The sequence below is a fragment of the Arthrobacter sp. YD2 genome (genome assembly GCF_030410475.1).
In the GTDB taxonomy this organism is placed as follows: domain Bacteria; phylum Actinomycetota; class Actinomycetes; order Actinomycetales; family Micrococcaceae; genus Arthrobacter_B; species Arthrobacter_B zhangbolii.
Genome location: NZ_JAUHHB010000002.1, coordinates 157,762 through 214,975 on the forward strand (window position 1 = coordinate 157,762; position 57,214 = coordinate 214,975).

51 protein-coding genes and 4 tRNA genes (1 of these 55 cut by a window edge) are annotated in these 57,214 nt (G+C 64.9%); 41 read left to right on the plus strand and 14 right to left on the minus strand.

Going from position 1 to position 57,214, the window contains the following annotated elements:
- Window positions 1-1,968, minus strand: a 1,968-nt coding sequence (locus tag QWJ37_RS07315) for a zinc-dependent metalloprotease family protein (protein WP_290244927.1), incomplete at its 3' end; no start/stop codon positions are given.
- Window positions 1,969-2,201: 233 nt separating this feature from the next.
- Between QWJ37_RS07315 and QWJ37_RS07320 the strand changes: the two genes are divergently transcribed.
- Window positions 2,202-2,672 carry a ribose-5-phosphate isomerase gene (locus QWJ37_RS07320; protein ID WP_227901550.1) on the plus strand — a complete coding sequence of 157 codons (471 nt, stop codon included), beginning with the start codon at window positions 2,202-2,204 and terminating at the stop codon, window positions 2,670-2,672.
- Window positions 2,672-3,577, plus strand: a complete 906-nt coding sequence (locus tag QWJ37_RS07325) for a DNA glycosylase (RefSeq protein ID WP_227901552.1) — start codon at window positions 2,672-2,674, stop codon at window positions 3,575-3,577. Before QWJ37_RS07320 ends, QWJ37_RS07325 begins: the two co-directional genes overlap by 1 nt.
- A 132-nt stretch (window positions 3,578-3,709) precedes the next feature.
- Here the strand turns inward: QWJ37_RS07325 and QWJ37_RS07330 are convergent.
- Window positions 3,710-3,783, minus strand: a tRNA-Gly gene (locus tag QWJ37_RS07330).
- Between the two features lie 150 nt (window positions 3,784-3,933).
- Here QWJ37_RS07330 and QWJ37_RS07335 point away from each other — a divergent pair.
- From QWJ37_RS07335 to QWJ37_RS07360, 6 genes are all read left to right on the plus strand, one after another.
- Window positions 3,934-4,007: transfer RNA gene (locus tag QWJ37_RS07335), tRNA-Pro, on the plus strand.
- A gap of 54 nt (window positions 4,008-4,061) precedes the next feature.
- Window positions 4,062-5,411, plus strand: a complete 1,350-nt coding sequence (gene tig, locus QWJ37_RS07340; protein ID WP_227901553.1) for a trigger factor — start codon at window positions 4,062-4,064, stop codon at window positions 5,409-5,411.
- Between the two features lie 290 nt (window positions 5,412-5,701).
- On the plus strand, window positions 5,702-6,322 hold the full coding sequence (locus QWJ37_RS07345) for an ATP-dependent Clp protease proteolytic subunit (protein ID WP_227901586.1): 621 nt from the start codon (window positions 5,702-5,704) through the stop codon (window positions 6,320-6,322).
- 45 nt (window positions 6,323-6,367) lie between these two features.
- Window positions 6,368-7,042: an ATP-dependent Clp protease proteolytic subunit gene (locus tag QWJ37_RS07350; RefSeq protein ID WP_227901554.1), complete on the plus strand. Its 675-nt coding sequence runs from the start codon at window positions 6,368-6,370 to the stop codon at window positions 7,040-7,042.
- Between the two features lie 158 nt (window positions 7,043-7,200).
- Complete coding sequence (gene clpX / locus QWJ37_RS07355; protein WP_227901556.1) at window positions 7,201-8,493, plus strand: ATP-dependent Clp protease ATP-binding subunit ClpX; 1,293 nt, start codon at window positions 7,201-7,203, stop codon at window positions 8,491-8,493.
- A gap of 67 nt (window positions 8,494-8,560) precedes the next feature.
- On the plus strand, window positions 8,561-9,178 hold the full coding sequence (locus QWJ37_RS07360; protein ID WP_227901558.1) for a DsbA family protein: 618 nt from the start codon (window positions 8,561-8,563) through the stop codon (window positions 9,176-9,178).
- Between the two features lie 104 nt (window positions 9,179-9,282).
- Here the strand turns inward: QWJ37_RS07360 and valS are convergent, their stop codons facing one another.
- Window positions 9,283-11,910, minus strand: coding sequence for a valine--tRNA ligase (gene valS / locus QWJ37_RS07365; RefSeq protein WP_290244928.1), 2,628 nt, complete (start codon window positions 11,908-11,910; stop codon window positions 9,283-9,285).
- 75 nt (window positions 11,911-11,985) lie between these two features.
- Here valS and QWJ37_RS07370 point away from each other — a divergent pair, with 75 nt between their 5' ends.
- The 7 genes from QWJ37_RS07370 to ndk all read left to right on the plus strand — a co-directional run bounded on the left by QWJ37_RS07370 (window position 11,986) and on the right by ndk (window position 20,312).
- The gene (locus tag QWJ37_RS07370; RefSeq protein ID WP_290244929.1) at window positions 11,986-12,369 is read left to right on the plus strand and encodes a DUF488 family protein; all 384 of its coding nucleotides are present in this window, start codon (window positions 11,986-11,988) and stop codon (window positions 12,367-12,369) included.
- A 269-nt stretch (window positions 12,370-12,638) separates the two neighbouring features.
- Window positions 12,639-13,517, plus strand: coding sequence for a hypothetical protein (locus QWJ37_RS07375; RefSeq protein WP_290244930.1), 879 nt, complete (start codon window positions 12,639-12,641; stop codon window positions 13,515-13,517).
- 10 nt (window positions 13,518-13,527) lie between these two features.
- Window positions 13,528-14,286 carry an SDR family oxidoreductase gene (locus tag QWJ37_RS07380; protein WP_290244931.1) on the plus strand — a complete coding sequence of 253 codons (759 nt, stop codon included), beginning with the start codon at window positions 13,528-13,530 and terminating at the stop codon, window positions 14,284-14,286.
- Between the two features lie 407 nt (window positions 14,287-14,693).
- Window positions 14,694-17,990, plus strand: coding sequence for an isoleucine--tRNA ligase (gene ileS / locus QWJ37_RS07385; protein ID WP_290244932.1), 3,297 nt, complete (start codon window positions 14,694-14,696; stop codon window positions 17,988-17,990).
- The gene (locus QWJ37_RS07390) at window positions 17,990-19,369 is read left to right on the plus strand and encodes a folylpolyglutamate synthase/dihydrofolate synthase family protein (protein ID WP_227901567.1); all 1,380 of its coding nucleotides are present in this window, start codon (window positions 17,990-17,992) and stop codon (window positions 19,367-19,369) included. The genes ileS and QWJ37_RS07390 overlap by 1 nt, the downstream gene beginning before the upstream one ends.
- A 10-nt stretch (window positions 19,370-19,379) precedes the next feature.
- Complete coding sequence (locus QWJ37_RS07395; protein WP_227901568.1) at window positions 19,380-19,856, plus strand: DUF4233 domain-containing protein; 477 nt, start codon at window positions 19,380-19,382, stop codon at window positions 19,854-19,856.
- A 39-nt stretch (window positions 19,857-19,895) separates the two neighbouring features.
- Complete coding sequence (ndk, locus tag QWJ37_RS07400) at window positions 19,896-20,312, plus strand: nucleoside-diphosphate kinase (protein ID WP_227901569.1); 417 nt, start codon at window positions 19,896-19,898, stop codon at window positions 20,310-20,312.
- Between the two features lie 76 nt (window positions 20,313-20,388).
- Here ndk and QWJ37_RS07405 read toward each other — a convergent pair whose 3' ends face one another.
- The gene (locus QWJ37_RS07405) at window positions 20,389-21,495 is read right to left on the minus strand and encodes an SDR family oxidoreductase (protein WP_290244933.1); all 1,107 of its coding nucleotides are present in this window, start codon (window positions 21,493-21,495) and stop codon (window positions 20,389-20,391) included.
- 119 nt (window positions 21,496-21,614) lie between these two features.
- On the opposite strand from QWJ37_RS07405, the gene QWJ37_RS07410 reads away from it, so the two are divergent.
- Window positions 21,615-22,259 (plus strand): hypothetical protein, encoded by a 645-nt coding sequence (locus QWJ37_RS07410; RefSeq protein WP_290244934.1) that lies wholly within the window; start codon window positions 21,615-21,617, stop codon window positions 22,257-22,259.
- 29 nt (window positions 22,260-22,288) lie between these two features.
- Here QWJ37_RS07410 and QWJ37_RS07415 read toward each other — a convergent pair whose 3' ends face one another.
- Entirely contained in the window at window positions 22,289-22,843 is a 555-nt protein-coding gene (locus QWJ37_RS07415; protein ID WP_290245285.1) for a vitamin K epoxide reductase family protein, read from the minus strand.
- Between the two features lie 529 nt (window positions 22,844-23,372).
- On the opposite strand from QWJ37_RS07415, the gene QWJ37_RS07420 reads away from it, so the two are divergent.
- The 17 genes from QWJ37_RS07420 (at window position 23,373) to QWJ37_RS07500 (ending at window position 39,928) form a co-directional block, all read left to right on the plus strand.
- Entirely contained in the window at window positions 23,373-26,876 is a 3,504-nt protein-coding gene (locus QWJ37_RS07420; protein WP_290244935.1) for an Rne/Rng family ribonuclease, read from the plus strand.
- Between the two features lie 365 nt (window positions 26,877-27,241).
- The gene (gene rplU / locus QWJ37_RS07425; RefSeq protein ID WP_146361875.1) at window positions 27,242-27,553 is read left to right on the plus strand and encodes a 50S ribosomal protein L21; all 312 of its coding nucleotides are present in this window, start codon (window positions 27,242-27,244) and stop codon (window positions 27,551-27,553) included.
- An 84-nt stretch (window positions 27,554-27,637) separates the two neighbouring features.
- Window positions 27,638-27,901 carry a 50S ribosomal protein L27 gene (rpmA, locus tag QWJ37_RS07430; protein WP_104053918.1) on the plus strand — a complete coding sequence of 88 codons (264 nt, stop codon included), beginning with the start codon at window positions 27,638-27,640 and terminating at the stop codon, window positions 27,899-27,901.
- 107 nt (window positions 27,902-28,008) lie between these two features.
- A complete protein-coding gene (gene obgE, locus QWJ37_RS07435; RefSeq protein ID WP_227901589.1) occupies window positions 28,009-29,592 on the plus strand; it encodes a GTPase ObgE in 1,584 nt (527 codons plus the stop codon).
- A gap of 52 nt (window positions 29,593-29,644) precedes the next feature.
- Window positions 29,645-30,859 (plus strand): glutamate 5-kinase, encoded by a 1,215-nt coding sequence (gene proB, locus QWJ37_RS07440; RefSeq protein WP_227927677.1) that lies wholly within the window; start codon window positions 29,645-29,647, stop codon window positions 30,857-30,859.
- Window positions 30,856-32,211, plus strand: coding sequence for a glutamate-5-semialdehyde dehydrogenase (locus QWJ37_RS07445; RefSeq protein WP_290244936.1), 1,356 nt, complete (start codon window positions 30,856-30,858; stop codon window positions 32,209-32,211). The genes proB and QWJ37_RS07445 overlap by 4 nt, the downstream gene beginning before the upstream one ends.
- 130 nt (window positions 32,212-32,341) lie before the next feature.
- Window positions 32,342-32,584, plus strand: coding sequence for a hypothetical protein (locus QWJ37_RS07450; protein WP_227901593.1), 243 nt, complete (start codon window positions 32,342-32,344; stop codon window positions 32,582-32,584).
- Window positions 32,585-32,619: 35 nt separating this feature from the next.
- Entirely contained in the window at window positions 32,620-33,285 is a 666-nt protein-coding gene (gene nadD / locus QWJ37_RS07455) for a nicotinate-nucleotide adenylyltransferase (RefSeq protein WP_227901965.1), read from the plus strand.
- A gap of 24 nt (window positions 33,286-33,309) precedes the next feature.
- Window positions 33,310-34,818, plus strand: a complete 1,509-nt coding sequence (locus tag QWJ37_RS07460; protein ID WP_227927679.1) for a hypothetical protein — start codon at window positions 33,310-33,312, stop codon at window positions 34,816-34,818.
- Window positions 34,819-34,842: 24 nt separating this feature from the next.
- Window positions 34,843-35,223: a ribosome silencing factor gene (gene rsfS, locus QWJ37_RS07465; protein WP_227901596.1), complete on the plus strand. Its 381-nt coding sequence runs from the start codon at window positions 34,843-34,845 to the stop codon at window positions 35,221-35,223.
- Between the two features lie 9 nt (window positions 35,224-35,232).
- Window positions 35,233-35,916: a histidine phosphatase family protein gene (locus tag QWJ37_RS07470; RefSeq protein ID WP_290244937.1), complete on the plus strand. Its 684-nt coding sequence runs from the start codon at window positions 35,233-35,235 to the stop codon at window positions 35,914-35,916.
- A 126-nt stretch (window positions 35,917-36,042) separates the two neighbouring features.
- Window positions 36,043-36,118: transfer RNA gene (locus QWJ37_RS07475), tRNA-Ala, on the plus strand.
- A gap of 70 nt (window positions 36,119-36,188) precedes the next feature.
- Window positions 36,189-36,264: transfer RNA gene (locus tag QWJ37_RS07480), tRNA-Ala, on the plus strand.
- 164 nt (window positions 36,265-36,428) lie between these two features.
- A complete protein-coding gene (pnuC, locus tag QWJ37_RS07485) occupies window positions 36,429-37,115 on the plus strand; it encodes a nicotinamide riboside transporter PnuC (RefSeq protein WP_227901599.1) in 687 nt (228 codons plus the stop codon).
- Window positions 37,112-38,218, plus strand: coding sequence for an AAA family ATPase (locus QWJ37_RS07490; RefSeq protein WP_290244938.1), 1,107 nt, complete (start codon window positions 37,112-37,114; stop codon window positions 38,216-38,218). The genes pnuC and QWJ37_RS07490 overlap by 4 nt, the downstream gene beginning before the upstream one ends.
- A complete protein-coding gene (locus QWJ37_RS07495; protein ID WP_227927681.1) occupies window positions 38,218-38,961 on the plus strand; it encodes an NUDIX domain-containing protein in 744 nt (247 codons plus the stop codon). Before QWJ37_RS07490 ends, QWJ37_RS07495 begins: the two co-directional genes overlap by 1 nt.
- A 67-nt stretch (window positions 38,962-39,028) precedes the next feature.
- Entirely contained in the window at window positions 39,029-39,928 is a 900-nt protein-coding gene (locus QWJ37_RS07500) for an NUDIX domain-containing protein (protein WP_227927682.1), read from the plus strand.
- Between the two features lie 7 nt (window positions 39,929-39,935).
- Here QWJ37_RS07500 and QWJ37_RS07505 read toward each other — a convergent pair whose 3' ends face one another.
- The 3 genes from QWJ37_RS07505 to QWJ37_RS07515 form a co-directional block, all read right to left on the minus strand.
- Window positions 39,936-40,691: a lysoplasmalogenase gene (locus tag QWJ37_RS07505; protein WP_290245286.1), complete on the minus strand. Its 756-nt coding sequence runs from the start codon at window positions 40,689-40,691 to the stop codon at window positions 39,936-39,938.
- A gap of 96 nt (window positions 40,692-40,787) precedes the next feature.
- Entirely contained in the window at window positions 40,788-42,092 is a 1,305-nt protein-coding gene (locus QWJ37_RS07510) for a D-arabinono-1,4-lactone oxidase (protein WP_290244939.1), read from the minus strand.
- Entirely contained in the window at window positions 42,089-43,378 is a 1,290-nt protein-coding gene (locus QWJ37_RS07515; protein ID WP_290244940.1) for an alanine racemase, read from the minus strand. Before QWJ37_RS07515 ends, QWJ37_RS07510 begins: the two co-directional genes overlap by 4 nt.
- Window positions 43,379-43,582: 204 nt before the next feature.
- Here QWJ37_RS07515 and QWJ37_RS07520 point away from each other — a divergent pair, with 204 nt between their 5' ends.
- Together QWJ37_RS07520 and QWJ37_RS07525 are read left to right on the plus strand one after the other, a co-directional pair.
- Entirely contained in the window at window positions 43,583-44,680 is a 1,098-nt protein-coding gene (locus tag QWJ37_RS07520) for an acyl-CoA desaturase (protein WP_290244941.1), read from the plus strand.
- Window positions 44,681-44,741: 61 nt separating this feature from the next.
- The gene (locus QWJ37_RS07525; RefSeq protein ID WP_227927686.1) at window positions 44,742-45,815 is read left to right on the plus strand and encodes a phosphatase domain-containing protein; all 1,074 of its coding nucleotides are present in this window, start codon (window positions 44,742-44,744) and stop codon (window positions 45,813-45,815) included.
- Window positions 45,816-45,848: 33 nt separating this feature from the next.
- Here QWJ37_RS07525 and QWJ37_RS07530 read toward each other — a convergent pair whose 3' ends face one another.
- The 3 genes from QWJ37_RS07530 to QWJ37_RS07540 form a co-directional block, all read right to left on the minus strand.
- Window positions 45,849-46,205 (minus strand): hypothetical protein, encoded by a 357-nt coding sequence (locus tag QWJ37_RS07530; RefSeq protein ID WP_290244942.1) that lies wholly within the window; start codon window positions 46,203-46,205, stop codon window positions 45,849-45,851.
- A 379-nt stretch (window positions 46,206-46,584) separates the two neighbouring features.
- Window positions 46,585-47,679, minus strand: a complete 1,095-nt coding sequence (locus QWJ37_RS07535; protein WP_290244943.1) for an FUSC family protein — start codon at window positions 47,677-47,679, stop codon at window positions 46,585-46,587.
- A 40-nt stretch (window positions 47,680-47,719) separates the two neighbouring features.
- A complete protein-coding gene (locus QWJ37_RS07540; protein ID WP_227901613.1) occupies window positions 47,720-48,658 on the minus strand; it encodes a LysR family transcriptional regulator in 939 nt (312 codons plus the stop codon).
- A 440-nt stretch (window positions 48,659-49,098) separates the two neighbouring features.
- Here QWJ37_RS07540 and nrdH point away from each other — a divergent pair, with 440 nt between their 5' ends.
- The 4 genes from nrdH (at window position 49,099) to nrdF (ending at window position 53,114) form a co-directional block, all read left to right on the plus strand.
- Window positions 49,099-49,344, plus strand: coding sequence for a glutaredoxin-like protein NrdH (nrdH, locus tag QWJ37_RS07545; protein ID WP_227901614.1), 246 nt, complete (start codon window positions 49,099-49,101; stop codon window positions 49,342-49,344).
- 111 nt (window positions 49,345-49,455) lie between these two features.
- Entirely contained in the window at window positions 49,456-49,950 is a 495-nt protein-coding gene (gene nrdI, locus QWJ37_RS07550) for a class Ib ribonucleoside-diphosphate reductase assembly flavoprotein NrdI (protein ID WP_227901967.1), read from the plus strand.
- Window positions 49,947-52,085 carry a class 1b ribonucleoside-diphosphate reductase subunit alpha gene (gene nrdE, locus QWJ37_RS07555; protein WP_227901617.1) on the plus strand — a complete coding sequence of 713 codons (2,139 nt, stop codon included), beginning with the start codon at window positions 49,947-49,949 and terminating at the stop codon, window positions 52,083-52,085. The genes nrdI and nrdE overlap by 4 nt, the downstream gene beginning before the upstream one ends.
- A 54-nt stretch (window positions 52,086-52,139) precedes the next feature.
- A complete protein-coding gene (gene nrdF / locus QWJ37_RS07560; protein WP_227901618.1) occupies window positions 52,140-53,114 on the plus strand; it encodes a class 1b ribonucleoside-diphosphate reductase subunit beta in 975 nt (324 codons plus the stop codon).
- Window positions 53,115-53,357: 243 nt separating this feature from the next.
- Here nrdF and QWJ37_RS07565 read toward each other — a convergent pair whose 3' ends face one another.
- Window positions 53,358-53,837, minus strand: coding sequence for a hypothetical protein (locus QWJ37_RS07565; protein ID WP_290244944.1), 480 nt, complete (start codon window positions 53,835-53,837; stop codon window positions 53,358-53,360).
- 285 nt (window positions 53,838-54,122) lie between these two features.
- On the minus strand, window positions 54,123-54,794 hold the full coding sequence (locus QWJ37_RS07570) for a hypothetical protein (protein ID WP_290244945.1): 672 nt from the start codon (window positions 54,792-54,794) through the stop codon (window positions 54,123-54,125).
- Window positions 54,795-55,192: 398 nt separating this feature from the next.
- Here QWJ37_RS07570 and QWJ37_RS07575 point away from each other — a divergent pair, with 398 nt between their 5' ends.
- Complete coding sequence (locus tag QWJ37_RS07575; RefSeq protein WP_290244946.1) at window positions 55,193-55,906, plus strand: hypothetical protein; 714 nt, start codon at window positions 55,193-55,195, stop codon at window positions 55,904-55,906.
- A gap of 242 nt (window positions 55,907-56,148) precedes the next feature.
- On the opposite strand, the gene QWJ37_RS07580 is transcribed toward QWJ37_RS07575, so the two are convergent.
- Window positions 56,149-56,715: an MOSC domain-containing protein gene (locus QWJ37_RS07580; RefSeq protein ID WP_290244947.1), complete on the minus strand. Its 567-nt coding sequence runs from the start codon at window positions 56,713-56,715 to the stop codon at window positions 56,149-56,151.
- Between the two features lie 130 nt (window positions 56,716-56,845).
- Here QWJ37_RS07580 and QWJ37_RS07585 point away from each other — a divergent pair, with 130 nt between their 5' ends.
- Window positions 56,846-57,214: the 5' portion of a hypothetical protein gene (locus QWJ37_RS07585; protein ID WP_290244948.1), read on the plus strand. The gene runs 72 nt beyond the window's last position; only the first 369 of its 441 coding nucleotides appear in the window; it begins with the start codon at window positions 56,846-56,848; the stop codon falls past the right edge of the window.

Consider the following 57,214-nt stretch of genomic DNA (forward strand, 5'->3'; position numbering starts at 1 on the left):
GGTGGATGAAGACCAGAGGATGGCGCCGTTTTGGAAGTCCTGGTATTTGCCGCCCTTGATGGTGACTTCGCCGCTGCGGGGGAAGCCGAGGGGGCCGCCTTCGAATCCGGATTTCTGGTAGGCGTCGCGGATGGCGCCCTTGGGGGATACGTGGGCGCCGGTGGATGAAGACCAGAGGATGGCGCCGTTTTGGAAGTCCTGGTATTTGCCGCCCTTGATGGTGACTTCGCCGCTGCGGGGGAAGCCGAGGGGGCCGCCTTCGAATCCGGATTTCTGGTAGGCATCGCGGATGGCGCCCTTGGGGGATACGTGGGCGCCGGTGGCGGGCGACCAGAGGATCGCACCGTTGGCAAAATTCTGGTAAGCGCCACCATCTTTGAGGCCGCCCACTACATCCGACGTGGCGGCACCCAAGCCGGGGTGTGATGCCCGCGCCGCGGCGATCGGACCGGCGGCGCGTCCGGCGGAACCTCCCACAATGGTGATGGAGGCAGACGAGCTGCTTACGGAGTTGATCTTCACCGTCGTGCCCGCATGCGTTGTGAACGTTTGCCCGGCTTGCCAGGTGCTGTTCGTGTTGACGTAGCCCGCAAAGTCCCGGGTATTCGGCGAGACGATTAGGGAGTTAAGTGCCCAGCTGTTGGCAAGGTCCGCTTTGACGATCTTCACACCGCGGTTTCCCCCTGTGGCCGTCCCGGCGTCGTACCCGACGGGCAACCGCAGCTCTAGATAGTAGGTTTCCCCGGAGGTGTCCCGGAACTTCACCGCGCGATTCGAGGCACTCCCCGCCCAGGGTCGGAGCGTAAAGGTTTTTGCTTGGGTGGGCGTGCCGGCATTGAGGATTTCGTCACCGCGGCCGAACCCTCCTGCATCCCAGAAATAGGAATTGATCATGGGCAGGTTGTACTGGGCGTATCCCATGAGATCGGAGGTGTCACCGTATTCACGGGATGTGCAGGCTGCGTCGGCCCATCTGCCGGCTGAGTTTATCCAAATATCGGACCGTCCGTTGTTGCACTTAAGGCTGTTTGCATGCAGCAGACCGAGAACGTGGCCAAGCTCATGGGTGACTACGTTGTTGGTAAACCCTGAAGGCTTGGGCATAAGCACCGAGCCGCTCGTAGGCCCGCTGGTCCAGCCGCCGCCCAGGATGCCCCCGTACCCGCCGCTTCGCAGCTCCGGAGCCGGAACAAAGACCACCAGTGCTTCGTTCGCCTCTTCGTACCACCGGAGATCCTTCCTGATGGTATTCATCATCGCCCCGTAATCCTGACGGGAATTGGCAGTACTTTTAAGCGTCTTGGTTTCAACGATTGACATACCGAGCCGTCCATTGGACGCGGCCCGCCAGTACTCGTTGGCTTTTACGATGGAGTTTTTTGCCGCTGCCTGGTCAACACCGCCGCGGTTGTCGGTCAGGGTGGCGAAGACCAGGGTCACTTGGATGGTGCCACTGCGGGCCGCAGCCCCCAAGGTCGAGGCGCCGCCACTCTGAGAGCTGAAGCTCTGTGCCTGGCCGTGATCGTGGTCGTGCATGGCAGAGATGTCGGTCTCGACGGCCGAGCGTACTGTTCCGTCGGGATCCGTCACCATCGGCGTGTTGGGACCCGGCACAGGGAAGCCGCCGCCCACTACCGGATCAAAGCCCGGATCTTCTTCTGCTTCGGTGTGCTCCGCGTCCTGCTCTTCCGGTTCAGTTGCGGCTGGCGTCGGCTCGGCAGGCTCAGTCTGTATGGCATCCGGTGCAGTCAGCGGCGGTATCTCTTCCGGCACCGGCAATTCTTCGACTGTCGGATCGGCGGGCAGTCCGCCGACGCCGGGCGTCGGGGCAACCGGCGACGGGGCGGTGGCAGGTACCGGGCTGGCGGAAGGCCCGGGAGTCAGATCACCATAACTCTGGGCGGGCAGCCCGCCGGCCGTCAATGCGGTAGCGAGCAGGGCCAATAGCGCGAGTTTTGCACGTTTCAATGGAAATCCTTGTGGAGCGAGCGAGCGAGACCTGGGACGCAGCAAGCAGCGCCCGTTGCTAGGGATCGGTTGATCCGCCGAGGCGGGACAATCCTATTGGAGTTATCGGCATGGACAGGCGCCGGGTTAGCGTTTGCGGCCGGATGTCCCAAATTTGTCAGCCCGGACGTCAGGAAAGTTAAGCTGGACATGCCATTTCTTCCCTCGATCAAAAGTGAACGGACCTATCTGACATGCGCGTCCATATTGCAACCGACCACGCAGGCCTGGAACTCAGCGCCCATCTGATTAAGCACCTCACGGACGGCGGCTACGAAGTAATTGACCACGGGCCGCGCGAATATGACGCCGAAGATGACTACCCGGCCTTCTGCATCAACGCCGCACAGGCCGTGGCCGCCGACCAGGCTGCAGGCACGCAGGCGCTGGGTATTGTGCTGGGCGGTTCCGGAAACGGAGAGCAGATTGCCGCCAACAAGGTCCGGGGTATCCGGGCGGCGCTGGCCTGGAACCTGGACACCGCGAAACTGGCCCGCCAGCACAACGATGCCAACGTTGTGGCCGTCGGTGGCCGCCAGCACAGCGTGGAGGAGGCAACCCGGATCATTGATGCCTTCCTGGCCGAACCCTTCAGCGGTGCGGAGCGCCATATCCGGCGGATCGGGCAGATTGCGGACTACGAGACCAGCGGCACCGTGGCCTGATGCCCGAGGGTCATTCCATCCACCGGCTCGCCCGGCAGTTTTCTTCCGTATTTGCCGGCAGCCGGCTGGCGGTGACCAGCCCGCAGGGCAGGTTCAGTTCCGGTGCCGCCAGGCTGGACGGGCAGGTCCTTGAAGGCGCCGAAGCCCACGGCAAGCAGCTGTTCCTGCGTTTCGATAATGACCTGTACCTGCGGATCCACCTTGGCCTCTATGGCGCCTTCGACTTCGGCGGGGATGAAACCTTCGCCGGTGCTTCCAGCATCGGCGCGCCGCGGCGGGTGGGGGAGCGGGAGATAGCCGGCGACGGCGCCGCAGAGGACACCGCGTACGCAGGGCCGCCGCCGCCCCGGGGAGCGGTGCGGGTCCGGCTGGTATCCGACCACGGGTGGGCAGATCTGCGGGGCCCGACGGCGTGCGAAGTCATCACGGAACCGGAACGGGCGGCGGTGCTCGCCCGTCTGGGGCCCGACCCCCTCGCCGCAAATGCCGCGGAAGGCGACGGCGGCCAGGAGTTCTCGGAACGGCTCCGCAGCAAGGGCTCACCAGTGGGCCTGCTGCTGATGAACCAGGAAGTACTTGCCGGCGTCGGCAACGTCTACCGGGCTGAAGTACTTTTCCGCCGGCGCATCTCCCCTTGGCGGCTCGGCCGGGATATCAGCGAGGCGGAGGCGGCCGAGGTGTGGGCGGAGACTGTAACGCTGATGAATGACGGAGTCCGGCAGGGACGGATTATCACCACCGAGCCGCAGGACCGTGAGGACGCCGGCGAACCGGTTCCCGTGTCCGAGGCGCACTACGTCTACAAGCGGACGGGGCTGCCGTGCCGCCGCTGCGGTACCGCTGTCGCCGGCACTGAAATGGGGGCCCGGAAACTTTACTGGTGCCCCACCTGCCAGGCCCGCTGAGTCGCGCAATTCAGTCGCCCACTGACCGGGCCAGCCTCACGGCCGCGGAGGTATATCCGCGGCCGTGTTTGAAGGTACGTCCGCACCGAAAAACAAAAAGGACCTTTCGCTGTGCGAAAGGCCCTTCTATTGTGGAGGGGATGACGGGAATCGAACCCGCGTAATCAGTTTGGAAGACTGAGGCTCTACCATTGAGCTACATCCCCGGCGCCGTAAGGCAGGTTTTACCTTAGCATGGGAAAACCTGCTGTGAGTAATCGGCCCGCAACCGGCCCCCTGCCGGCTGCGGATCACGTCGGTCAGCCCTGAAATTCGTCATACCCGCCGCCGGGCAGGTAGGCTGTCAGGTGCACTGACGGGGTGTAGCTCAGCTTGGAAGAGCGCCTGCTTTGGGAGCAGGAAGTCGCAGGTTCAAATCCTGTCACCCCGACTCTGTATAACCATGGTGCAGACCAACCCCAGAACCCTCAGGAGAACTTACGCTGTGAAGAGCGCCGTAGAAAACCTCACACCCACGCGGGTAAAGCTCAACGTTGAAGTTCCGTTCGAGGAACTGAAGCCGAGCATCGACGAGGCCTACAAGACCATCGCCACCCAGGTGCAGGTCCCGGGCTTCCGCAAGGGCAAGGTTCCCAACCGCATCATCGACCAGCGCGTTGGACGCGGCTATGTTCTCGAAACGGCCATCAATGACGGACTGAACGGCTTCTACCAGGAAGCAGTCCGCGAGACCGGCATCAGCCCCATGAGCCGCCCCGAGGTCGAAATCACCGAAGTTCCGGACCCCGCCTCGGATGAAGGCCAGCTGCTCTTCACCGTTGAGCTGGATGTCCGCCCGGAAATCGAGCTGCCGGACTACGCAGGCCTCGAGGTCACCGTTGAGCCCGCAGAAGCTTCCGACGCCGACGTCGAGAAGGCCCTGGAAGAACTGCGCAGCCGCTTCGGCACGCTGAAGGCTGTTGACCGCCCCGCAGTAGCCGATGACTTCCTGACCATGGACCTCGTGGCCAAGGTTGACGGCGAAGAAGTGGATTCCGCTGCGGACCTGTCCTACCAGGTGGGCGCCGGCACCATGCTCGAGGGCATGGATGAAGCCGTCACCGGCCTGAGCAGCGGCGAATCCGCTACCTTCAACACCAAGCTGGCCGGCGGCGAGCACGCCGGTGCCGACGCTGAGGTCACCGTGACCATCAAGGCCGTCAAGGAGCGCGAGCTCCCCGAGGCCAACGATGATTTCGCCCAGCTCGCCAGCGAGTTCGACACCATCGGTGAACTGCGCGAGGACCTGACCAAGCGTGCAGCCGAATCCAAGCTGATGGAGCAGGGCGTTGAAGCCCGCGACAAGGTGCTGGAGAAGCTTCTGGAGCTCGTTGAGGTTCCGGTTCCGGAATCCGTCATTGAAGAGCAGCTTGAGCAGCACTTCAACTCCGAAAGCGCCCACACTGCCGGTGAAGACCACGACACGGAAGAACACCGTGCCGAGGTCCGCGCCAACACCGAGGCCGCCTTCAAGAACGAAATCATCCTCGACGCCGTAGCGGAGAAGGAAGAAGTAGGCGTCAACCAGAGCGAACTGATTGACTACATCGTCTCCACCGCCGGCCAGTACGGCATGGACCCGAACCAGTTCGCCCAGCTGATCGACCAGAGCGGCCAGGTCCCGATGATGGTTGGCGAAGTACGCCGCCGCAAGGCCCTCGCCAAGGTGCTGGAGCTCGCCAAGGTCACCGACACCACCGGTGCCGAGATTGACCTGAGCGAATTCGTCCGTCCCGCCGGTGAAGAAGCCGAAGCAGGCGACGTCGAAGAGCAGCAGACCGAAGACAAGGCCTAGCCTGTCCCGTCCTTCCCTGTTCCGCAGGGAAGGCCAGCCGCGCCGCCGGTCCGACAGGGCCGGCGGCGCGGTGCGTTAAGCGTCGGCACCGGGGACCATCCGTGGCGGGAAGCGTGTGATCTGCATCGTGCGCCGTCAGCGAACAGCCCGCTAAACGGCAGCCCGGCGGGGCGTGGACAGGCTAGTGTCCTAGAAGAGACAACCGGCAGGAGCAACTGGCACGGCCAGCATCTGTTTCCTGCCAGAGCGAGAGGTCACTCAGTATGGCAACTGCACCGAATACCCCCACCATGGCTACGGTGGACCCGGCCGGCCGGGACGACTACATCTACAACCGCCTGCTCAAAGAGCGGATCATCTGGTTGGGCTCGGAAGTCCGGGACGAGAATGCCAACGCGATCTGCTCCCAGCTTCTGCTGCTCTCCGCGGAGGATCCTGAGAAGGACATCTACCTCTACATCAACTCTCCCGGCGGTTCCGTGACTGCCGGCATGGCTATCTACGACACCATGCAGTTCATCCCGAACGATGTTGTAACCGTGGCTACCGGCCTGGCCGCTTCCATGGGCCAGTTCCTGCTCTCCTCGGGCACCAAGGGCAAGCGTTACGCAACCCCGCACGCCCGCATCCTGATGCACCAGCCCAGCGGCGGCATCGGCGGCACCGCCTCGGACATCAAGATCCAGGCCGAGCTGATCCTGAACATGAAGCGCGTCATGGCCGAGCTGACCGCTGAGCAGACCGGCCAGAGCGTTGAAACCATCCTTCGGGACAATGACCGCGACAAGTGGTTCACCGCGCAGGAGGCCCTGGAATACGGCTTCTTCGACAAGATCTCCGCCCACGCCGGCGGCGTCACAGGCGGCGGCGGAACCAACCAGGACCAGGCAGAGGGCAAGGACGAGGACTAAGGTCCCGGACCCCGCCCCTCCATTTGCAGACTTCAGGAGTAATTCATGAACCATAATTTCGGCACCGCCGGCTCCGCCGCAGCACCGCAGATGCCCACCAGCCGCTACGTCCTGCCGCAGTTCGAAGAGCGTACGCCCTACGGCTTCAAGCGCCAGGATCCGTACACCAAGCTGTTCGAAGACCGCATCATCTTCCTCGGCGTGCAGGTGGACGACGCGTCCGCTGATGACATCATGGCCCAGCTGCTGGTGCTTGAGTCCACTGACCCGGACCGCGACATCACCCTGTACATCAACTCCCCGGGCGGTTCGTTCACGGCCATGACGGCCATCTACGACACCATGCAGTACATCCGCCCGGAAATCCAGACCGTTTGCCTCGGACAGGCTGCCAGCGCTGCAGCCGTCCTGCTGGCCGCAGGCACGCCGGGCAAGCGCCTGGCACTGCCCAACGCCCGTGTGCTGATCCACCAGCCGTCGCTCTCCGGCGGACAGGGTGGACAGGCTTCCGACCTGGAAATCCAGGCCGCTGAAGTCATGCGCATGCGCACCTGGCTGGAAGACACGCTGGCCCTGCACTCAAACCGCACGTCGGAGCAGGTCAACACGGACATTGAGCGGGACAAGATCCTCACCGCAGATGCAGCCCTGGAGTACGGGCTCATCGACCAGGTGCTGGATTCCCGCAAGATCAAGACTCCGGCCATCAACAAAATGTAATAGAAGCAGCTGGCAACAGACGGCCCGTGGTGCGTAATTCGGCACCACGGGCTCTCTGGTTGCTGAATAGCTCCGGCAAGTGTCCTAGAGTGGAACATGGTTGACTGCGCCTGGCCGGTAAACCGTATTTTTGATGGACCATCTAAGGGGACTGAACTATGGCTCGCATTGGTGAGAGCACGGATCTGCTCAAGTGCTCTTTCTGCGGAAAGAGCCAGAAGCAGGTACGCAAGCTCATTGCCGGTCCCGGCGTATACATCTGCGACGAGTGCATTGATCTCTGCAACGAGATCATCGAAGAGGAACTCTCGGAGGTTGCTGATCTGGGCACTTTCGAGCTGCCCAAGCCGCGGGAGATCTTCGACGCGCTGCAGGAGTACGTCATTGGCCAGGAGCCCGCGAAGCGGTCCCTCGCCGTGGCCGTGTACAACCACTACAAGCGCATCCAGGCAGGCCATGCCACCCGCGCCACCGGGAACCTCTCAGACGCCGTCGCCGGCGACGAGGTGGAAATCGGCAAGTCCAACATCCTCCTGATCGGCCCCACCGGCTGCGGCAAGACCTACCTCGCCCAGACCCTGGCACGGCGCCTGAACGTTCCGTTCGCCGTCGCCGACGCCACCGCCCTGACGGAAGCGGGCTACGTCGGCGAGGACGTGGAGAACATCCTGCTTAAGCTCATTCAGGCCGCCGACTACGACGTCAAGAAGGCTGAGCAGGGCATCATCTACATTGACGAAATCGACAAGATTTCGCGCAAGAGCGAGAACCCCTCGATCACCCGTGATGTCTCCGGCGAGGGTGTGCAGCAGGCACTGCTGAAGATCCTGGAAGGCACGGTCGCCTCGGTACCGCCGCAGGGCGGCCGCAAGCACCCGCACCAGGAGTTCATTCAGATCGACACCACGAACGTGCTCTTCATCGTGGCCGGCGCCTTCGCCGGGCTCGAGGAGATCATCGGTTCACGGTCCGGACGCAAGGGCATCGGGTTCGGCGCACCGCTGAACGAAACCACCAAGGGTACCGATTCCTACGCCGAAGTGATGCCGGAGGACCTGCTGAAGTTCGGCCTCATCCCCGAATTCATCGGCCGCCTGCCCGTCATCACCACCGTGTCCAACCTGGACCGGACCGCCCTGATCCGGATCCTCACCGAGCCCAAGAACGCTCTGGTCAAGCAGTTCCAGAAAATGTTCCAGCTGGACGGTGTGGAACTGACCTTCGAGCAGGGTGCCCTCGACGCCATTGCGGACCAGGCCCTGGCCCGGGGAACCGGTGCCCGCGGACTGCGTGCCATCCTGGAGGAAGTCCTGCTGCCGGTGATGTTCGACCTGCCCAGCCGGGACGACGTCGCCACCGTAGTGATCACGGCAGACACCGTCGAGAACAAGAGCGAACCTACGCTGATCTCGCACGCCGTGGCCACCAAGCGTCGGAACAAATCAGCCTGATCCGCGGTTGTTATCCGGTACTGAGCGCGGCGGGCAAAGCCGCGGACTGCCATCAAAGGAGATTTCCATGAGCGTTACTGCTTCCGCGTCCACCGCAGATTTCTGGTTCGATCCGATGTGCCCCTTCGCCTGGGTCACCTCCCGCTGGATGGGCGAGGTGGAACAGGTCCGCGACGTGCGCACCAACTGGCACGTGATGAGCCTTGCCGTCCTCAACGAGGGACGCGACCTGCCGGCGGACTACCGGGAGCGGATGGACAAGGCATGGGGTCCTGTACGCGTCATCATCGCTGCACAGGAGCTCCACGGCGATGAGTACGTCAAAAAGCTCTACGACGCCATGGGGTCCCGGATCCACGACGGCGGCAATGAGGATTTCCCCTCCGTAATCCGCGAGGCCCTTGAGGAGACCGGACTTCCCGCCGATCTGGCTCGCTATGCCGAGACTGACGAATATGACGCCCAGCTGCGTGCCTCGCATAAGGAAGGCATCGAGAAGGTTGGCGACGAGGTCGGGACCCCCATTGTTGCTTTCAACGGCACCGCATTCTTCGGGCCGGTCCTCACCCGCATCCCGCGCGGCGAGGAAGCAGGAACCATGTTTGACGGCGCCGTGATGCTCGCTTCGAACCCGGCCTTCTTCGAACTTAAGCGCAGCCGCACCGAAAGCCCGCGCTTCGACTAATTCCCATCTGCTCCGGAATGCGGGGCAGCTGAGCGGTGAGTATCCGCTGAGCACAGCAAAAGGGCCCGTCCGGAAAAGTCCGGACGGGCCCTTTGTATGTGCCGCTACTCGGCCGGCGGTGCCAGCTCGACGTCGGAGACGCTGAGCTCACCCTCGCCGACCGCCAGGTTCAGCTCGCGCACGTTGCCTGCGGCCTTCAGATCAGCCTGTCCTGCCCGCAGACGTGCCACGGCGCCCTCCGGAGCGGTCACCGTGGCCTTGAGGACCTCGGTGCGCTGCTTGACCTTGGCTTCGGACTTTGCCTTGCGGATGCCGCCCAGTGCGGCGGCAACCGTGCCCAGGATCGCGGCGTCGGCGTCGGCCACAGCGGCCGAAAGGCCGTCGACGTTCGGCCACGGCGCGCGGTGCACGGACCCGCTGCGCCACCAGCCCCAGACCTCTTCGGTGGCGAAGGGCAGGAACGGGGCGAACAGGCGCAGCAGCGAATCCAGGGTGGTTGCCAGGGTGGCCAGCACCGATGCCTGCTCGGCCTCGCCAGCGGCGCCGTAGGCGCGGTCCTTGATCAGCTCCACGTAGTCATCCGTGAAGGACCAGAAGAAGGACTCGGTCAGCTGCAGTGCCTTGGCGTAGTCGTAGCGTTCAAACGCGCTCGTAGCGGCCTGAACGACGTCGGTCAGCTGGGCGAGCAGGGACGTATCCAGCGCGTTGGTGATCACCGAGGTGTCATCCAGTGCCACGTTCGCCTCCGTCGCGCCCAGGTTCAGGACGAACTTGGACGCGTTGAGCAGCTTGATCGCCAGCCGGCGGCCGATCTTCATCTGCGCAATTTCGTAGGCGGTGTCCGCGCCGAGCTTGGCGGAGGCCGCCCAGTACCGCACGGCGTCGGAACCGTATTCGTTAAGCACATCCGTGGGGACCACCACGTTGCCCTTGGACTTGGACATCTTTTTGCGGTCCGGGTCCAGGATCCAGCCGGAAATCGCGGCGTGCTTCCACGGAGCGGCCGCGTTCAGGGCATCGGCGCGCACTACGGAGGAGAACAGCCAGGTGCGGATGATGTCGTGGCCCTGCGGACGCAGGTCGAACGGGAAGACCTTGGCGAAGAGGTCCTCATCCACGCTCCAGCCGCCGACAATCTGAGGGGTCAGGGAGGAAGTGGCCCAGGTGTCCAGGACGTCCGCGTCGCCAATGAAGCCGCCGGGCTGGTTGCGCTGGGACTCTTCGTACCCTGGCGCGGCTTCTGCGGCAGGATCCACCGGCAGGGACGCGGAATCCGGGAGGACCGGATTGTCGTAATCCGGGTTGCCCGCAGCGTCCAGCGGGTACCAGACCGGCACCGGAACACCGAAGAAGCGCTGGCGGGAGACCAGCCAGTCGCCGTTCAGGCCTTCGATCCAGTTCTCGTAGCGGGAGCGCATGAACGCGGGATGGAAATCGATCTCCCGGCCGCGGCAAATCAGGCGTTCGCGGCGTTCCTCATCGCGTCCGCCGTTGCGGATGTACCACTGGCGGCTGGTGACCACTTCGAGGGGCTTGTCGCCCTTTTCGAAGAAGTTGACCGGGTGGGTGATCTTCTTCGGTTCGCCGTCGAGGTCTCCGCTTTCACGGAGCATTTCGACAACGGTTTCCTTGGCGCTGAAGACGGTCTTGGTGGCCAGGGCGGCGTAGTTTTCCTTCGCCGCATCTGTGGCGATCCACTCCGGGGTCTCGGCCAGGATGCGGCCGTCACGGCCGATGACGGCGCGGGTGGGCAGGTTCAGTTCCCGCCACCACGTGACGTCGGTCAGGTCGCCGAAGGTACAGATCATGGCAATGCCGGAACCCTTGTCCGGCTTGGCCAGCGGATGCGCCTTAACCTCCACCTCGACGTCGAACAGCGGGGACTTCACCGTGGTGCCGAACAGGCGCTGGTACCGCTCGTCGTCGGGGTGTGCCACGAGGGCCACGCAGGCCGGCAGCAGTTCGGGGCGGGTGGTTTCGATGTAGATCTTCTCGCCGTCGGGGGCGTGGAAGCTGATCCGGTGGTAGGCGCCGGGCTGCTCGCGGTCCTCGAGTTCGGCCTGGGCCACCGCGGTGCGGAAGGTGACGTCCCAGAGCGTGGGAGCTTCGGCCATGTAGGCGTCGCCGGCCCGCAGGTTCTCCAGGAACGCGCGCTGGCTGACGGCGCGGGAATGGTCATCAATGGTGCGGTAGGTGCGGTTCCAGTCCACGGACAGGCCCAGGGTGGAGAAGAGGTCCTCGAAGACCTTCTCATCCTCCACAGCCAGTTCCTCACACAGCTCAATGAAGTTGCGGCGGGAGACGACGTCGAAATCGCGCTGGTTCTTGGCAGCCTTGGCCGGGGGGCGGTAATCCGGGTCGTACGGCTTGGTGGGGTCGCAACGGACACCGTAGTAGTTCTGCACACGGCGTTCGGTGGGCAGGCCGTTGTCATCCCACCCCATCGGGTAGAAGACATTCTTGCCGGTCATCCGCTGGTAGCGGGCCATAACGTCGGTCTGCGTGTAGGAGAACATGTGCCCCACGTGCAGGGAACCGGACGCCGTGGGCGGGGGAGTGTCGATGGAGTAGACCTGCTCCCGGACCGTGTCCGGATTAAACGCGTACGTTCCCTCCTCGCGCCAGCGGGCGCTCAGCTTGGACTCGAGCCCCTCAAGGGCGGGCTTGTCGGGGACGGATACGGTCTTGGGTGCGTTGTCGGGCGTGTCTGTGCCCGGGATATGTTCAGCCATGCTTTCCATTCTTCCATGCAGCGCTATGGTCTGAGGCACTGTCCGGGCACGGTTCGCCGGCAGTAGCATCCCGGTATGGCGTCCACGAGCGAATCCCCGTCATGGAATGTACGTATCCGGCGGATCTACGCACCTCCCGACGGCGGCTTCCGGGTTTTGGTGGACCGGCTCTGGCCGCGCGGGGTGTCCAGGGAAAGGGCCAGCCTGGATGAGTGGCTGAAGGACCTGGCCCCCAGCACCGACCTGCGCAAATGGTTCGGTCACCGGGAGGAGCGCTGGGAGGAGTTTGTCCAGCGGTACCGGGGCGAGCTGGAGCAGAATCCCGAGGTGGTGGACTTCAGTCTCGAGTGCCGGTCCCGGCCGGACACAGTGCTGCTGTTCGGAGCGCGGAATGAGAAGGAGAACGAGGCGGTGGTCCTGCGCGACTATCTGCTCTCCGGGCCCGCACCCGGGGCGTAGTGTTCCCGGGGCGCGGGGCGGTGCCGGGGCGGTGGGGCGGTGCCGGGTGCCCGGCTCGCACAGTTTCCCATCGAGTGTGAACCCTGTGGCGGGTGGGACCCCACTGGTTGCCGGCAGCCCCACTGGATGGGATTTCGTGGCGACTTATCCGGGGTGGTTGGAAGGTGGCACCCTCCACAGGGTGCCGCCTAGGCGAGCCATCCGGGCCGCTGTGCACATACCGCATCCCGTTGCCGGGGTTGGTCCCTTCAGGGGACGAAGCTGGCGGAATGCAGCAACTTGAACTGTTCCTTCGAGCCCGCCACGGTGTTGCCGGATACGGGACGCTGACGGCGAACCGATTCTCCCGAACGGAAATCGAACGGGCAACGAGTGCAGGCAGCATCCGACGGATAGCCAGGGGGACCTTCGCCGTCCCGGATGCCGATCCGGAGCTGGTGACGGCGGCACGCCACGGGGCATCCCTCACCTGTGTGTCCGCAGCGCGGCTCCTGGGCTGGTGGGTGCTTGTACCAGCTACCTGTGCCCATATTCGCCGGAACTCCTCCAAAGACATCCCGGGTACGCGTCTTCACCGTGGACAGCGCTCGGCACACCGTCCGGTTTTCCTGCCGGAGCAGATTGTCCACGATGCCTTCAAATGTCTTCCCCGTGTGGAAGCCTTGGTCCTGGCCGAATCAGCGGTCATTTGTGATGCTGTGGGGTTACCACGGCTCCGCCAGGAATTCAGCGGCCAGCGGGACTGGCCCATCCGCCTACTACTGGACTCCGTCCGCCGTACTACAGCGTCTCCGCTGGAGGTCTGCGCCCGCTTCCACCTTCTTGCGGCCGGGATCCGATTCGCGGAGGAAGTGGTGGTGCCCGGGGTCGGCAGGGTGGACTTTCTTATCGACGGATGGCTGATTGTGGAGATAGACGGGTATGCCTTCCACAGCGGGCGGCTGGATTACCGAAAGGACAGACAGCGGTGGAACTGCTCAGCCTCCGGAGGCTGGGTCACCTTGCGGATTACAGCCGAGATGATCCTGCACCACCCGGACGAATTCATTTGCCTGGTGATGCGGACACGGGACAAATGGGCGGGCGGAGCTCCCCGGGGCGACGCAACCGTCCGTCACGGAACGGGGCAGGCCGCAAACCGTGGCTAAAGTAGCTCCCATGACTGAGATCACACCCAAGCGGGCAGTAGTTACCGGAGCAAGTTCAGGCATTGGAGCCGCCGCTGTGCGGGCGCTCCGGGCCTCAGGATGGGATGTGGTCGCGGTGGCCCGGCGTGCGGACAGGCTCCAGGCGCTCGCGGATGAGACAGGCGCCGTCCCCGTGGCCGCGGACGTTACCGACGATGCGTCCGTGGCGCAGTTGGCGGAAACGGTGCTGGCCGACGGGGGCGTGGATGCGCTGATCAACAACGCCGGAGGGGCCTTCGGGCTGGACTCCGTTGCCGGGGGCAGCATCAGTGACTGGCAGCGGATGTATGACGTCAACGTCCTCGGCGCGCTGCGGATGACACAGGCATTCCTGCCGGCGCTGCGGGCCAGCGGGCGCGGTTCCGTCCTGCTGCTCACCTCGACGGCGGCCTCAACAGCCTATGAAGGAGGCGCCGGGTACTGCGCGGCCAAATCGGGCGAGGAAATGCTGGCCCGCACCCTGCGCCTGGAAGAGGCTGAACACAACGTCCGGGTGATCGAGATAGCTCCCGGGATGGTGAAGACCGAGGAGTTCTCCCTGAACCGGCTGGGGGATCCGAACGCGGCGGATAAGGTGTACGCCGGTGTCGAGAAGCCCCTGACCGCCGAGGACGTTGCCGAGGTCATGGCCTTCTCCCTGAACCTGCCGCACCACGTGAACCTGGACCAGGTGGTGCTGCGGCCGCTGGCGCAGGCAGCCCAGCACAAGGTCATCCGCACCGGCAGCTAATCCGTCCCCGCAGCCGGGCCGGCCGTCCCCGTGGCGGCGGCCCGGCCCGCGGCCCTGCCCGCGGTCAGGTCCGCGGTCAGGCCCGCACAGGCTGCGGTGCTTCGACAACCGGCGCGGGCGTGGCCTAAACTTGTGCGAAGCAGCTTCGACCCGGCTATCACCGGTGAGCTTCCGGAAGAACAGCCACCCCGCTCCGGCGCGGAGGGCCCAGTAGAACCGGACGGGTAAGCCCGTCACAGCAGTCAACGAGCGGCAGTCGCGCGTTCCCCGGCACTCAGCGGGGCACACACGGCGGCAAGCGAGGTGGTACCGCGGTTTACCGCCGGTCTTCGGGCCGGAACGGGACAGCCGCCCTCGCATCCTGAATTCCACAGCCAGATTTACTTGCCGCTAACAGGATGACGATTATGCCCTCTGTATACCCCAAGGCCAGCACAGGCGACGGCGCTGCCGTTCCCTCCTCGCCCAAGTTTCCGGAACTCGAAGAACGGGTTCTGACGTACTGGGACAAGGACGGCACTTTCCAGGCCTCCATTGACGCCCGTTCCGCCGGTCAGGATGGCGACAACGAGTTCGTCTTCTACGACGGCCCGCCGTTTGCCAACGGATTGCCGCACTACGGCCACCTGCTCACCGGCTACGTGAAGGACCTGGTGGCCCGCTACCAGACCCAGCGCGGACGCCGGGTTGAGCGCCGCTTCGGCTGGGATACCCACGGCCTGCCGGCCGAACTGGAAGCCATGAAGCAGCTGGGCATGAGCGACAAGGTCCAGATCGAGAAGATGGGCATCGACAAGTTCAACGATGCCTGCCGTGCCTCGGTTATGAAGTACGCCGGCGAGTGGCAGGACTATGTCACCCGCCAGGCCCGCTGGGTGGATTTCGAGAATGACTACAAGACGCTCAACGTCGAGTACATGGAATCGGTTATCTGGGCCTTCAAGACCCTGCATGACAAGGGCCTGACCTACAGCGGTTTCCGGGTGCTCCCGTACTGCTGGAAGGACGAGACTCCGCTCTCCAACCATGAGCTGCGCATGGACGACGACGTCTACAAGATGCGCCAGGACCAGACCGTCACTGTGACGTTCCCGCTGATCGCCGGTGACAACGCGCTCTCCGCCGAGCTGGAGGGCGTCAAGGCCATCGCCTGGACCACCACGCCGTGGACCCTGCCCACCAACATGGCCCTGGCCGTCGGACCCGAGGTCCGCTACGCCGTCGTGCCCGCCGGCCCCAACGGCACCCAGGCCGGCGAAGGCCGCTTCCTGCTCGCCGAGGACCTAGTGGGTTCCTATGCCAAGGACCTGGGGTACGACGACGCCGACTCCGCCCGCGCGGCCGTCGCCGCTGTGCACCTGGGCAAGGACCTGGCCGGACTGCGGTACGCGCCGCTCTGGGACATCTACACCGACACGGAGAAGTGGGGGACGGAGAACGCCTGGCGGATTGTCACGGCCGACTACGTCACCACCACCGACGGCACCGGTGTTGTCCACCAGGCTCCGGCCTACGGCGAGGATGACCAGAAGGTGTGCGAGGAAAACGGCATCCCCGTGATCCTCTCCGTGGACGAGGGCGGCAAGTTCCTGCCCATGTTCGCGCAGACCGCCCTGGAGGATATCGCCGCCCTGCAGGTCTTCGATGCCAACAAGCCGATCACCCGCGCCCTGAAGGCCGACGGCCGGCTGCTGCGCCAGGCCAGCTACGAGCACAGCTACCCGCACTGCTGGCGCTGCCGGAACCCGCTGATCTACAAGGCGGTTTCCTCCTGGTTCGTGGAGGTCACCAAGATCAAGGACCGCATGGTCGAGCTGAACCAGCAGATCAACTGGATCCCGGACAACGTCAAGGAAGGCCAGTTCGGCAAATGGCTGGAAAACGCCCGTGACTGGTCCATCAGCCGCAACCGCTACTGGGGCAGCCCCATCCCGGTCTGGGTCTCGGATGACCCCAATTACCCGCGCACCGACGTCTACGGATCCCTGGCCGAAATGGAAGCGGACTTCGGCCGGCTGCCGCTGAACAAGGAGGGCAAGCCGGACCTGCACCGCCCGTTCATCGACGAGCTGACCCGGCCCAACCCCGACGATCCCCGCACCCCGGAAGAGGGCCAGTCCACCATGCGCCGCGTGGAGGACGTGCTGGATGTCTGGTTCGACTCGGGCTCCATGCCCTACGCCCAGGTGCACTACCCGCATGAGAACGCCGAGTGGTTCGAAAGCCACAACCCGGGCGATTTCATCGTGGAGTACATCGGCCAGACCCGCGGCTGGTTCTACACCCTGCACGTGCTCGCCACCGCCCTGTTTGACCGGCCGGCGTTCCGCAACGTCATCAGCCACGGCATTGTCCTGGGCTCGGACGGGCAGAAGATGTCCAAGTCGCTGCGCAACTACCCGGACGTCTCCGAGGTGCTGGACCGCGACGGATCCGATGCCATGCGCTGGTTCCTGATGGCCTCGCCCATCCTGCGCGGCGGCAACCTGATTGTCACCGAACAGGGCATCCGCGACGGCGTCCGGCAGGCCATCCTGCCGCTGTGGAACGTCTGGCACTTCTTCAGCCTCTACACCAACGCCGCCAACAACGGCAACGGCTACGAGGCCAAGGCCCGCTACGACTCCACCGAGCCGCTGGACCGCTACCTGCTGGCCGCCACCGGCGACCTGGTGCGGGACATGACCGGCGCCCTGGACACCTACGACGTGTCCGTGGCATGCGAGATCCTGCGCGCCTACACCGACACCCTCACCAACTGGTACATCCGCCGCAGCCGTACCCGGTTCTTCGACGAGGATCCGCAGGCCTTCGACGTGCTGTACACCTGCCTGGAAACCGTCTGCCGGGTCGCCGCACCGCTGCTGCCCCTGATCGCCGAGGAAATCTGGCGGGGACTGACCGGCGGCCGCTCGGTGCACCTGACCGACTGGCCGGATGCGGACCTGTTCCCGAACAACCCGGAACTGGTCGAGCGCATGAACCTCACCCGCCGGATCGCCTCGGTGGGTTCCTCCCTGCGCAAGGGGGCAAACCTGCGGGTGCGCCTGCCGCTGTCCGAAATGACCGTCGTCGCCCCGGATGCCGAAGCGCTCTCCGGCCAGTTCGCCGCGATCATCGCCGACGAACTGAACCTGAAGAACGTGCGCCTGGTCGAGGCTGCCTCCGCAGACCCGGCCGAGTTCGGCATCAGCCAGAAGCTTGTGGTCAACGCCCGGGCCGCCGGCCCGCGCCTGGGCAGGAACGTCCAGACCGCCATCAAGGCCGCCAAGTCCGGCGACTGGTCGGTGGACGACGCCGGTACGGTCACCGCCGGCGGCCTGGCGCTGGAAGAACATGAGTACACCCTGGAAACCGTCGTGGAGTCCGGCGACGGCGAATCCGCGAAGGCGGTTGCCGTGCTGCCCGGCGGCGGCTTCCTGGTCCTGAACACCGAGGTCACGCCCGAGCTGGCGGCCGAAGGCGTGGCCCGCGACGGCATCCGTGCCATCCAGCAGGCCCGCCGCGACGCGGACCTGCACATCAGCGACCGCATCCGCACCACGGTTCGGACGGGGGAGGCCGAAGCCGAAGCGCTGGCGGCCAATGCCGAGCTGATCAAGGGGGAGACCCTGACCGGTGAACTGATTGTTGTCGGCGACCTGACGGTCACCGACGACGACAAGGACACCGACAAGTACATCGTCACCGTGGAGAAGATCTAATGAGTGCAGCAGACCGTCCGTCCGGATCCATTGACGGCTTCTCCGTGGAAAGCGTGTACGCCGAACTGCTCAGCCGTGCCCCGGAAAACAAGATGGAGCCGCGCATGGCTCCGCTGTTCCGGGCCATGGAGGTGCTGGGGGAGCCGAACAAGGCCTTCCCGATCATCCACATCACCGGCACCAACGGCAAAACGTCCACGGCGCGGATGATCGAGGCGGGCCTGCGCGCCTACGGGCTGCGCACCGGCCGTTACACCAGTCCGCACCTGACCAGCGTGACTGAACGGATCAGCATTGACGGCGAACCCGTCAGCGATGAAACGTTTGTCCGGATCTGGGATGAAATCCGCCCGTACCTGGACATTGTCGACGCCGAACTGGAGGCGGCAGGAGAGCCGCGGCTGACCTACTTCGAGGCTGTCACCATCCTCGGGTTTGCCGTCTTCGCCGACGAGCCGGTGGATGTTGCCGTGATTGAAGTGGGCCTCGGCGGGATCACCGATGCGACCAACGTGGGCGACGGACAGGTTTCGGTGGTCACTCCGATCTCCCTGGACCACACGGATCTGCTCGGTGACGACGTTGCCGATATTGCCTATGAAAAGGCCGGCATCATCAAGGAGAACGGGTTCCTCATCAGTGCCGCCCAGCCGATGGAAGCTGCGCAGGTGCTGCTGGAAAAGGCGCACGAGGCCGGCGTCCCGTTCCGGTTCGAAGGCGTCGAATTCGGCGTGGACTCCCGGGTTATGGCGGTGGGCGGCCAGATGGTCACCATCAACGGCCTGGCCGGACGCTACGAGGACCTCCTGCTTCCCCTGCACGGGGCGCATCAGGCGGAGAACGCTGCCGTGGCCGTGGCGGCGCTGGAAGCCTTCATTGGCGGCGGCACCAAGGAGCTCGACGTCGAACTGCTGCGTACCGGGTTCTCCACCGTGACCTCTCCCGGCCGCCTCGAGGTGGTGCGGACCGCCCCCACCATCGTGGTGGATGCCGCGCACAACCCCGCCGGGGCCAAAGCCACCGCCGAAGCGCTGCGTGAAGCGTTCAACTTCAGCACGCTGGTGCTGGTGGTCGGCATCCTGGCGGAAAAGGACGCCGTCGGCATCCTGAGTGAGCTGCGCGAGCAGCTCGGGGACCTGGTCAGCAGCGTTGTCCTCACCCAGTCCAGCTCGCCGCGGGCCATCCCGGCAGAGGAACTTGTCCAGGACGCGGTGGATGCCGGGTTCGCGGACGAGGACATCCAGGTGGAGGCCGGCTTGGATAACGCCCTGGAACGTGCGGTGGAAAAGGCCGAAGAGAACAATGACCTGTCCGGCGGCGTACTGGTTGTCGGATCCATCACCGTGGTCGCCGAAGCGCGCACCCTCCTCGGAAAGTAGGCAGCCGGTTATGGCAAAACTGACCAAGGCCCAGCGCGAATGGCGCCCGGGCATGCCCAAGAAGCGCCGCTCCGTGAAGGTTATGTTCGCCTCCACCGTGTTGACGCTGGAAGCCTTCGTGGTGCTGTTCGGCACCCTGGCGGTCTTTGGCCTGCACCGCGGCACCATTTCCCCGGCGCTGCTGCTGGGCGGCGGCGTGCTGCTGGCAGCAGCGCTGGTGGGCACCTGCGCCCTGTTGTCCAAGCCCGCGGGGCCGGTGATCGGTTGGATCCTGCAACTGGTCATCATCGCCACCGGTTTCCTGGAACCCATGATGTTCCTGGTGGGCGTGCTCTTCGCCCTCACCTGGTGGTACGGGCTGCGGGCCGGAATGCGGCTGGACCGGGAAAACCGTGAACGGGACCGGCAGCAGGCTGAATGGGAAAAAGCGCATCCGGGGGAGACCGGCCCCGCAAGCGGCCCGGAAACCGTTCCCGGCACCGACTAGGCTTAGACCAGACACCCGAACTTTCTAGGAGATACAACCGTGAGCACCGAGCGCACACTCGTCCTGATCAAGCCCGACGGCGTCCAGCGCCGCCTCACCGGCGCCATCCTGGCCCGGATCGAAGCCAAGGGCTACACCGTGGCGGAACTGAAGAAGACCGAAGCCACCCGGGCCATCCTCGAAGAGCACTACGAGGAGCACCAGGGCAAGCCGTTCTATGAGCCGCTCGTGGAGTTTATGCTCAGCGGCCCGATTGTTGCCGCCGTCCTCGAAGGCGAGCGGGTCATCGAAGGATTCCGTTCACTGGCCGGCACCACCGATCCGACGACGGCGGCCCCGGGCACCATCCGCGGCGACTTTGGCCGCGACTGGGGAACGGCAGTCCAGCAGAACCTGGTTCACGGTTCAGACTCGCCCGAGTCCGCAGCCCGCGAAATCGGCATCTGGTTCAAATAGCCTGAGGTTCTCAAAAAGGCCGGCACCGTTTGCGGTGCCGGCCTTTTCCGTCTCCTGTGCGCCGGACGCAGCGGGATCAGGGAATAAGGTTCTCGCTGCGCAGCCGCAGGAACAGATCCTTGAAAGCGTTTTCGGTGCGCCGGTAGCCGGTAAAGCCCGCCAGCCGGCTCTTGCTCATGTCCGTCAGCACCTCCACCTTGCGGCCCAGGTCCGCGTCCGTGTGCCACCACGAGGCCAGCCGCCCGAGGTCGGTTTCGGCCAGATTGTGCCGGACAGCCAGTTCCTTCCAGGCCTCGCCCATTCCGGCCATCTGCTCCTCCAGCGGCCGGATGTGTCCCTCAAAGCCCTCCGGCTCAACGCCAAACCATTCAGCCAGCCGCGGCCACAGGCTGCGCCAGCGGAACACGTCCCCGTTGACCACGTTGAACGCCTCGTTGGCCGTCTCGGGGTCAGTGGCTGCCCAGAGCATGTGCTGGGCCAGCAGGCCTGCTTCGGTCATATCCGTGACCGAGTTCCACTGCGTTTCGGAGCCGGGGAAGACAAACGGCATCCCGAGTTCGCGGCAGAGGGTGGCCTGCGCCGCCAGTGTCTGGCCCATGTTCATAGCATTGCCAACAGCGAAACCGATGACGGTGTGGGCGCGGTGGACGGACCAGGCGAAGCCCTGCCGTTCCGCGGCAGCCATCAGTTCGTCTTCCTGCGCATAGTAGAAATTGTCCACCGGCAGCCGGGGCTCGTCTTCGGAGAACGGCGTGTCCGGCATCGGGCCTTCGCCATACGCCTCAAACGGTCCCATGTAGTGCTTGAGGCCGGTCATCAGGGCCACGTGCTCCAACGGTGCATGGGCCAGCGCGGCCAGCAGGTTGCGCACCATTGCCGAGTTCACGGCAATGTTCTCCGCCTCCGTCTCCTGCCGGGACCAGGAGGTGAAAAAGACGTGGGTGGGCCGGGTGCCGGCCAGCGCTGCCGCCAGGCTGTCCGGAGACGTCAGGTCCGCTGCCACCGGTACGACACCGGGGCGCACCGGGTCGGCGGCGCCGCCGCTGCGGGACAGGGCCAGGACGGTCCATCCCTCCTGGGTGAGCAGGTCCACCAGGGCAGCACCGGCAATGCCGGTAGCCCCGGCTACCAATGCTGTCCGGGGTGTGGTTTCGGGCGGCTGGGCAGCGTTCGTTCGACGCATGGAACTCCTCTGGATAGTGCGGGACCGCCCGTAAATATCCTCCGGGCGGTTAAGGCGGGAACCGGAAACGGGTGCCGAAAATTCCGCACCGGTTAGCCGGTTACGCCTAAGCTGTGCCCATGGCACTCATTTATGACGCCGAGCTGCGTCCCGGCAAGATGGACCTTATTTCAGACTGGCTGCCCACAACGGTGTGGTTCCCAAGGCAGGAACCGGTGACCGCGCAGAAGCTGTGCGCCTTCCGGTTCGACGATCCGGAAGGCGCGGTGGGGATCGAAACCCACATTGTCGCAGCGGGCGGGGTGACGGTGCAGGTGCCGCTCACCTACCGCGGTGCGCCGCTGGCCGGTGCCGAGCGGTTCCTCATCACCGAGATGGACCACTCCGTCCTTGGCCGGCGGTGGGTCTATGACGCGCTGGGGGATCCGGCGTACGCCCAGGCGCTCGAAGCGGCGCTTTTTTCCAAGCAGGGCCAGGCAGCCCAGTACACCGAACAGAATGGCGTCCGTGAACTCCTGCCGGAATCCATGAAGGTACGCAGCAGCGGGATGCCGGACGGCGCCGAACTGGTGGATGCACCTCCGTATGAGCCGCAGGACTGGACCGTGTCCGTGCTGGAGCACAGCGGCTGGGAATTCTCGGTAGTCCGGCTGCTGGATCTGGACGGACGCACCGCCCCGGATCCCTCACTGGAAGCCACCTGGCAGGACCAGGAGATACCTGTGGTGCTTGCCTGGGGTATGCCTGTCGAGGGCAGCCGCTAGCTCGCTGCCGGGCGTGGGCTGAAGGGTTTCTAGCCGCCGATGAAGGAGTTCAGGAAGCGGAAGAAGATGGACGCCGCCGTCGCCACCCACAGGAGCACGACGATGGCCCAGGCCCAATCGGTCAGGAACCGGACCAGCCCCGCCGAGGCGGGTATAACACCGGATGCCAGGTTGCGGATGGTGGTGAAGACAAACAGCGGGATCATGGCGGCCCAGACAACGATGCAGTAAATGCACAGCACGTAAATGTCGAAGAGCGCCTGGCTCCACAGCCAGACCACAAATGCCATGCCGAGGGTGACACCGATCTGCAGTCCGATCCAGTACCAGCGGGCAAAACGCGCACCGGCCAGCAGGCCCATGGCCGTGGTGATGACAATGGCGAAGGCGACTATGCCTATCAGCGGGTTCGGGAAGCCGAAGATGGAGGCCTGCCAAGTTTGGAACACCGTGCCGCAGGAAACCCACGGGTTAATGTCGCAGCTGGTGATGTAGCCGGCGTCCGCGTAAACACGCAGGCGTTCAATGACAAGGATTCCTGACGCTATCCAGCCAACCACTGCCGTAATCAGCAGCGTCCACATAAACGAGCGGCGTTCGCGGGGGACCGCTTCTGCTTCGCCGCCCCGAACGCGGGACGGTTCCGGGGATACGTTGCCCGGAGATGGGCGGGCTGCACTGGATGGCACGGAAGCTCCTTAGCCGAGTAGTTGTCTGCGTCGAGTCTATGCGTTGGGGAGGGCCAAAAACGCGGCCGTATGAGATAATGACTTTGGCTGATGGCGGAACCACATTCCGTCACCGGTCCAGCGACAGGCTTCCGGTTCTTCCGGTGATGCTTCCCATGTAGCTAGCCCATCAATCCGGATGGGAACCAGGGAATCCGCCGGCCAGACCTACCCATAGCCGAAACGTAGTTATCCGTTCCGCATAGGTAGCAGGAAAAGCGCCGCTGGTCTTCGAGTGATACCGCGCCCCACAGCTGGCACGACCTCGAATGACATCCAGACGACTTCCGGCTGGCGGGCAGGCTGCGATGCCACCGTACAGCCGACTCATTGCCCTTTGGCATTGGAATGTGGCCAGTGCCGCAGGGCCGGAGCATAGGCCTAAATGAATAATCCAGACATTGTGAATGACCAGAACGATGCCCTGAATGCTGAGGGCACCGCGCCGGTAAAGAAAGCGACCCGCAGCCGCCGCAAGTCCGTTCCGGCATCATCGCCAACGGCGTCTTCCGCCGCTGACACGGGTGCAGGAACCACCGCTGCAGCAAACACGCCGGAACAGTCCGCCCCCGCAGCGCCGCAGACGGACGTTCCCGCTGAGCCGGCGGCAACAGAAAAGCCCAAGCGGGTGCGCGCACCCCGCAGGAAGCCCGCCGCTGTCGAGACTCCCGCTGCCGAGACTCCCGCTGCCGAGACGCCCGCCGATGCGCAGCCGGTTGCCGCCGACAGCACCGAAGCATCCGCAGAACCCGGCGCTGAAGCGCCCGTCAAGGCAGTCCGGAGGCGCCGGGCACCGGCCAAAAAGGCACCGGCAGCCACTGACAGCGCCGCAGAAGAAGTGACCCTGGCAGCCGGACCGGCATCCACCAATACCGAAGCCCCTGACTCGGAGAACGCTGCAGCGGCTGACACCGCGCCGGCCACCCCGGTTACCGAGGAATCCACTGACGCTTCCGTGAGCGGCGACGCCGGGGACTCCGCCAAGGCGGCCCCCAAGAAGCGCACCCGCCGGCGGGCAAGCACGCCTACCGGACCGGCCCGCTCAGCTGAAAGCGCACCGGAAACCGTTGCCGCCGCGGAACCGGTCCTGCCGTCGGCCGCCGAAGAGGCGCCGGCAGTGCAGGCTGAAGAAGACGCAGCGACAGAAGAAGCGGCGACAGAAGAAGCGGCGCAGACTGAAGAAGCAGCGCAGACCAAGGAAGCAGCCGCCGCCGGCCCCACGTCCGCCCTGGATCCGTTCACGGTGCCGGAATCGCCTACCTCCGTTTTGTTCCATGCTCCCGACCTGAGCGCCGTACGTTCCGTACCGGTGGCCAAGCCGGCCGCCGCGGATGAAACAGACGAAGACGATGCCGCTGCCGATTCGGGCCGGTCCCGCCGCCGCAGCCGTCGTGGCCGCAGCCGCCAAGGAGCCGAAACCGAGGCCGGCACGTCCGGCAACAGCGAAGACGGTACTTCCACCGGCCCCGAGGACACCGGGTCCGACGGCGTAACGTCGCGCCGCCGCCGGCGCCGCCGCCGCGGAGACGCGGACCTGGAACTGACCGGGGGAGCGGATGATGATCCGCCCAACACGGTCACCCGGGTACGGGCACCGCGTGCGCATGCCGACGCACCGGCGTCGGACCGCGTCACCAGCGTCAAGGGCTCCACCCGCCTGGAAGCGAAGAAGCAGCGCCGCCGCGAGTCCCGCGAATCCGGCCGCCGCCGCCACGTCATCACCGAAGCCGAGTTCCTGGCCCGGCGCGAGTCCGTGGACCGCCAGATGATTGTCCGCCAGCGCGATGAGCGGATCCAGATCGGCGTCCTCGAGGACGGCGTGCTGGCCGAGCACTTTGTCTCCAACACCCAGCAGGACTCCCTGATCGGCAACGTCTACGTTGGCAAGGTCCAGAATGTGCTTCCCAGCATGGAAGCCGCCTTCGTCGACATTGGCCGCGGCCGCAACGCCGTGCTTTATGCCGGTGAGGTCAACTGGGATGCTGCCGGCCTTGACGGGCAGCCGCGCCGGATCGAACTGGCGCTGAAATCCGGTGATTCGGTCCTGGTGCAGGTCACCAAGGATCCCGTGGGGCACAAGGGTGCACGCCTGACCAGCCAGATCTCCCTGCCCGGCCGCTACCTGGTGTACGTTCCAGGCGGTTCGATGACGGGTATTTCCCGCAAGCTGCCCGACGTCGAGCGCAACCGGCTTAAGAAGATCCTCAAGGACCACCTGCCCGAGAACGCCGGCGTCATTGTGCGCACCGCGGCCGAAGGAGCCAGCGAAGAGGAGCTGATGAATGACATCAACCGGCTCCGCGCCCAGTGGGAGACCATCGAAGCCAAATCCAAATCCACCAAGACGCTGCCGCCGGAACTGCTTTACGGAGAACCGGACCTGACCATCAAGGTGGTCCGGGACGTCTTCAATGAGGACTTCTCCAAGCTTGTGGTTTCCGGTGACGAGGCGTGGGACACCATCGAGGCCTACGTGACCTACGTGGCTCCGGATCTGGTGGGCCGGCTCGAGAAGTGGACCAAGGACGAAGATATCTTCGCCGCACACCGCATCGACGAGCAGATCGCCAAGGCCCTGGACCGTAAGGTGTTCCTGCCCTCCGGCGGTTCCCTGGTGATCGACCGTACCGAAGCCATGACCGTGGTGGACGTCAACACCGGTAAGTTCACCGGCAGCGGCGGCAACCTGGAGGAAACCGTCACCAAGAACAACCTGGAAGCGGCGGAGGAAGTGGTCCGCCAGCTGCGGCTGCGCGACATCGGCGGCATCATCGTCATCGACTTCATCGACATGGTCCTTGAAGCCAACCGTGACCTGGTGCTGCGCCGCCTGGTGGAATGCCTGGGCCGGGACCGCACCAAGCACCAGGTGGCCGAGGTGACCTCGCTTGGCCTGGTCCAGATGACCCGCAAGCGGATGGGCACCGGCCTGCTGGAGGTCTTCGGGGAGACCTGTGAGCACTGCGACGGCCGCGGCGTTGTCACGCAGGATGTTCCCGTGGAACACCGCCGGAGCACCAGCCACACGCCGTCGGGCCACAGCCACGCCGTCACCGAGGACAACCACCAGCAGCACCTCCGGCAGGAAAAGCAGACCCGGGGGGACCGCAAGCGGAACCGGAACCGGGACCGCGGACAGAACGCCGGTGCTCCGGCGACCGAGCAGCAGCCCGCCCCGGTGGAGGAACCGGTCCAGCAGGACGCAGAGCGCCAGGCGAAAGCCGAGGCCGCGCGTGCCGCACTGGCCAGCATTGCCGCAGCTACAGCCGCTGCCCATGAGGTAGTGGATGCCGCTGCTGCCGGCAACGGAGCAACCGACGAAACTGCGGCACCCGCCGGGAACGACTCCGACGGTTCCGATACCGAACCCGGAGCGGTCCTGAACATCCAGGGAGAGACGGTGGTGGTTCCGCGCCGGCAGCGCCGGCGTCCTGCCAAGCAGGAACCCGCACTGACGCTGGAGAGCCTCACGGAAGCCTTCAACGAGGTGGCTTCCGTCGTCGCTCCGGCTGCGCAGGAAACCGCCGGAGCGGACAGTGCAGTCTCGGACAAGGCAGTGTCGGACAGTGCAGGGCCGGACAGCGCAGCCTCGGAGAAGGCAGCGCCGGCACACGCACCGGAGGTAAAGGCGCAGCAGCCCAAGGCCGTGCGCCAGGCACCGGCGCCGCAGCAGGAGCAGGCGCCCGTGCGCCGGGCACGCCGCCGCCGGGCAGCCAGCAGCCCGCAGGGTGCCGCTGAAGTGACGGCTCCGGCAGGGGACTCTGCGCCGCAGGTCCAGGCACGCCACACCGTGACGGCCGAACCCCGGCAGCAGGCCGTCCGTCAGGAAACCGCGGGCAGCCCCGCTCCGGTGATTCTGGGCGTAGGCGTACCGGCTTCGGAGCTGTAGCAGCCTCCCCCGGAACCGCCGGCGGGCGGCCTGGTCCCCTCGGACCGGGCCGCCCGCCGCGTTTTAAGGCTGTTGGCGGCCCGCTTCGGCGCGTGAATGCCCGGATCCGCGCTTCCATGGGATAAAGTAGACTCCGAGCAGTGACACCGGAAGTCGGTGGCGGGGGCTCACCGTATATGTGCAGGGTGTATCCACCGAGCGCATTTGCGGGTTGTGGCCCCTTAGCGTAGCCTTGAACTTCGGTGCGAACGCCTTCGAATCCGTTTTTCGGTACAGGGCGTGACTGCATGGCGCAAGGCGGGCACAAATCTGGCCCCGCCAAATGCGCATCCAAGTATTAAACGTCGAGAGAAGTGAGTTCCCAAGTGGTGTACGCGATTGTCCGCGCTGGCGGCCGCCAAGAAAAGGTTTCCGTCGGAGACCTCGTAACCCTGGACCGCGTCCCCGGTGGAGCCGGTAGCACCTTTGAGCTGCCTGCCCTGCTTTTGGTTGATGGCGACAAGGTCACCTCTGCTGCACAGGACCTGGCCAAGGTTACCGTGACTGCAGAAATCGTCGAGAACTTCCGGGGTCCGAAGATTGTCATCCAGAAGTTCAAGAACAAGACCGGCTACAAGAAGCGTCAGGGCTACCGCTCCTCGCTGACCAAGGTCAAGGTTACGTCCATCAACTCCTGATTCTCCTGCCGGCCCCAGGGCCGGGAACGCGGGTGTGATCCCGCCTGAGGGTTTCAATATCAGTTAGTAAAGGCAGGCAAAGAAATGGCACATAAGAAAGGTGCGAGTTCCACTCGCAACGGTCGCGACTCCAACGCCCAGTACCTCGGCGTAAAGCGTTTCGGCGGCCAGGTTGTCAAGGCAGGCGAAATCATCGTTCGCCAGCGTGGCACCCACTTCCACCCGGGTGAGGGTGTTGGTCGCGGAGGCGACGACACGCTGTTCGCCCTGGAAGCAGGAGCAGTTGAATTCGGCAGCCGTCGCGGCCGCCGCGTCGTGAACATCGTGGCTGCTGCAGCCGCCGAGTAATCACCGGCAATTAGCTTTTCCGACGGGGCGGGCCTTGATGGCCCGCCCCGTCGTTTTTTAAGCCAAGTAGAATTGGCATGATCAAGAAGTTCCTTTGAAGGAGAACCATGGCCAGTTTTGTAGACCGCGTAGTGCTGCATGTTTCGGGCGGTACAGGCGGCCATGGTTGCGTGTCCGTCAAGCGTGAGAAGTTCAAGCCCCTCGGTGGACCCGACGGCGGCAACGGCGGCGACGGCGGCGACGTCATCCTGCGCGTGGACGGCCAGACCACCACGCTGCTCGACTACCACCACGCCCCGCACCGCCACGCCACCAACGGCGGCAACGGTATGGGTGACTGGCGTGCAGGCAAGACCGGCGAAACCCTCGTGCTCTCGGTTCCGGACGGCACCGTGGTGAAGAGCAAGGACGGCGAAGTCCTCGCGGACCTGGTTGGCCAGGGTGCCGAGTACATTGCCGCTGCCGGCGGCCAGGGCGGCCTGGGCAACTCGTCCCTGTCCTCGCAGAAGCGCAAGGCTCCCGGCTTCGCCCTCCTGGGCATTCCGGGGGAGGAGCGGGACATTGTCCTGGAGCTGAAGTCCATTGCCGACATTGCTCTGGTCGGCTTCCCGTCAGCCGGTAAGTCCTCGCTGATTGCGGCGATGTCAGCGGCACGTCCCAAGATTGCGGACTACCCCTTCACCACCCTGATCCCGAACCTGGGTGTGGTGCAGTCCGGCGATGTCCGCTTCACCGTGGCCGACGTGCCCGGGCTGATCGAGGGCGCGTCCGAGGGCAAGGGCCTGGGGCACAACTTCCTGCGGCACGTGGAACGCTGTGCGGCACTGGTGCACGTGTTGGACTGCGCCGCACTGGAAACCGACCGGGATCCGATCGGTGACCTTGAAATCATCGAGCAGGAACTCGAGAAGTACGAAGTGGACATGAGCTACGCGGGCGCTGACGGCGACGTCGTACCGCTGAACCGCCGTCCGCGCCTGGTCGCGCTGAACAAGGTGGATGTGCCGGACGGCCGCGACATGGCCGAATTCGTGCGCCCGGAACTGGAAGAGCGCGGTTACCGCGTGTTTGAAGTATCCGCAGCCAGCCACGAAGGCCTGCGCGAGCTCGGTTTCGCCATGGCCGCGATTGTGCAGGAAGCCCGCGACTCGGTCGAGCAGGCTCCGCCGCGCGTCCAGCCGCCGGTCCTGAAGCCGCGATCGGTCAACGGCAAGGGCGGATTCAGCATCCGCCGCGAAGAGCGGAACCTGGAGCCCCTCTTCCGTGTCCTCGGTGAAAAGCCGGTCCGCTGGGTGCAGCAGACCGACTTCACCAACGACGAGGCCGTGGGCTACCTGGCAGACCGCCTGGCCAAGCTCGGGGTGGAGGAACGGCTGTTCAAGGAAGGCGCCAAGCCCGGCGACGCCGTAGTGATCGGCGAGGGCGACGGCGTGGTCTTTGACTGGGAGCCGACGATGATCGGCGGCGCGGAACTGCTCGCAGCCTCGCCGCGTGGCAGCGATATCCGCATTGAGGAATTCTCCCGCCCCACCCGCGAGGAGAAGCGCGAAGACCACCAGAAGCGCAGGGATGCCCGGGCTGCTGCCCGCGAGGAGCTGGAAAACGAGCGCCGGGCCGGTATCTGGACGGAATCGGTCAACTACAAGCACTCGTCCCGGCCGGCCGACACCGAGGGTAATGAAGCGGACTAAAGGCTTCACACACCGGCTGGCGGCCGGAACTAACGCATAGGCTGGGCAGGATATGAGTGAACATACCGAATTCGCCGCTCCTGCCCGCCGTGCGCTTACCTCCCGGTCCGGACTGGCACGTGCACGCCGCATTGTCGTCAAGGTCGGCTCTTCCTCCCTGACCTCCGTGGTGGGGGGAATCTCCGATACGGCGCTGCGTTCCCTGGCCGATGTGCTCTCCGCCCGGCACGCCCAGGGAACGGAGATTATCCTCGTCTCTTCCGGGGCCATCAGTGCCGGACTGGCCCCGCTGGGGCTGAGCAAACGCCCCACCCAGCTGTCCTCTCAGCAGGCTGCCGCCAGCGTGGGCCAGGGACTGCTGATGGCCCGCTACACCGCAGCTTTCGGCGAGCATGGTGTCACCGTAAGCCAGGTGCTGCTCACCATCGAGGACCTGATGCGCCGTGCCCACCATGCCAACGCCCACCGGGCCATGGAGCGGCTGCTGAACTTCGGCGTGCTGCCCATTGTCAACGAAAACGACGCGGTTGCCAGCCACGAAATCCGGTTCGGCGATAATGACCGGCTCGCCGCCCTCGTGGCTCACCTGGTCAAGGCCGATGCCCTCATCCTGCTTTCCGACGTCGACGCACTCTATGACGGCCCGCCTGCCGAAGGTGCCCGCCGCATTCCCGAAGTGACCGGTCCCAGGGACCTTGCCGATGTCCGCATTGGCCGCGTGGGCAAGGCCGGCGTGGGAACCGGCGGCATGGCCACCAAGGTCGAAGCCGCAACCATTGCCGCGGAGTCGGGCATCCCGGCGCTCGTCACGTCCACGGCCAACGCCGCCGCTGCCCTGGCCGGAGAGGACGTGGGCACCTGGTTCACCACCCGCGGCCGCCGCCAGTCCATCCGGCTGCTGTGGCTGGCCCACCTCGCCCGGATCCAGGGAACCTTGGTGCTGGACGACGGCGCCGCCCGGGCCGTCGGGGACCGGCACCGCTCACTGCTCGCCGCCGGAATTGTTGCCGTCAAGGGCTCCTTTGAGCCCGGCGACGCGGTGGCCCTGCAGGACGCCGCGGGACGCGTGATCGCCCACGGGCTAACCAACTACGGATCGGACGAGCTGCCTTCCATGCTGGGCCGGTCCACCCGGGAGCTCTCCCGCGAGTTGGGACGCGGCTACGAGCGCGCCGTAGTACACGTCAACGACCTCGTTCTGCTGCGCCAGCAGCAGGCACCGGCCCCCGAGACGGACGCCGGTACTGGACCTACACTGGGGGAATGACTTCCGTGAACACATCTGAAGTGAACACCGCGAACCTGGAAACGCCGGCCGCCGGCAGCAGCGCGGATACCGGCCTTCCGGAATCCGGTGACACCGGCGTCGAGGCACAGGTATATGCCCTGGCCGACAGGTCACGCAGCGCGGCCAGGTACCTGGCCCGTGCCAACCGGGCCTGGAAGGACCGGGCCCTGGTGCGGATCGCCAGGACCGTGGAGGAAAAGCAGGAAGCCATCCTGGCAGCCAACGCCAAGGATGTTGCCGCGGGCCAGGAGAACGGCACCTCCCAGGCGCTGCTGGACCGGTTGTCGCTCACCCCGGAACGGATCACGGCGCTGGTTGGCGCCTTGGAGAACCTTGCCGGGCTGCCGGATCCCGTGGGGTCCGTGGCCCGCGGGCAGACCCTGCCCAACGGCCTGAGGCTGCGCCAGGTGCACGTGCCCATGGGCGTGGTGGCCGCCATCTACGAGGCCCGCCCCAACGTCACCCTGGACATTGCGGGACTCGCGCTAAAGAGCGGCAACGCCGTGATTCTTCGCGGCGGCTCTGCTGCAGCTGCGACAAACGGCGTGCTCGTGGACATTATCCGCGACGCACTCGAGGCGGAGGGACTGCCCGCGGACGCGGTACAGAGCGTTGACCGGTTCGGCCGTGAGGGAGCGAACATCCTGATGAAGGCCCGCGGGCGGGTGGATGTACTGATCCCGCGCGGCGGGCGGTCACTGATCCAGTCAGTGGTCACCAACGCCACGGTCCCCGTGATCGAAACAGGGGAGGGCAACGTCCACATCTACCTGGACCGCAGCGCGCCGGTGGAGATGGCCGTGGACATCCTCCTCAACGCCAAAACGCAGCGGCCCAGCGTCTGCAACACGGTCGAAACCCTGCTCATCCACCAGGACGCCCCGGCAGCGGCCGATGTGCTGGCCGCACTGGCCGGGGCCGGGGTGCGCCTCCATGCCGATCCGCGCGCCATGGCACTGCTGCCGGCGGGAGTCACCGCCGAGCCTGCCGACGACGGCGACTGGGGGCGCGAATACATGGATATGGACCTGGCCGTGGCCGTGGTCGGGACCATGGACGAGGCAGTGGAACACATCCGCCGGTGGACCACGGGACACACTGAGGCCATCATCACCAATGACCTGGCCAACGCGGAACGGTTCATCGCCGATATTGACTCGGCCGCCGTCATCGTCAACGCCTCCACACGCTTCACCGACGGCGGTGAACTGGGCCTGGGCGCGGAGGTAGGCATCTCCACACAGAAGATGCACGCGCGCGGACCCATGGGGCTGAAGGAGCTCACCACCACGAAATGGATCATCCAGGGCGACGGGCATACCCGCGCCTAACGGACCCGCAGATGCTCTCCGGCCGCCCCCGGTGGCGTCCGGCTGCGATGTGCAGCGCGTTACGCGTACCATTGACTTAGAAACCGACCCCGCCGGCTACCCGGCGACTACTGCTCTCTAGGGGAGATACATGCTGATCCAGCTTACGGGCGCCGTGCTTACTGCTGCGGAAATGGCCGAGGAACACCACGTCGAACTGCCGGCGTCACCGTACGTCTACGGCGGAGTGATCTTCGCGGCGTTCCTGCTGATGATGCTGATCACGGTGTCCTTCACCAACGTCGGCAACCGGCATGAGGCAGAGGCAGAGCACGTAGATCCGCAGCGGCAGTTCCCCAACAAGCACGATCACGGCCAGGCCATTCAGGACTGACCTGACACGTGGAGTCAGCGGAGGCGTTCTTCCCCATGGGTGAACCGCAGAGCACCGATAGGAACGGTACACCCAGGGTTCGCCTGGGCGTGATGGGTGGAACCTTTGACCCGATCCATCACGGCCACCTGGTAGCGGCCAGCGAAGTGGCGTCCATGTTCAACTTGGACGAAGTCGTTTTTGTGCCCACGGGGGAACCGTGGCACAAGCCGGCCGCCCAGCAGGTCAGCCCTGCTGAGCACCGGTACCTCATGACGGTGGTAGCCACTGCCTCCAATCCACGCTTCACGGTCAGCCGGGTGGACATCGACAGGCCCGGCCCCACCTACACAATCGATACGCTGCGTGACTTAAAGGCGGCCCGGCCGGATGCCGAACTGTTCTTTATCACCGGAGCCGATGCCATGGCCCAGATCCTGTCCTGGAAGGACATCCAGGAACTATGGTCCCTGGCGCATTTTGTAGGTGTAACCCGTCCCGGGCATGTGCTTGAAGACGTCGGCCGCGAGGATGTCTCGCTGATGGAGGTGCCGGCCATGGCCATCTCCTCCACGGATTGCCGACGGCGGGTGGCTGAGGGGAAGCCGGTCTGGTACCTGGTACCGGACGGCGTGGTTCAGTACATCGCTAAGCACCGGCTCTATGCCCCCGCCGGCCAGGCGGCAAACCACGTGGAAACCAAAACAGAACCAGTAGCGTAAACACACATACCGGATGGGTAGGAAATGACTAACGGTCCAGAGTCTGCAGAAGCGCCGAGGCGCAGCCGTAGGGCGGCTGACGCACCGGTGGATTCGCCGGCGGGCCCGCGGGAACGTGAATCCCAGCAGCGTGCCCGCGACCGGGAAGCACTGCGTGCCTACAAGGCGCTGGCCGAAACGCCGGAACGCAGTGACTCCGGAACCGCTCCTCCCACCCGCCGCCAGCTTCGGCTGCAGCAGCAGCAGCGGGCTGCAGCGGCGAACACCAGGTCTTCAGCACCGGCGGCGCTGGGCGGGAATGACGCCGTAGCACCGGTTCCGGAAGCGACCTCCGTCCCGGAACCGTCGAAACCGGCGGCCGCTGCTACCTCCGCTGACGCGGCGCCCCTGCGCCGTGAACGCCGCCGCCAGCCGGCTGCCGATGCTGCCAGGGAACAGGCTTCCGAGGGCCGGACCAGGGCTGAAACCGGACCCGATGCATCCGCCCGCGGTGGTTCAGCGCAAGAGGCTGTATCGGCAAAGCCCGTGCATGCCGGGGAGAAGACCGACTCGCCGAAGACCCCCGGGAAGCCGGCGCACGGAGTCGAGTCCCGGCGTCGGGCCCGTAATGCCGGTGCGGGTTCTGCTGCCCCGGCAGCGGACGGCCCCGAAACGGAAAGCCCGGCGGCGCCAACCGCCGAAGCCCAGACCCCTGAAGCCCAGACCCCCGAAGCTCAGACCCCTGAAGCCCAGACCCGCTCAGCCCGGGAAGGCAAGGGCCGGCCCGGAACCGCCAAGCCGGCCAAGGGTGCCGCGGGTGGTGAGACCGCCGGTGATCCCAACGCCGACATTGCCGGCATGACCGTTGAGCAGGCACTGGCCGCCCGCGAGGCACTCGAGGGCCAGGCCCGTAACCAGATCGCCGCCATGGAAGCCATGCAGGCGGATGATCCGCACGCGGTTGACCTTGAACTGCTGGCGCAGCAGAAAGCCCTGGCTGAGCGTGCAAAGGTCCTGAACCGCCGCACGGAGGCCATGCAGAAACTCTCCCGGGAAAACGAGGAGCGCAGGCCTTCCTCCAACGATCCGTCGACGGCGCACAATCTGGCCATGGTCACACCGCTGGAGTTTGTGAAGGTGCCCGGGATGGAACATCCCGTCATGAAGGCACCGCCCACCTCCCATGTGCCGATTGTGACGTCATCCACTCCCAAGGCGGATGCCCCGCCGGCGCGGTCCCTTCCCGTGGTCCCGGGCAAGGCGCCGACCAGGCAGCCTGCGGGCGCCCCGCGCCGCACTGCGGACGCCGCGGATGTGCGGCATTCCCGGATACTGGCCCGCGCCGATGCGCTGGTGAATCCGCCCCTGGCGTCCGAAGAGGCCGCACGGCCCGTCGGTGCCCGCAACGCCTTCGGCCTGGACCCACTTGATGTTATGACGGCCGGACTCGGCCGTACCCGGAAACTGCGTTTTGCCGTTTTCGGTGTTGCAGGTCTGGGCACACTTGCCCTGATCGTCGGAGTACTAATGATCGTCGGCGGCCTTGGCGGCTGACCGATTACACCAAGGAGAACCACTTTGAGCGCCACCGAATCATCCATCGCCATTGCACGGGCGGCGGCCAAAGCGGCGTCTGCCAAGATTGCCGATGACATTGTTGCTATCGACGTCAGTGAACGGCTTGCCATCACCGACGTTTTCCTCATCGCGTCAGCCTCGAACGAACGCCAGGTCAACTCCATCGTTGACGGCATCGAAGAGGAACTGTCCAAGATGGACCTCAAGCCGGTCCGCCGCGAAGGACGCAGCGAGGGCCGCTGGGTGCTCCTGGACTACGCAACTGTTGTAGTGCACGTCCAGCATGAGGAGGACCGGGTGTTTTACGCACTGGAGCGCCTGTGGAAGGACTGCCCGGCAGTTGACCTTCAGCTGGAAGACGCCCCTGCGGGCGGCGAGTAAGCACAGAGCATGAGTGCCCCTGCCCCCTGGGATCCCGGGTCCGCTTCCCGCCGGCTGGTGTTCTGGCGGCACGGGCGTACCGAGTGGAACCGGGTGGGACGGTTCCAGGGCCAGCAGGACATTGCCCTGGACGCGGGCGGTGAAAGGCAGGCGGCCCACGCCGCGCAGGTGCTGCGGCATCTGCAGCCCGATGCCATCATCTCCTCCGACCTGGGACGTGCCCTGAACACGGCCCTGGCCCTGGCCGCGCATACGGCACCGGCGGTAGTTCAGGACAAACGGCTGCGGGAGACCTACGCCGGGCAGTGGGAAGGGAAAACCTTCGCCCAAATAGCCGAGCAGGACGCTGCGATGCTGGCAGCTTGGTCTGCCGGTGTCGGCAGCGTCCGCGCCGGCGGCGGCGAAACACGTGTCGACGTCGGCATGCGCGTTGCAGAAGCGGTGAACGAGGCCGTGCAGGACGTGCCGGCCGGTGGAACCCTGGTGGCCGTGAGCCACGGAGGAGCGATCCGCGCGGGGATCTGTGCCCTGCTCGGGCTGCCCACTGAATCCTGGGCAGTCATCTCCGGTGTCTCCAACTGTCACTGGTCAGTGCTGCAGGAATCCCCGGACCGGCATGGCCGTCCGGCCTGGCATCTGACCCAGCACAACGTGGGCCTGGACTCCCTCCCCACCGGACCGGTAGAGGGCTGAAAACCCCGCCGCACGGCCCGTTAAACCGGGCCCGGGCTGGATTTTGCGCTCCTGCCGATTTGTACTAAGGTAGAGGAGTTGCTTCGCCCCGGTCACCGGAAAAGTGAGGCGAACAACTCAAGTTTTGGGGCTGTGGCGCAGCTGGTAGCGCACCTGCATGGCATGCAGGGGGTCAGGGGTTCGAGTCCCCTCAGCTCCACCAAAACCTTCGGGAAACCGAAGGGTTTGCGGTGGAAAGAAATCCTCTGGATTACTACAACACTGAAATATTTGGGGCTGTGGCGCAGCTGGTAGCGCACCTGCATGGCATGCAGGGGGTCAGGGGTTCGAGTCCCCTCAGCTCCACCAAATATTCATGGAAAGTGCCTCGCCTTCGGGCGGGGCTTTTTTATTGCCGGAATGCCCCGGCCCCATGCGCGGCCGCTGGTCCGGATGGTGGCTGAGGTCACAGATCCGGTTCACCTGGGGCCTATCCCTTCCTGTCCAGCCGGTCTAGGCTACTAATTGTCATAGTGACAATAAATAAGGACGTGGACGCCATGGACGCAATACTGGACTGGATGAATGCCCCGGCAGCAGATCTGCTCGGAGCGCCCGTCAGCTGGATAGAAGTTATCGGGTTTGTTACCGGTGCGGCCTGTGTCTACGGCGTCGCCCGGCAGCGGGCATGGAACTGGCCAATCGGCATCATCAACAACGTAGCCTTTATGATCCTGTTCTTCGGGGCCGGCCTCTACGGGGAGACCCTGCTGCAGGCTGTGTTCGCAGCCGTCTCCGTATATGGGTGGTACAACTGGGTCCGCGGAGCCAGGGAGACCAACTCCACCGGGGACCTGCCGATCCGGGACGCAGGCCCCAGGGAGCTTGCGTGCGGGGTGGGGGCCGTAGCCCTGGCCACGGTGGCCATAGCCATGATCCTCACCCATGGAACCGACTCCGAGGTTCCCTGGCCTGATGCCTTTGTCCTTGCCGCATCGCTCCTGGCCACCTACGGACAGGCCCGGAAGATTTTCCAGCACTGGTACGCCTGGATTGTCATTGATCTGGTCAGCATTCCGCTGTACTTCTCCCGGGGCCTGAACCTCACCGCAATCCTGTACATGGGATTCCTGGCCCTCTGTATCTACGGGCTCGTTGATTGGAAGCGCACACGCAATGCTGCGGCCCCCGCCGCCGCGGCAGGAAAGGTCCCGGCATGAACCGCTATGGCCAGGGCGTCATCATCGGCAAGTTCTACCCGCCCCACGCCGGCCACCGGCACCTGATCGCCCGTGCAGCGGAGCAGTCGGACCGGCTGGCAGTGGTAGTGCTGGGCAGCCGGTTTGAAAGCATCACCTTGGAGGACCGGGTGAAGTGGCTTACCGCGGAATTCGGGCAGGGGAACGTCAGCGTCGTCGGCATGCCCAATGATGCCCCCGTGGACTATTCCTCGGCGGCCATGTGGAAGGCCCACAACGAGTCGCTCCGCCTGGCCCTGAAGATGCATGGCATCACCTCAGTGGACGCGGTCTTCAGCTCGGAGGAGTACGGCTGGCAGCTCGCCGGCGACTTCGGTGCGGCCCATGTGCCGGTGGATCCTTCCCGCGTGACCCACCCGGTCAGTGGCACTCTGTGCCGCGATGACCTTGCCGCTACCTGGCCCAACATTATTGAAGCGGCCCGGCAGGATCTGGCCGTCCGGATCATTGTGGTGGGCGCACAGTCCACCGGCACCACCACCCTTGCCCGTGCCCTGACAGCGCACTACCGCTCCCGCTATCCGGAGCTTGCCGACGTTCCGGAATACGGCCGGCAGTACACCTACGAGAAGTTCGCTGCGGCGCAGGCTGCCAGTCCGGGGTCCGCGCTCTCCGACATGATCTGGACCGCCGCGGACTTTGCCCACATCGGTGAACGGCAGAATCAGCTGGAAAACGATGCAGCGGCCCGGTGCCCCCTGGTCATAGCCGACACCGACGTCATCACCACCGCACTCTTCGAACGCGTCTACATCGGTGAACAGAGCTACGGGTCCTACCGCGCCGTCGAGCAATTGCCCCGACGCGATCTCTACCTCGTTACGGACCACGACGGCGTTGCCTTCGAGGACGACGGGTGGCGGGAAGCCGGGCACCCCCGGGAAGAGATGACGGAGTGGTTCAAGGAAGAGCTCACCACGGCCGGACACTCATGGATCCTGATGTCGGGGGACCACGCCGAACGCCTGGCCACGGCCACCCGGATCACTGATCTGATCATCGAGGACCGGTTCCGCTTTTCGTCCCCGCCCTGGGCCACGCGCACGGTACTGGCAGGAGTCTGATGTCTGACGATGAATACCGCTTCCTCAGGGACTATGACCCGCGGGCCTACCCGTCGGTTGCCCTGGCAGCGGACCTGGTGGTTTTCGCCGTCTCGGCCGGAACGCTGTACACGGCAATGGTGCGCCGCCGCGACCGGCCCTGGGAGGGGGCCCTGGCCCTGCCCGGTGGCTTTGTGGGACCGGAGGAGGACGCCCTCGAGGCAGCCTGGCGTGTGCTGCGGGAAAAGACCGGCCTGGAGCTGGGGGAGCACCGCGCCCACGTTGAGCAGCTCGCGACCTTCAGCTCCCCCCGGCGGGACCCGCGCATGCGCGTGGTATCTGTGGCGCACCTGGCGCTGCTGGAAACCGACGGCAGGGCACTGCCGGTCCTGAGCGCCGGCACAGGGACCGCAACGGCGCAGTGGATGCCGGCGTACGACGTCCTGGCCAATGAGAAGCCGGCCTTCGACCACCGGGACATCCTCACGGCTGCCGTTGAACGGCTCGCGGGCAAAATCGAGTACACACTTACCGGTGCAAAGCTGCTCCCGGAGGAATTCACGCTGAATCAGCTGCGCCGTGTCTATCAGGCCGTGTGGAACGTTCCCCGGCTTGATCCCGGGAACTTCACCCGGAAAATGGCGGGCGCGCTGCACGATACGGGCCGTAAGGCCGGCCGGGCCAAGGGTGCACCGGCCACCGTCTACACGGTTGCGGACGAGCACCTGAGCCCGCCCCTGGTCCGGCCCGCACGAAGGGACTAGGCGCAGCCCGCTGTCCGGGCGGGGCTGCGCGGCAGCTGTTTCCGGCCGGTTATGGCAGGCTGGGCGCATGAGTACTGGACCTTCTGCGCCGGGCGGAGCGGGCCGGCCGCCGCGCGATTCAGGAGACGCCTGGACGACGGCGCCGGATGGCCGGCGTTACTGGGGCCGGTTCGGTGCGGCGGGGCTCCTCGCTTTTGATCCGCAGCGCGGAATCCTGCTCCAGCACCGGGCGGGCTGGAGCCACCACGGCGGGACCTGGGCGCTGCCCGGGGGAGCCAGGCACCGGAATGAATCGGCGCAGGCCGCTGCCCTGCGTGAAGCCGCGGAGGAGGCAGGGGTACCGCAGGCGTCGATCCGTCCGCGGATGATGAGCGTCCTGGACCTTGGTGTCTGGACGTATTCCACCCTGCTGGGGGACGTGGTGCAGGCCTTCGAGCCGGTCATCAGCGATCCCGAGAGCCTGGCGCTGGAGTGGGTGCCGGTGGGGGAGGTGGAGTCCTTCCCCCTGCACCCTGCGTTCGCGCGCTCCTGGCCGCGTCTTGCCGCACTGCTCCAGATCCGGCCGGTGGTAGTGGTGGACGCAGCCAACGTTATCGGCTCCGTCCCTGACGGATGGTGGAAAGACCGTGCAGGTGCCGCTGCCCGGCTGCTGGCCGCGGTCGGGGACCTGCAGGCGCGCGGGATGCCGGGTCCGGTGCTTGATCTGCCGGAAGGGCTCTGGTTTCCCGGGTTCGTGGTTGTTGTGGAAGGGGCGGCCCGCGCGGTCGCCGAACCGGAACCGCCGCTCCGCCTGGTCCGGGCGGACGGATCCGGGGACGACGCCGTCGCTCTCCTGGCCAATCAGCTGGCCGGGAGCGGACACCGTGTCACGGTGGCCACCAGTGACCGGGAACTGGCCGAACGCAGCCGCCGGGCGGGCGCTTCGGTCATGAGTGCCGGTCTGTTCCGTGAACGGCTTGGGTATTAGCGGCCGGTTAGGATGCCAGCGGCCTCGCCGGCCGCGCTGCCAGACCGGCCTGCTTCCCCTCCGCGGTGCGGGGCGAAGTACGGTGCAGTGCAATTCCCGCTACGAGCAGGCCCTGTCCGGCGCAGTACGTCAGCATCACCATGCCGCTTGTCCAGTCCGGCATGGCCTCCGGCATAAAGATCCGGAAGGAGAGGATGGTGTCCGAGGCCAGGAACAGCAGACCGCCCGAAGCCACTGCCTTGCCGCAGCGGGCCGCCGTCGCCGCCGTTCCGGCCAGCACAATTCCGTACGCTGCCACCGCCGGGGCGAGGGAGCCGAGGGCCGGCCACAGCGCCACCAGCATGGCTATCCACCACAGTGGAAATACCAGTGCCCAGCGGGGAAAGGGACGGTCCGCGATGTATCGGGCCATGAGCCAGATGTAGCAGATATGGGCGATCCCAAAGGATGCCAGCATTACCGGCAGTTCCGGTGCAAAGGGAAACAGGGTTGCTGCCCCGTCACCGAACCAGGAGAACAGCAGGGCTGCCAGCAGCAGCACTGCCGGCACCGTGAGGGAGCGCCCGGTCCGGGGACCGGCTCCCCGGAATGCCCAGACTGCGGCGATCGCCAGCAGCGGCATCAGGGTCAGCTTTGTCGGATCCGCTATGTCGGCAGCACCGGCGAACCTGGCACCCACATGGATCACGGAGAGCGCAATAAAGGGCACGAAGCCCCACCACCATCTCCGGGGGAGGGAAGGGGTCCGATCATGGGCGGGCATTGATGTCACGAAGGTTCCTTTGGCTCGGGCTGCCCCCATCCTAGGGTGCGGCCGGCTGGATAACGGGCAGGCGGAGTGGAGCCGCATGCTGCGTCGTCATGGCCCCAGCACCCGGTCGAGATAGGCGTTGGCAAAAACCCGGTCCGGATCCAACCGGTCCCGAACCGCCAGGAAATCCGTGAAGTGCGGATACCGGCCGGCCAGGTCCGCCGCGGTAAGGGTATGCAGCTTCCCCCAGTGGGGCCGCCCGCCGTGTGCCAGCATCACCTCTTCGACGGCGTCGAAGTAGTCCCGGTACTCCTCCCGGTAATACCGGTGTACGGCAATGTAGGCGGTGTCCCGTCCGTGGGCAGTGGATAGCCAGAGTCCGTCGGCCGCCGCCCAACGCACTTCCACCGGAAACGAAATCCGCCACCGGCGCTTCCGGACCAGCTGTCGCAGGGCCGTGAAGGCGGACTCCAGCCGTGCCGCAGGCAGGGCGTACTCCATTTCCCGAAACCGCACCGTGCGCCGCTGCGCAAATACCCGCTCAGAGGCGTCAGCGTACTCCCGGCCACCCAGCATCCGGGCGGCTGCGCGGTTCACTGCCGGAATGACTGCCGGCGCTGCCCGGCCTGCGGCGCAGGTGGCACGGAAGACGGTGTTGGACAGTACGGTCTCGTCCAGCCACCGCCCCGCAGGGGACAGCGGCCTGCGCTGTGCCGTGCCCGGCAGGCGGGTATTGGTTTTAGTGGCGGCGCGGTCTGTGTGGGGAAACCAGTAGAACTCGAAATGATCCGCCGCCTTCACCCGGTCCGTGAGTCCGGCTAGGACCTCCCCCAGCGGTTCGGACCGTTCTTCGGCGCGGAGGACAAAGGCAGGTACACATTGAAGGGTCACATCGGCAATCACCCCGAGCGCACCCAAGCCCAGTGCGGCGGCCGGAAGCAGCGGATCATCGTGGGTCAGGTCCAGAAGCCCGCCGTCAGGCTGGACCAGGGTCAGGCCGCGGACCTGCGTTGAGAGCCCGCCGAACGCCGCACCGGTACCGTGAGTGCCGGTGGAGATGGCGCCGGCGAGTGACTGCCGGTCGATATCCCCGAGATTGGGCATGGCCAGCCCATAGGGTGCCAGCAGCGCCGGGACCTGGTACAGCCGGGTGCCGGCCAGCAGCCGTACCCTGCCCGTTTCGGTGTCTGCACTGACCAGCCCCTGCAGGCCGTCCAGGTTCAGCTGGACTCCGTCGGTGGCGGCAGCAGCCGTAAAGCTGTGTCCGGCGCCCACCGCCTTCACCCTCAGTCCGGCAGCTGACGCCCGGGCCACGCTGCGTTGCAGATCTGCCATTCCGGCGGGACGTTCGCTCCGCAGCGGTACAGCGGTGACGTTCCGCCCCCAGTTCCGCCACACGTTATCCACGCTCACAGGAACGCCTTCCCTTCGCCACGGTAGGTGGGCAGCACTCCGACTACCTCCCCGGACTCCACCAGATGGTATTCATTGACGTGTTCGGCCGGCTCACCGCTCTTGGGGTGGCGGAACCAGACCCGGTCCCCGGGGCGCAGCCGACGTGCTTCACCGCCGCGCAAAGGGGTCTGCACTTCACCGGCTCCTTCCCGCGGCAGCAGGCTCAGTCCCGGCGGCCAGACAGGCTGCGGGACGCGGGATGCTCCCGGGGGTCCGGAACCGATCCACCCTCCGCCCAGTATGGTGGCGGTATCCGGTGCGGGCCGGCGCACGACGTCGAACGCGAAGGCCGCCGCGGGGGCGGGGGAGAAGGAACGGTAGGTATCAAAGAGGTGCCCGGCAAAAAGGCCGGACCCCGCGGTGATCTCGGTCACGGAGGCATCTTCGCGGGTTGCCTCCACGGAGCCGGTGCCGCCGCCGTTGACGAATTCAAGATCCGCCAGGTTCCGCAGCTCCCGGGCAATCCTGCCCCGCCGCGCGCGGAGCTCCGCCATGGACCGGGACTGGATGCGGCGCATCAGGGCATTTCCCGCCCGGGCGCCGGGAACGGCATCGCCCACGCCGGCGACCTGCGCTTCGTACATCATCAGGCCCACCAGTTGAAACCCCGGGCGGGCGGCTATCCGGGCGCCCAGCCCCACGGCGTCGTCCGGACGGTGCAGGGGAGAGCGGCGGGTTCCAATAAAACCCAGGACCGGCGCCTGCCAGGACGCGTCCACATCCAGGCAGATCCGCACAGGCGCGCGCCGGCCGGGGGGAGCCAGGGAATCCACCAGGTCCAACTGGGATTCCTCATCCACCATCAGGGTCACCCGTGCAGCGAGCCGGTCGTCACCCAGCAGGCGGCTCAGGGACGCACGGTCGGTGCTGGGATAGCCCACCAGGACGTCAGCACAGGACTCCGCCAGCCATAAGGCCTCCGCCAGTGTGTAAGCGAAAACGCCGCGGAACCCCGGAGCCCGGAGCAGGGACTCAATAATGCCGCGGACACGCAGTGATTTGCTGGCGATCCTCAGCGGGACGCCGTCGGCACGCCGAACCAGGTCAGCCGCGTTGAAGCGCAGGGCCTCCATGCCCAGCACTGCCACGGGCGCCGGAAGCCCGGCTGTCGCATCGGACAGGGAAGGCCAGTACGCCGCGGGATTCAGCCAGGGGCGGGGCGGGGCACTGCTGCTTTCCTGTGCGGACTGCGGAAAGAACTGCAGTCCGCCTTTCCGGCTTCCGCCGCTGACGTTGCCGGCCATGTTCCCTCCTCCGTTTTGGAACAGCCTAAACGCGGTGTCCAGCGGTGCGGAGACAGGCGCGCGGACGCCCCGGGAGTCAATACGGCGGACAGATTACGGAACGGTCACAGCGAAATACCAGCATTCCGGGTTAGGGTGGTCACATCTACAGAACGAATCCGTTCACCACCTCGGCTGGGAAGTCGCAGACGACCAGAAGGCCGAATGAGCATAACCGCACCCCCCACTGCACCCGTAAATGAAGAGCCGAGGGAAAAGAAGCCCCGCCGGGCCAGTATCACCAGCACCTACTCCGGACTGCTTAAGGCCGTCCGTGACGAGGGCCTGCTGAAGCGCCGGCGGTCTTTCTACATCACCACCGCCGCATTCCTGTTCGCCGGACTTATTGCCGCTGCAACGGGATCATTCTTTATCGGGGAAAGCTGGTTCCAGCTGCTGATCGCCGCCGCACTGGGGGTGCTGCTGACCCAGCTTGCTTTCATTTCGCACGAGGCTTCGCACCGCCAGGTGTTCGAATCCGGTCCGGCAAATGACCGGGCGGGCCGCTTCCTGGCCAACGCAGTGGTGGGCATCAGCTACCAGTGGTGGATGAACAAGCACAGCAGGCACCACGCCAACCCGAACACCGTGGGCAAGGACCCGGACATCGAGATGGACACCATCTCCTTCCTGCCGGAACAGGCCGCGCGGCAAAAGGGTTTTATGGCATGGTTTGCCCGCCGGCAGGGATGGCTGTTCTTTCCGATTCTGATGTTTGAAGGCATCAACCTGCACGTCACCTCCATCCGGCACCTGTTTTCCAAGAACGCGGTCAAGGGCCGGGCCTGGGAAATCACCGTTGTCCTGCTGCGGCTGAGCCTCTACCTGGCAGCTGTCTTCTTCTTCCTTCCCGTGGGCATGGCGTTCGCGTTTATCGGTGTCCAGATGGCAGTGTTCGGCGTGTACATGGGCGCTTCCTTTGCCCCGAACCACAAGGGCATGCCGATCATTCCGAAGGACTCCAAGGTGGACTTCCTCAGCCGGCAGGTGCTGACCTCACGCAACATCGTGGGCCGCGGCATGAACACCCTGATGGGCGGGCTGAACTACCAGGTGGAGCACCACCTCTTCCCCAGCATGCCCCGGCCGCACCTGGCCCGGGCCAGCGAACTGGTCAAGGAACACTGCGCCAAGCACTCCATCCCCTATACGGAAACCACCCTGCTGCAGTCCTACGGGATTGTGGTGAAGTATCTGAACAAGGTGGGCCTTGCGGCCCGCGATCCGTTCGACTGCCCGGTGACAACGAAATACCGGGTCTAACGCAGGGAAGCCGATGCGGCCGCCGGAAACGGCGGCCGCCCGTTTCTGACAGACTGGGAAAATGGCACACAACACGACGGACCGTCCCGCCGGGAAAACCCCGGTTGCCCACCTCGGTATGCGTCTGGAGGATTCCCTGCATGCGTGGCGTGAGGAACATGCCCGAAAGCGGGGAGACGTTCAGACTGTCCTGCCGTTCACCGGGTACGGTTCCACCACCTGGGTGCGGGTGCTGGGCCGCGTCGTCCTGGCCAAGCCCGGATACTTCCGCGGAAACGAAAAATCACTGGCGTCCAAGGCCATTGCCGACGGGATCCGCGGCTGGCGCAACTTCATCAGCCCCCCGGTCAACAAGGCCACCATCACTGTTCAGGTGGGGGACAGCAAGCACGTAGTCACCGCGGACCGCGGCGGCGTGATTGATGTTCGCCTGCCAGCGCAGATGGAGCCCGGCTGGACCACCGTGACCCTGCATTCCGAGGACGGGGAAGAAACGGTGGCCCCGGTCTATGTGGTGGATCCTGCGGCCAGGGTGGGTGTGGTTTCAGACATTGACGACACCATCATGGTCACCGCCCTGCCGCGGCCGATGCTGGCAGCCTGGAACACCTTTGTGCTGGATGAACACGCACGTACCCCCACCCCCGGCATGGCCGTGATGATGGACAGGCTCGCCCGCCAGAATCCGGTAGGCCCGGTCTTTTACCTCTCCACCGGAGCATGGAACGTGGCAGCAACACTGACCCGTTTCATCACGCGGAACCTTTACCCTGCCGGCCCCCTGCTGCTCACCGACTGGGGCCCCACCACCGACCGCTGGTTCCGCAGCGGCCAGGCGCACAAGCGCACCCAGCTGGCCCGCCTGACGGAGGAATTCCCGGACATCCAGTGGCTTCTGATCGGCGACGACGGCCAGCATGATGAAGAGATCTATGCGGCCTTCGCGCAGGAACACCCCGACAAGGTGCGTGCTATTGCCATCCGCCAGCTCTCCGCCGGCGAAGCCGTCCTGGCTGGCGGCCGGACGGGCCGTCCCGGCCAGACACCGGTTGACGTGCCGTGGATCTATGCACCTGACGGGGCGGGAATGTCACGGCAGCTGGCCGAGCTGGGCCTGCTCACCGAGGCCGAATAGGGGGAGGGGCCGCGCCGCGGGTCCGCCGCGGAGTCAGGCCCGGTCCGCCTTGGTGACCGCTACTTCCCAAACCGTGCCTTCGGTCCCGGTGGCCGTGATCTGCAGTTCACGCTCACCCGTCGTTATGTCCTGTTCCAAGCCGCTGATGTCCATGGTGGTGGTATGGGTCAGTCCCTCGGTCATGGGGCAGGTCATCTGCACAAAACCGATCCGCGCAACCTCTACCCTGATGGTGTCCTCCCGGTCGCAGGCCACCTCGAACTCGAGGGCCTCCGAATCCGTGGTGAGTCCTTCGACCGTCATGGAGCCGGGCGCGCCGTCGTCGTTGGTCTTGATCCGCGTGACGAGCGGGCCCCTGTCCCGGGGTGCAGCGGCAGGCGTACCGCTCACCGATCGGGTTTGCTCTGTCACCGGGACTTCAGCGGCGGCGGTGTCCGTGGAACCGGTGCCTGTCTCCGTTCCGGAACATCCGGAGGCGGCCATGACGGCCACCGCCATGGCGGCGAATATCGTGCCGGTACTCCTGTGCATTTTCGCTGGCATTTGGTTCCCCCTGTACTCGGGAGGCCCACCATAAATGTCTGCCCGGATTCACGGGCGGCCGACCCCAACGGATGGTGCGTCAACTTTCCACTATGTAGTGCGAGTCTGCCACTGTGCGGAAAAGTGTCAACCGTTGCCTGCGGGTACAGGGTTCCATGAGGGCCGCCCTTCCCAGCGCTGCTGCGGGATTCAGACAGTGGAAAGAATTGTTCCCGATGTCCCGCAACTACTGTTCGGCCACCGTACTAACGGTGCGCAGGATGCGGCGAAGGTCCATGGCCATTGCCGCGGTGGCATCTACCGGACTGTCAGCGGAACCCGAGGTGTTCACCAGGCGCACCAGCTCGACCAGGGACTCGGTGGCCGCCGCGTGCTCGTCGCTTTCCGGATCCCAAACCTCCACGGCTTCAGCGCACGCCGCCACGGCCCTGGCCAGCGGCTCGGCCAGCGGCGCCGGGACTGCCACGTTCTCCGGGTTGCGCCAGATGGCGTCCGTGAGCACGTCTGTCATGTCCTTAACGTGTGCCGTTGCGCGTTCCATCGCCCGCAGGGCCCGGTAGTCGGCGTCGAAGTCGCGCCGGTACTTGCGGCTGCGGATATTTCCGTGGCGGCTGCTGTCAGCCAGTTCCACGGCCTCCCGGACCTCGCCGGTAAGCCCGTCCAGCTCGCTTTCTCGGCGGGACCATTCCTCATGCTCAGGCGGCCAGGTTTCCCCCAGGGCGCTGCCCATGTCCCGCAGCTGTTTGGAGAGGGACTGGCGCAGGGCCACGAGTCCGTTCACGACGCCGTTCAGGTGCAGCGGCGGGAACACGGTGGCGTTGACGACCAGCCCGACGATGACTCCGACCAGCATCTGCACCATATAGCCGAAGGAATACCCGTCCGGATCATCACCGCCCAATACCAGTACAAACAGGGCGGCAACAGGCACGTAATCCCGGCCCGAGGCGCCCAGATGGGGCAGGCCAGCCAGCAGGACGCCGAGTCCCACAATCAGGGAAATGGTCAGGACATTCGGGGCACCGAAGAGCAGCGCGCCCAGGGCCAGGGCCATGCCGACCACGAGACCGGCCAGGGTCTGCAGGCCGGTCCGCAGGGAACCGAAGACGGTGGGATACATGCTCACCAGCGCGCCCAGCGGTGCGTAGTACGGGTACTGTGATGCCACCCCGGGGACGTGCGGGGCCAGGGTCCAGGCAATGCCGACGGCGATGGCAGCCTTCAGTGCGAGCTGAAGGCGCGTGTAGCGCAGGAAGCCGGTGACCCGGTTGGTGACGGCACTGAATGACCGTTTGTAGAGGGACTGTTCGCCGGTGGTCATTAGGCCAGTATTGCCCCGGCGGTGCCGGGACGACGATTTTTCAGCCGTCCCTGCTGCCGGATGTGGGCAGCGGCACAATGCTCCGGCTGCCCAAAACATCCGCCAGCCGGTCCAGGAACAGGCGCACCTGGACGTTCTGTTCGTGAATAAGCAGGGCGAAAATGCTGCGGGCCAGCCGGATCTCCGGCACGTCCAGCACCACCGTCCCCGCGGGCCGGTTCAGCATGGCCAGTTCCGGCACCAGGGCCGCGCCCAGGCCTGCCGCGGCCATGGCCAGGCTGGCGTTGAAGTCATCGCACCATGCAGAGACCCGGGGGTGCAGGCTGCAGCTGGCAAACAGCCGCTCAATCACCAGTGCATCCGGCGTGCCGGGATGATGCATGATCCAGGGCATGCCGGCGAGCTGCTCGGCAGTGACTTCCGCGCCGTCGCGGATTCCCCAGGACTCCGGCAGCACCACCCTGAAATTGTCATCCCCGAGCCACTGGCGGCTGATCGTGGACGGCCAGGCCAGACCACCCTGACCCACCTGGTACACCAGTGCGACGTCCAGGTCCCCGCCGGTGCGCAGTCCCTGGATGGTTTGGGCGGGCTCGGCAACGGAGAGCTTCAGGCTGATGCCCAGCTCCTGCCAGCCGGGGGAGGAGAGCAGCTCCGGCAGGGCGAACGTGGCGAGGCTGGGAAAAATACCCAACCGCAGTTCGTGTCCGGTGTCCTGGCCGGTCCGCGCAGCTGCGGCCAGAAGTGCGTCCATGTCCGTCAGCACCTTCGCGGCGTGCCGGGCCATCACAACGGCGGCCTCAGTGGGGGAGGCCGTGCGGGCAGAGCGGACAAACAGTTGGGTGCCCGTGTCCCGCTCGAGGGCGGACATCTGCTGCGACACGGCGGAGGCGGTGTACCCCAGGCGCAGGGCTGCGGCGGCGAAGGAGCCGGTACGGAGCACCTCAAGGAGGGTCTTCAAATGGATCGGGTTCACCATGCCAGCTCCTTCTTCGTTGCCCCGGGGCGTCGACCACAATATCTAGTGTTCGGGGGTACTAGAGGCGACACGCCCACGGTACGCGACACGCAAGCATCTTGCCGATCTCGTCACATGTGCATTCGGTTCTGCACAGGCTGTGGAGAACCCTGCCGGAACCGCGTAAACCTCACGAATACCGCGGTAATCCCTGTGCACAAACTGTGGACGAAGACCCCCTGTAATGACATACTTGTAATACATCATGTGGGGGTTCCCCCTAGAGGTGCGCACTAGATGTAGTGTCTGGGCAGGTAACTGGATGTAGTATCTAGGAACAGACTTCGAGCTTCACAGAAAGCTCCCGCATCACCGCAGCAACAGACTTCACCCGGCTACAACCAGCAACCAAAACCCAGCAACAGAACAGCTTTCACAGCTTCACTAGGGGAGACCAGACCATGACCGTTACGGTTTACACCAAGCCCGCCTGCGTTCAGTGCAACGCCACCTACCGCGCCCTCGACAAGAAGGGCATTGTGTACCAGAGCGTGGACATGTCCCAGGACCCCGAGGCCCTTGAGCGCGTCCGTTCCATGGGCTACATGCAGGCCCCCGTTGTCGTCACCGAGCAGGACTCCTGGTCCGGCTTCCGTCCCGACAAGATCGAAGAGCTGGCCCAGGCGCAGGTCTCCTCCGTCGCCTAAGAATCCCACGGGCCCTCCGGCCCACGGTTTCCCTTAGCAGCACCTCGCATCACCGCACCACGCACCACCCGCGCAGAACCCGTCAGGAGCGCAGCAACCATGACACTGGGGATGGCAGACCAGGCCGGCATTCCGGCAGAGGCATCCGCAGAAGAGAGGCACCCGGAAACGGACGCGTCCCTGATTTACTTCTCATCGGCCTCCGGGTACACCCGACGCTTTGTACAAAAGCTCGGGGTCCCCGCGGCCCAGCTCCCGCTCCACACTCCCCGGCCCACCCTGCTGGCCCGCCGGCCCTATGTGCTGTTGCTCCCCACCTACGGGGGAACCGCGGCACAGCCGGGGGCCGCGGCCAAGGGCGCCGTGCCCAAACAGGTCATCAAGTTCCTGAACAACGAGCACAACCGCTCCTTGATCCGGGGAGTGATTGGGGCGGGCAACACAAACTTCGGGGACTCCTATTGCCTCGCGGCGGACATCATCGCCGTGAAATGCCAGGTCCCCGTGCTGTATCGATTTGAACTCATGGGCACGTCCGAGGACGTCGCCAAGGTTAACGAAGGATTGGAAAAGTTTTGGACACATCAGTCGCAGAAGCCGGCATGACAGCCTCCAAGGAGCTCCCCGAGGCTTACAAGGACCTGGGCTATCACGAGCTCAACGCCATGCTGAACCTGTACGGCAAGAACGGCGAGATCCAGTTCGACGCCGACCGCGCTGCTGCGCGCCAGTACTTCCTCCAGCACGTTAACAACAACACGGTGTTCTTCCACGACCTGGAAGAGAAGCTGGAATACCTGGTGAAGAATGAGTACTACGAGCGCGAAACGCTCGACCAGTACTCCATGAACTTCATCAAGGACCTATACCAGCGTGCCTACAAGAAGAAGTTCCGTTTCGAGACCTTCCTGGGCGCGTTCAAGTTCTACACCTCCTACACGCTGAAGACCTTCGACGGCAAGCGTTACCTGGAGCGCTACGAGGACCGCGTGTGCATGGTTGCCCTGCACCTGGCCCGCGGCGACGAGAAGCTGGCCGTGCAGATGGTGGATGAAATCATCGAGGGCCGCTTCCAGCCCGCCACCCCCACCTTCCTGAACGCCGGCAAGGCCCAGCGCGGCGAGCTGGTCTCCTGCTTCCTGCTGCGCATCGAAGACAACATGGAGTCCATTGGCCGCTCCATCAACTCCGCACTGCAGCTCTCCAAGCGCGGCGGCGGCGTCGCCTTCGCGCTGACCAACATCCGCGAGGTCGGCGCGCCGATCAAGCAGATCGAGAACCAGTCCTCCGGCGTGATCCCCGTGATGAAGCTCCTCGAAGACAGCTTCTCCTACGCCAACCAGCTCGGTGCCCGCCAGGGCGCCGGTGCCGTGTACCTGCACGCCCACCACCCGGACATCAACCGGTTCCTGGACACCAAGCGTGAGAACGCGGACGAGAAGATCCGCATCAAGACCCTCTCCCTCGGCGTCGTCGTTCCGGACATCACCTTCGAACTGGCCAAGCGCGACGAGGACATGTACCTGTTCTCCCCGTACGACGTCGAGAAGGTCTACGGCATGCCGTTCTCCGACATCTCGGTCACCGAGAAGTACTACGAGATGGTGGACGACGCCCGGATCAAGAAGACCAAGATCCGTGCCCGCGAGTTCTTCCAGACCCTTGCCGAGATCCAGTTCGAGTCCGGCTACCCGTACATCATGTTCGAGGACACGGTAAACCGTGCCAACCCGATCGACGGCAAGATCATCATGTCCAACCTGTGCTCGGAAATCCTCCAGGTCTCCGAGCCCACCACGTACAAGGATGACCTGTCCTACGACGAGACCGGCAAGGACATCTCCTGCAACCTTGGCTCGCTGAACATCGCCAAGACCATGGACTCCCCGGACTTCGGCCGGACCATTGAAACGGCCATCCGTGCGCTGACCGCTGTCTCGGACATGAGCCACATCGGCTCCGTTCCGTCCATTGCCAAGGGCAATGACCAGTCCCACGCCATTGGCCTGGGCCAGATGAACCTGCACGGCTATCTGGCCCGCGAGCGGGTCCACTACGGTTCCGAAGAGGGCATCGACTTCACCAACATCTACTTCTACACGGTGGTCTACCACGCCGTGCGGGCCTCAAACCTGCTCTCCATCGAGACCGGCCGCAAGTTCGCCGGCTTTGAGCGGTCCAAGTACGCCACGGGTGAGTACTTTGAGAAGTACATCAACTCCGAATGGGTACCGCAGACCGAGCGGGTGCGCGAACTGTTCGCCGGCGTGAAGATCCCGACCCAGGCTGACTGGGCCGAGCTGCGGGATTCGGTGATGGCCCACGGCATCTACAACCAGAACCTGCAGGCCGTGCCGCCCACCGGCTCGATCTCCTACATCAACAACTCCACCTCCTCCATCCACCCGGTGGCGTCGAAGATCGAGATCCGCAAGGAAGGCAAGCTGGGACGTGTCTACTACCCGGCCCCGTACCTGACCAATGACAACCTGGAGTACTACCAGGATGCCTACGAAATCGGCTACGAGAAGATCATCGACACCTACGCCGCTGCCACGCAGCACGTGGACCAGGGCCTGTCCCTGACGTTGTTCTTCAAGGACACCGCCACCACCCGCGACATCAACAAGGCGCAGATCTACGCCTGGCGCAAGGGCATCAAGACCATCTACTACATCCGCCTGCGCCAGCTCGCCCTGGAAGGCACCGAGGTTGAGGGCTGCGTTTCCTGCATGCTGTAAGGCCTGCACCAACCGCACTCCCTCCCCGGAACTTTTGAAGACAAGGAAACAGTCATGACCGAGAAGCTGAAGCTGATCGACCACGTGCAGGCGATCAACTGGAACCGCATCCAGGACGAGAAAGACGTAGAAGTCTGGAACCGTCTGGTCAACAACTTCTGGCTGCCCGAGAAGGTGCCGCTGTCCAACGACGTCCAGTCCTGGAACACGCTCACCCCGGAAGAGCAGCAGCTGACCATGCGCGTGTTCACCGGACTGACGCTGCTGGACACCGTCCAGGCCACGGTTGGCGCCGTGTCGCTGATCCCCGATGCGCTCACCCCGCACGAGGAAGCGGTCTACACGAACATCGCGTTCATGGAGTCCGTGCACGCCAAGAGCTACTCCTCGATCTTCTCCACCCTGGCTTCCACCAAGGAGATTGACGAGGCGTTCCGCTGGTCCACCGAGAACGAGAACCTGCAGAAGAAGGCGCAGATTGTCACCGAGTACTACCGCGGTGATGATCCCCTGAAGCGCAAGATTGCCTCCACCCTGCTGGAGTCCTTCCTGTTCTACTCCGGCTTTTACCTGCCGATGTACTGGTCCTCCCGGGCCAAGCTGACAAACACGGCAGACCTGATCCGCCTGATCATCCGTGACGAGGCTGTGCACGGCTACTACATCGGCTACAAGTTCCAGCGTGGACTGGAGACCCTGCCGGAGGAACGCCGCCAGGAACTGAAGGACTACACGTACGAGCTGCTCTTCGAGCTGTACGAAAACGAAGTCCAGTACACGCACGATCTGTACGACGGCGTCGGCCTGGCCGAGGACGTCAAGAAGTTCCTGCACTACAACGCCAACAAGGCGCTGATGAACCTGGGCTACGAGGCCATGTTCCCGTCCACCCTGACGGACGTGAACCCGGCCATCCTTTCCGCCCTGTCCCCGAACGCCGACGAGAACCACGACTTCTTCTCCGGCTCCGGTTCCTCCTACGTGATCGGCAAGGCCGTGAATACGGAAGACGACGACTGGGACTTCTAGTTCCGTTTTTCAGCACCCGGGTGGTTGGCTGCTGAAGAACTAAAAAATCCGCAGTAAAAACCCGCGGCACCGGATCGAAAGGTCCGGTGCCGCGGGTTTTTACTATGAGCTGACAAGTTAGTTGGCCAGTGTCAGGCAACTTACTGAAGCCCGGCGGCCGGGGGGGGGCGGTGATCATCGCGGCCGTCTCGGAGCTGCCGGGTGACGGCCAGGCCCAGTGTCCACCACCGCGGGAGGGGAGATTCAGCGAGGCTCTGATCCGCAGTACATTTTGACATTCCAGTCCCAGAAACTGCCGTTCCGGATACATTCTGCCTTGTACTCAACTCCGTCGTAAGTGATTACTTCCTGGGATTGGCCTCTGGTGTCTATATATTCGAACCACACCATTTTATCTTCAGTTACAAAGCAGGTCTTGGACGACGAGAAAAAGCCGGAATCATCACATTTCGACATTTTTATGCTATTGCCTGAAGAATCCTCGTACTCCCAATCTCTCTTCCTTTCGCTGTCTGGTGCGACTTCCCTGACCCTGTGCTCCGAGGTGGCGAACTCTGCGGGGACAGGGAGCCGTTCATCAACCGCGCGGGTTTGATCGGAGAAAAGTATAGCGACAGTAATCACAGCGCTGACCGTGGCGATGAGGAGTAGGAACTTAGTGAAGGTTTTCAATGCAATCTTCCGGTGCGGGGACTCAATAAAGGCGATGCTGGATTCCCTCAAGGAGTGCCAGCCCTAGAATATTGATGTTTCTGGAGACTCTGAATATTCAGCGCTTGCAGTCGCGGCTGCTCTTTGTGTCTACATGTGTGCGGCACAGTCAATGAAACGCGGCGGGATTCGGATGCCCAGGCGACGAGCCTGAACCAGGGGCATCTCCCGGGTGTGCCTAGACGCACGACCGCCCCGCTCGGTCCCAGAAGGCTCCGGGCGGGGCGGGGCGGGGCGATGGGGCGGACGCCTGTGCAGAGTTCCGTTTCCCTTCGGCGGCCTGGGTTGCAGTGGGATCTACAGGCCGGCGGCAGCGATGACCGGGCGCATTTCGTCGGCAAAGGCCGCTTTGTTGAGCGCAACATGGCCGGCGTGGGGTGCACGGAAAGCCGGTCGGCTGTCGCCGAACGCCTTGCTGAATGCCTGGTAGGTATCGAAACCGAGGCAAATAACGGGGACTTCGGGAGCGGCGCCGATGATCTCCATTTCCCGATCAAAGACAGCCGTCATCAGCTTGTTGATACCGGCTTCGTATTCCGGACCGCCCGCCTTGAGCTTGTCTTTAAGCTCCTTCGAGTTTCTGGTTGGAAGTCCCTTGTAAAAGTCGGTGATGTAGGCGCCCTCCAAGGGTGTTCCCGCAGTGCCGTAGGCCGTCAGGTAGTCACGGCTGCCGCAGTGGAAGTTTGCCCAGGGCTGTCCGGCGCCCGCACCGGGTGCGTGCGTCCCGCTGTTGAAGCCAAGCAGGATGACGTTGTTATGGATGATGTCCTTGAGGGCGTCGTAGGATTCCACCACCGTCATGTCCTGGGATGCCTTTACGGGGCCTACATCAGTGCGCTTGCTCCAGACGGCCCAGCTCGCGTGCTGGCTGAAAGGGCCGCCCGGTTCTGAGACAAGCCAGTCGGGAGCTTCGATTTTGCCGAAGACGTCCTCTGTCATAAGTGTCGAGAATTGGCTTTCCGAAATCATGCTTCCCCCATTGTGTAATTTTTCGGCGTGGGCGCCATCCTAACGCGTTCGCCTGTCTTTCCTCTGCTGGACCTGCCCACCGGCCTTATTACCGGCGCCCTCGTTGCCGGGCTTCGCGTCCGATCAGCGATTACCTCCTCGTCATCAGGAGGCTGGCCATCTATCTCGGGATATGGCCAAGTAATGCGGAATCTCATATGACGGGCTGACATATGTGCTCCGGTAGCGCGTTCCCGCTAGGCTCGGGGCGGGCCGGAAAGCGGCCCTTCATAAATGGGGGATATTGAATGAAGAACACTTCGAAGACGCTGACCGCTTCGCTTGGACTGGCCGCGCTGCTAATGACAGGCTGTGCCGCGGACACGTCGGAGGCAGCTCCTGTCGCAGAGGAAAGCGCCATGAGTTCGCCTGTACCGTCCGTCTCCGAGTCAGCATCCGAGGAAGACGGCCGCATCTATGAGGTGCCCAGTGAGGTCCGGGGCATCGAAGCGACCCCGGTCACCCTGGATCCCAGCATGGAGGTGCTCCCAGACCACGTCGCCGATGAAGTGACTGCCGCGGTGGGCGACTTCCTGGCGACAGCGCACAGCTTCCCCGACCTTCAGAAGGGGAGCCGCAATGTGGAGCCCGGTGATGTTGAAACTGTGGCACCGGTGATGCAGCCGCTAATGACTGAGCGTATGTGGGGGGAATTCGCCGGAGCGATCCAGGGCTCGTACGTGGGTGATGACGGACGGCAGCTGATCCCGGGCTATGTTCGTTTTTGGTCCACAGGGAACTTCGCCAACATCCTCCTTGACGAGCCATCGCACCGCGAGCACATGACCGCAGACGATAACGGATTCACCCTCGCCCATTCAGCCCAGGCGCCGATGACCCTCTCGTATAAGTCCGATGCCAGCGGGGTGGCGTGGGTGAAAGTCAGCGGGATGGAGTACCGCACCTACTTCACCAACACCAAAGGTTATCTCGGTATGGTGCACTACAGCGTCGATGAAGCGTGGATGACGCAGGGCCAGGACGGCGTCTGGCTGGTCGACTCATGGTCCGCACCGATGGAGTACCAGGTCCTCACTGAGGTCGCACAACAGAACTGGGTGGACGACTTCTAGCCTGAACGGCTTGCCTTCAAGGTTGTCCTTGACGATGGGCGGTGCGGCTTCCTCGGTGGTCGCCAGACCCTATACAGGATGAAGGTTCAGGGCTGCGGTCTTTGCGGCCTCGGGGGATTGGTGTCCGTGGGTCGGGGGCCCATCTGCTCCAGTGTCGGAGAAAAATGACCACCTAAGCCGGAATGGGAATCCTTCACCTACCCGACGTTTTCACTGGGAAACAGGGTCAACCAGGAGGGCACCTAGGGCAGCCGGCCGGGGCGCAGCAGCGTGGGTTCTCCCGCCCGGGCAGGGTCCAGCGGGACCGGGCTGATCAGCACCGCAGGTCCCCGCTGCAGCAGGCCGCTGCTGACGGGCCGGCAGCGCAGCCCGCCCCGGCCCCGCATCGCCTTGTGTGCGCCGGGAGCCAGGACGGTATCCATCCATGCACAGGGGTGCGCGTGCCGGCCGCCGTGGAAGTCCACGCTGCCGCCGGGGGTCCGCAGGGTGAAGTCCTGTCCGATGAGCGGCACCAGTTCGGCGCCGCGAAGAACCACGTTGCGGCGGGTCAGCAGCGGATCGAAGGGGCCGGCACCAAGATCGGCCGCGATGGCTTCCAGGGACTCGACGGCAAACAGGGTCACGGCGGCGTCCATGTGGGCTGCCTTGCCGAAGAACCGGTCACCCACAATGCCCTTGCCCGCCACTACCTCTGCCCGATCTGCGTCGGCGGTCTCAACATCGGCGGGACCGTCCTTGGCGCGGCCGAAGTAGGCGTGTCCGCCCGAGACGAGCAAGTGCAGGACCTCGACGTCGTACGCGTAGCTCATGTCTCTACGCTATCCGTTTCTTCCGGTGCGCCGGCCGTCCCGGCAGGCCTCGCCGGCGGGCAGAAGGTGGTGGGCATACGCGCCGAAGCGTGCGAGGATATGCGAAATTGCCGCGGACGGGGGACATGGAATGAAAAGGACTGCTTCTGCGCTGGTGCTGCTGCCTGCGGCGTTCCTGTTGGCTGCCTGCACCGCTGCTTCCTCCACGGAACCGGCCCTGTCCTCCTTCGCCTCCGTTGATGAAGCCTACGACGCCGTTGCCGAGACCCTGGACTGCGATCCAGCCACCACGGCCGAGCCTGTGACCGTGGAGATTGACGGCTATTTGCCCCAGTACCGTATGTGCACTGAAACGGTCGAGATCATCCGCTACGACAACGAGGCGGACCGGATGGAGGCCACGGAACTGATCGAGGGTGCGGAGAACGGGCCCGGCTATTTTGCCGAAGGGAACAATTGGCATGTGCTGGTCCTTCCGGGCCGCGACGGTACAGTTCCG

Excerpts from the sequence above, each read along its gene's own strand:
- QWJ37_RS07320 (WP_227901550.1), top strand. The coding sequence starts at position 2,202 with ATGCGCGTCCATATTGCAACCGACCACGCAGGCCTGGAACTCAGCGCC.
- QWJ37_RS07325 (WP_227901552.1), top strand. The coding sequence starts at position 2,672 with ATGCCCGAGGGTCATTCCATCCACCGGCTCGCCCGGCAGTTTTCTTCC.
- QWJ37_RS07345 (WP_227901586.1), top strand. The coding sequence starts at position 5,702 with ATGGCTACGGTGGACCCGGCCGGCCGGGACGACTACATCTACAACCGC.
- QWJ37_RS07350 (WP_227901554.1), top strand. The coding sequence starts at position 6,368 with ATGAACCATAATTTCGGCACCGCCGGCTCCGCCGCAGCACCGCAGATG.
- clpX (WP_227901556.1), top strand. The coding sequence starts at position 7,201 with ATGGCTCGCATTGGTGAGAGCACGGATCTGCTCAAGTGCTCTTTCTGC.
- QWJ37_RS07360 (WP_227901558.1), top strand. The coding sequence starts at position 8,561 with ATGAGCGTTACTGCTTCCGCGTCCACCGCAGATTTCTGGTTCGATCCG.
- valS (WP_290244928.1), bottom strand. The coding sequence starts at position 11,910 with ATGGCTGAACATATCCCGGGCACAGACACGCCCGACAACGCACCCAAG.
- QWJ37_RS07370 (WP_290244929.1), top strand. The coding sequence starts at position 11,986 with ATGGCGTCCACGAGCGAATCCCCGTCATGGAATGTACGTATCCGGCGG.
- QWJ37_RS07375 (WP_290244930.1), top strand. The coding sequence starts at position 12,639 with ATGCAGCAACTTGAACTGTTCCTTCGAGCCCGCCACGGTGTTGCCGGA.
- QWJ37_RS07380 (WP_290244931.1), top strand. The coding sequence starts at position 13,528 with ATGACTGAGATCACACCCAAGCGGGCAGTAGTTACCGGAGCAAGTTCA.
- ileS (WP_290244932.1), top strand. The coding sequence starts at position 14,694 with ATGCCCTCTGTATACCCCAAGGCCAGCACAGGCGACGGCGCTGCCGTT.
- QWJ37_RS07390 (WP_227901567.1), top strand. The coding sequence starts at position 17,990 with ATGAGTGCAGCAGACCGTCCGTCCGGATCCATTGACGGCTTCTCCGTG.
- QWJ37_RS07395 (WP_227901568.1), top strand. The coding sequence starts at position 19,380 with ATGGCAAAACTGACCAAGGCCCAGCGCGAATGGCGCCCGGGCATGCCC.
- QWJ37_RS07405 (WP_290244933.1), bottom strand. The coding sequence starts at position 21,495 with ATGCGTCGAACGAACGCTGCCCAGCCGCCCGAAACCACACCCCGGACA.
- QWJ37_RS07410 (WP_290244934.1), top strand. The coding sequence starts at position 21,615 with ATGGCACTCATTTATGACGCCGAGCTGCGTCCCGGCAAGATGGACCTT.
- QWJ37_RS07415 (WP_290245285.1), bottom strand. The coding sequence starts at position 22,843 with ATGTGGACGCTGCTGATTACGGCAGTGGTTGGCTGGATAGCGTCAGGA.
- QWJ37_RS07420 (WP_290244935.1), top strand. The coding sequence starts at position 23,373 with ATGAATAATCCAGACATTGTGAATGACCAGAACGATGCCCTGAATGCT.
- rpmA (WP_104053918.1), top strand. The coding sequence starts at position 27,638 with ATGGCACATAAGAAAGGTGCGAGTTCCACTCGCAACGGTCGCGACTCC.
- obgE (WP_227901589.1), top strand. The coding sequence starts at position 28,009 with ATGGCCAGTTTTGTAGACCGCGTAGTGCTGCATGTTTCGGGCGGTACA.
- proB (WP_227927677.1), top strand. The coding sequence starts at position 29,645 with ATGAGTGAACATACCGAATTCGCCGCTCCTGCCCGCCGTGCGCTTACC.
- QWJ37_RS07445 (WP_290244936.1), top strand. The coding sequence starts at position 30,856 with ATGACTTCCGTGAACACATCTGAAGTGAACACCGCGAACCTGGAAACG.
- QWJ37_RS07450 (WP_227901593.1), top strand. The coding sequence starts at position 32,342 with ATGCTGATCCAGCTTACGGGCGCCGTGCTTACTGCTGCGGAAATGGCC.
- nadD (WP_227901965.1), top strand. The coding sequence starts at position 32,620 with ATGGGTGAACCGCAGAGCACCGATAGGAACGGTACACCCAGGGTTCGC.
- QWJ37_RS07460 (WP_227927679.1), top strand. The coding sequence starts at position 33,310 with ATGACTAACGGTCCAGAGTCTGCAGAAGCGCCGAGGCGCAGCCGTAGG.
- QWJ37_RS07470 (WP_290244937.1), top strand. The coding sequence starts at position 35,233 with ATGAGTGCCCCTGCCCCCTGGGATCCCGGGTCCGCTTCCCGCCGGCTG.
- QWJ37_RS07490 (WP_290244938.1), top strand. The coding sequence starts at position 37,112 with ATGAACCGCTATGGCCAGGGCGTCATCATCGGCAAGTTCTACCCGCCC.
- QWJ37_RS07495 (WP_227927681.1), top strand. The coding sequence starts at position 38,218 with ATGTCTGACGATGAATACCGCTTCCTCAGGGACTATGACCCGCGGGCC.
- QWJ37_RS07500 (WP_227927682.1), top strand. The coding sequence starts at position 39,029 with ATGAGTACTGGACCTTCTGCGCCGGGCGGAGCGGGCCGGCCGCCGCGC.
- QWJ37_RS07505 (WP_290245286.1), bottom strand. The coding sequence starts at position 40,691 with ATGCCCGCCCATGATCGGACCCCTTCCCTCCCCCGGAGATGGTGGTGG.
- QWJ37_RS07515 (WP_290244940.1), bottom strand. The coding sequence starts at position 43,378 with ATGGCCGGCAACGTCAGCGGCGGAAGCCGGAAAGGCGGACTGCAGTTC.
- QWJ37_RS07520 (WP_290244941.1), top strand. The coding sequence starts at position 43,583 with ATGAGCATAACCGCACCCCCCACTGCACCCGTAAATGAAGAGCCGAGG.
- QWJ37_RS07525 (WP_227927686.1), top strand. The coding sequence starts at position 44,742 with ATGGCACACAACACGACGGACCGTCCCGCCGGGAAAACCCCGGTTGCC.
- QWJ37_RS07535 (WP_290244943.1), bottom strand. The coding sequence starts at position 47,679 with ATGACCACCGGCGAACAGTCCCTCTACAAACGGTCATTCAGTGCCGTC.
- QWJ37_RS07540 (WP_227901613.1), bottom strand. The coding sequence starts at position 48,658 with ATGGTGAACCCGATCCATTTGAAGACCCTCCTTGAGGTGCTCCGTACC.
- nrdH (WP_227901614.1), top strand. The coding sequence starts at position 49,099 with ATGACCGTTACGGTTTACACCAAGCCCGCCTGCGTTCAGTGCAACGCC.
- nrdI (WP_227901967.1), top strand. The coding sequence starts at position 49,456 with ATGGCAGACCAGGCCGGCATTCCGGCAGAGGCATCCGCAGAAGAGAGG.
- nrdE (WP_227901617.1), top strand. The coding sequence starts at position 49,947 with ATGACAGCCTCCAAGGAGCTCCCCGAGGCTTACAAGGACCTGGGCTAT.
- nrdF (WP_227901618.1), top strand. The coding sequence starts at position 52,140 with ATGACCGAGAAGCTGAAGCTGATCGACCACGTGCAGGCGATCAACTGG.
- QWJ37_RS07570 (WP_290244945.1), bottom strand. The coding sequence starts at position 54,794 with ATGATTTCGGAAAGCCAATTCTCGACACTTATGACAGAGGACGTCTTC.
- QWJ37_RS07575 (WP_290244946.1), top strand. The coding sequence starts at position 55,193 with ATGAGTTCGCCTGTACCGTCCGTCTCCGAGTCAGCATCCGAGGAAGAC.
- QWJ37_RS07580 (WP_290244947.1), bottom strand. The coding sequence starts at position 56,715 with ATGAGCTACGCGTACGACGTCGAGGTCCTGCACTTGCTCGTCTCGGGC.